At 68.9% G+C, this 55194-nt stretch carries 54 protein-coding genes and 1 pseudogene (1 of these 55 only partly in view); 33 read left to right on the top strand and 22 right to left on the bottom strand.

Translation table 11 applies throughout. The features are described from left to right. On the top strand, positions 1-1028 hold a 1028-nt coding region (alr, locus tag AB7E83_RS12610), incomplete at its 5' end, for an alanine racemase (protein WP_428569892.1). A 50-nt stretch (positions 1029-1078) separates the two neighbouring features. On the opposite strand, the gene AB7E83_RS12615 is transcribed toward alr, so the two are convergent. From AB7E83_RS12615 to hpaR, 8 genes are read right to left on the bottom strand one after another with little or no spacing between them, the layout of a single operon-like run. Next, complete coding sequence (locus AB7E83_RS12615; protein ID WP_428569895.1) at positions 1079-1972, bottom strand: EamA family transporter; 894 nt, start codon at positions 1970-1972, stop codon at positions 1079-1081. A gap of 5 nt (positions 1973-1977) precedes the next feature. Beyond that, positions 1978-2952, bottom strand: a complete 975-nt coding sequence (locus AB7E83_RS12620; protein ID WP_428569898.1) for a 2-dehydropantoate 2-reductase — start codon at positions 2950-2952, stop codon at positions 1978-1980. Continuing rightward, a complete protein-coding gene (locus tag AB7E83_RS12625; protein WP_428569900.1) occupies positions 2949-3710 on the bottom strand; it encodes a class II aldolase/adducin family protein in 762 nt (253 codons plus the stop codon). The genes AB7E83_RS12620 and AB7E83_RS12625 overlap by 4 nt, the downstream gene beginning before the upstream one ends. Beyond that, a complete protein-coding gene (locus AB7E83_RS12630; protein WP_428569902.1) occupies positions 3707-4495 on the bottom strand; it encodes an HpcH/HpaI aldolase family protein in 789 nt (262 codons plus the stop codon). The genes AB7E83_RS12625 and AB7E83_RS12630 overlap by 4 nt, the downstream gene beginning before the upstream one ends. Positions 4496-4515: 20 nt before the next feature. Beyond that, positions 4516-4923 carry a 5-carboxymethyl-2-hydroxymuconate Delta-isomerase gene (locus tag AB7E83_RS12635; protein ID WP_428569905.1) on the bottom strand — a complete coding sequence of 136 codons (408 nt, stop codon included), beginning with the start codon at positions 4921-4923 and terminating at the stop codon, positions 4516-4518. Between the two features lie 13 nt (positions 4924-4936). Further along, a complete protein-coding gene (gene hpaD, locus AB7E83_RS12640) occupies positions 4937-5797 on the bottom strand; it encodes a 3,4-dihydroxyphenylacetate 2,3-dioxygenase (RefSeq protein WP_428569908.1) in 861 nt (286 codons plus the stop codon). 2 nt (positions 5798-5799) lie between these two features. Beyond that, the gene (gene hpaE / locus AB7E83_RS12645) at positions 5800-7257 is read right to left on the bottom strand and encodes a 5-carboxymethyl-2-hydroxymuconate semialdehyde dehydrogenase (RefSeq protein WP_428569911.1); all 1458 of its coding nucleotides are present in this window, start codon (positions 7255-7257) and stop codon (positions 5800-5802) included. Positions 7258-7299: 42 nt separating this feature from the next. Beyond that, a complete protein-coding gene (hpaR, locus tag AB7E83_RS12650) occupies positions 7300-7731 on the bottom strand; it encodes a homoprotocatechuate degradation operon regulator HpaR (RefSeq protein WP_428569914.1) in 432 nt (143 codons plus the stop codon). A 143-nt stretch (positions 7732-7874) separates the two neighbouring features. Between hpaR and radA the strand changes: the two genes are divergently transcribed. From radA to waaF, 5 genes are all read left to right on the top strand, one after another. Beyond that, complete coding sequence (gene radA, locus AB7E83_RS12655; protein ID WP_428569916.1) at positions 7875-9251, top strand: DNA repair protein RadA; 1377 nt, start codon at positions 7875-7877, stop codon at positions 9249-9251. Between the two features lie 61 nt (positions 9252-9312). Next, a complete protein-coding gene (locus AB7E83_RS12660) occupies positions 9313-9714 on the top strand; it encodes a glycerate kinase (protein ID WP_428569919.1) in 402 nt (133 codons plus the stop codon). Between the two features lie 42 nt (positions 9715-9756). Then, on the top strand, positions 9757-10695 hold the full coding sequence (locus AB7E83_RS12665; protein ID WP_428569922.1) for a branched-chain amino acid transaminase: 939 nt from the start codon (positions 9757-9759) through the stop codon (positions 10693-10695). Further along, positions 10692-10913: a zinc-finger domain-containing protein gene (locus AB7E83_RS12670; protein ID WP_428570095.1), complete on the top strand. Its 222-nt coding sequence runs from the start codon at positions 10692-10694 to the stop codon at positions 10911-10913. The genes AB7E83_RS12665 and AB7E83_RS12670 overlap by 4 nt, the downstream gene beginning before the upstream one ends. A gap of 30 nt (positions 10914-10943) precedes the next feature. Beyond that, entirely contained in the window at positions 10944-11972 is a 1029-nt protein-coding gene (waaF, locus tag AB7E83_RS12675) for a lipopolysaccharide heptosyltransferase II (protein WP_428569925.1), read from the top strand. A 265-nt stretch (positions 11973-12237) separates the two neighbouring features. Here the strand turns inward: waaF and AB7E83_RS12680 are convergent, their stop codons facing one another. Further along, positions 12238-13443: an ATP-binding protein gene (locus AB7E83_RS12680; RefSeq protein ID WP_428569928.1), complete on the bottom strand. Its 1206-nt coding sequence runs from the start codon at positions 13441-13443 to the stop codon at positions 12238-12240. An 87-nt stretch (positions 13444-13530) separates the two neighbouring features. Further along, a complete protein-coding gene (locus tag AB7E83_RS12685; protein WP_428569931.1) occupies positions 13531-14262 on the bottom strand; it encodes a response regulator in 732 nt (243 codons plus the stop codon). Positions 14263-14343: 81 nt separating this feature from the next. Between AB7E83_RS12685 and AB7E83_RS12690 the strand changes: the two genes are divergently transcribed. Continuing rightward, positions 14344-15876: a class I adenylate-forming enzyme family protein gene (locus tag AB7E83_RS12690; protein WP_428569933.1), complete on the top strand. Its 1533-nt coding sequence runs from the start codon at positions 14344-14346 to the stop codon at positions 15874-15876. Here AB7E83_RS12690 and AB7E83_RS12695 read toward each other — a convergent pair. Continuing rightward, the gene (locus AB7E83_RS12695) at positions 15827-17191 is read right to left on the bottom strand and encodes an AmpG family muropeptide MFS transporter (protein WP_428569936.1); all 1365 of its coding nucleotides are present in this window, start codon (positions 17189-17191) and stop codon (positions 15827-15829) included. The genes AB7E83_RS12690 and AB7E83_RS12695 overlap by 50 nt on opposite strands. A 34-nt stretch (positions 17192-17225) precedes the next feature. Between AB7E83_RS12695 and AB7E83_RS12700 the strand changes: the two genes are divergently transcribed. Beyond that, on the top strand, positions 17226-18059 hold the full coding sequence (locus AB7E83_RS12700; RefSeq protein ID WP_428569939.1) for a M48 family metallopeptidase: 834 nt from the start codon (positions 17226-17228) through the stop codon (positions 18057-18059). A 52-nt stretch (positions 18060-18111) separates the two neighbouring features. Here AB7E83_RS12700 and AB7E83_RS12705 read toward each other — a convergent pair whose 3' ends face one another. Together AB7E83_RS12705 and AB7E83_RS12710 are read right to left on the bottom strand one after the other, a co-directional pair. Continuing rightward, positions 18112-19845: a M10 family metallopeptidase gene (locus tag AB7E83_RS12705; protein WP_428569942.1), complete on the bottom strand. Its 1734-nt coding sequence runs from the start codon at positions 19843-19845 to the stop codon at positions 18112-18114. Positions 19846-20063: 218 nt separating this feature from the next. Continuing rightward, positions 20064-20942, bottom strand: coding sequence for a DMT family transporter (locus AB7E83_RS12710; RefSeq protein WP_428569944.1), 879 nt, complete (start codon positions 20940-20942; stop codon positions 20064-20066). Between the two features lie 38 nt (positions 20943-20980). Between AB7E83_RS12710 and pyrF the strand changes: the two genes are divergently transcribed. Then, positions 20981-21802, top strand: coding sequence for an orotidine-5'-phosphate decarboxylase (pyrF, locus tag AB7E83_RS12715; protein WP_428569947.1), 822 nt, complete (start codon positions 20981-20983; stop codon positions 21800-21802). A 6-nt stretch (positions 21803-21808) separates the two neighbouring features. On the opposite strand, the gene uvrA is transcribed toward pyrF, so the two are convergent. Next, a complete protein-coding gene (gene uvrA, locus AB7E83_RS12720; RefSeq protein ID WP_428570097.1) occupies positions 21809-24742 on the bottom strand; it encodes an excinuclease ABC subunit UvrA in 2934 nt (977 codons plus the stop codon). A 209-nt stretch (positions 24743-24951) separates the two neighbouring features. On the opposite strand from uvrA, the gene AB7E83_RS12725 reads away from it, so the two are divergent. Both AB7E83_RS12725 and ssb read left to right on the top strand, forming a co-directional pair. Then, positions 24952-26157 carry an MFS transporter gene (locus AB7E83_RS12725; protein ID WP_428570099.1) on the top strand — a complete coding sequence of 402 codons (1206 nt, stop codon included), beginning with the start codon at positions 24952-24954 and terminating at the stop codon, positions 26155-26157. Positions 26158-26187: 30 nt separating this feature from the next. Then, positions 26188-26697, top strand: a complete 510-nt coding sequence (gene ssb, locus AB7E83_RS12730) for a single-stranded DNA-binding protein (protein WP_428569949.1) — start codon at positions 26188-26190, stop codon at positions 26695-26697. A gap of 58 nt (positions 26698-26755) precedes the next feature. Here the strand turns inward: ssb and mnmA are convergent, their stop codons facing one another. Both mnmA and AB7E83_RS12740 read right to left on the bottom strand, forming a co-directional pair. Next, positions 26756-27865: a tRNA 2-thiouridine(34) synthase MnmA gene (gene mnmA / locus AB7E83_RS12735; protein WP_428569951.1), complete on the bottom strand. Its 1110-nt coding sequence runs from the start codon at positions 27863-27865 to the stop codon at positions 26756-26758. 181 nt (positions 27866-28046) lie between these two features. Then, on the bottom strand, positions 28047-28334 hold the full coding sequence (locus AB7E83_RS12740; RefSeq protein WP_428569953.1) for a hypothetical protein: 288 nt from the start codon (positions 28332-28334) through the stop codon (positions 28047-28049). Between the two features lie 370 nt (positions 28335-28704). On the opposite strand from AB7E83_RS12740, the gene AB7E83_RS12745 reads away from it, so the two are divergent. Both AB7E83_RS12745 and AB7E83_RS12750 read left to right on the top strand, forming a co-directional pair. After that, complete coding sequence (locus tag AB7E83_RS12745) at positions 28705-29214, top strand: hypothetical protein (protein WP_428569956.1); 510 nt, start codon at positions 28705-28707, stop codon at positions 29212-29214. A 93-nt stretch (positions 29215-29307) separates the two neighbouring features. Further along, positions 29308-30273: a Bug family tripartite tricarboxylate transporter substrate binding protein gene (locus AB7E83_RS12750; RefSeq protein WP_428569959.1), complete on the top strand. Its 966-nt coding sequence runs from the start codon at positions 29308-29310 to the stop codon at positions 30271-30273. 25 nt (positions 30274-30298) lie between these two features. On the opposite strand, the gene AB7E83_RS12755 is transcribed toward AB7E83_RS12750, so the two are convergent. Continuing rightward, positions 30299-30790, bottom strand: coding sequence for an NUDIX hydrolase (locus tag AB7E83_RS12755; protein ID WP_428569961.1), 492 nt, complete (start codon positions 30788-30790; stop codon positions 30299-30301). 69 nt (positions 30791-30859) lie between these two features. Between AB7E83_RS12755 and AB7E83_RS12760 the strand changes: the two genes are divergently transcribed. From AB7E83_RS12760 to AB7E83_RS12770, 3 genes are read left to right on the top strand one after another with little or no spacing between them, the layout of a single operon-like run. Continuing rightward, positions 30860-31687, top strand: a complete 828-nt coding sequence (locus tag AB7E83_RS12760) for a MotA/TolQ/ExbB proton channel family protein (RefSeq protein ID WP_428569963.1) — start codon at positions 30860-30862, stop codon at positions 31685-31687. Then, a complete protein-coding gene (locus tag AB7E83_RS12765; protein ID WP_428569965.1) occupies positions 31684-32109 on the top strand; it encodes an ExbD/TolR family protein in 426 nt (141 codons plus the stop codon). Before AB7E83_RS12760 ends, AB7E83_RS12765 begins: the two co-directional genes overlap by 4 nt. A 13-nt stretch (positions 32110-32122) precedes the next feature. After that, entirely contained in the window at positions 32123-32545 is a 423-nt protein-coding gene (locus AB7E83_RS12770; RefSeq protein WP_428569967.1) for an ExbD/TolR family protein, read from the top strand. Positions 32546-32553: 8 nt separating this feature from the next. Here AB7E83_RS12770 and AB7E83_RS12775 read toward each other — a convergent pair whose 3' ends face one another. Beyond that, entirely contained in the window at positions 32554-33276 is a 723-nt protein-coding gene (locus AB7E83_RS12775) for a hypothetical protein (RefSeq protein ID WP_428569970.1), read from the bottom strand. A gap of 71 nt (positions 33277-33347) precedes the next feature. After that, positions 33348-34477, bottom strand: a pseudogene (locus AB7E83_RS12780) (metallophosphoesterase). Between the two features lie 97 nt (positions 34478-34574). On the opposite strand from AB7E83_RS12780, the gene AB7E83_RS12785 reads away from it, so the two are divergent. From AB7E83_RS12785 to AB7E83_RS12805, 5 genes are all read left to right on the top strand, one after another. Next, positions 34575-36233, top strand: a complete 1659-nt coding sequence (locus AB7E83_RS12785) for a Re/Si-specific NAD(P)(+) transhydrogenase subunit alpha (RefSeq protein ID WP_428569972.1) — start codon at positions 34575-34577, stop codon at positions 36231-36233. 16 nt (positions 36234-36249) lie between these two features. Beyond that, on the top strand, positions 36250-37665 hold the full coding sequence (pntB, locus tag AB7E83_RS12790) for a Re/Si-specific NAD(P)(+) transhydrogenase subunit beta (RefSeq protein WP_428569973.1): 1416 nt from the start codon (positions 36250-36252) through the stop codon (positions 37663-37665). A 139-nt stretch (positions 37666-37804) separates the two neighbouring features. Continuing rightward, positions 37805-39481, top strand: coding sequence for a long-chain-fatty-acid--CoA ligase (locus AB7E83_RS12795; RefSeq protein WP_428569976.1), 1677 nt, complete (start codon positions 37805-37807; stop codon positions 39479-39481). Between the two features lie 40 nt (positions 39482-39521). Beyond that, on the top strand, positions 39522-40217 hold the full coding sequence (locus tag AB7E83_RS12800; RefSeq protein WP_428569978.1) for a 5'-methylthioadenosine/adenosylhomocysteine nucleosidase: 696 nt from the start codon (positions 39522-39524) through the stop codon (positions 40215-40217). Between the two features lie 73 nt (positions 40218-40290). Further along, entirely contained in the window at positions 40291-42402 is a 2112-nt protein-coding gene (locus tag AB7E83_RS12805; protein ID WP_428569980.1) for a TonB-dependent receptor, read from the top strand. Between the two features lie 16 nt (positions 42403-42418). Here AB7E83_RS12805 and corA read toward each other — a convergent pair whose 3' ends face one another. Both corA and AB7E83_RS12815 read right to left on the bottom strand, forming a co-directional pair. Continuing rightward, positions 42419-43405 carry a magnesium/cobalt transporter CorA gene (gene corA / locus AB7E83_RS12810; protein WP_428569983.1) on the bottom strand — a complete coding sequence of 329 codons (987 nt, stop codon included), beginning with the start codon at positions 43403-43405 and terminating at the stop codon, positions 42419-42421. 136 nt (positions 43406-43541) lie between these two features. Beyond that, positions 43542-44744, bottom strand: a complete 1203-nt coding sequence (locus AB7E83_RS12815) for a patatin-like phospholipase family protein (protein WP_428569986.1) — start codon at positions 44742-44744, stop codon at positions 43542-43544. Between the two features lie 246 nt (positions 44745-44990). Here AB7E83_RS12815 and AB7E83_RS12820 point away from each other — a divergent pair, with 246 nt between their 5' ends. The 5 genes from AB7E83_RS12820 to hprK all read left to right on the top strand — a co-directional run bounded on the left by AB7E83_RS12820 (position 44991) and on the right by hprK (position 47564). Then, a complete protein-coding gene (locus AB7E83_RS12820) occupies positions 44991-45182 on the top strand; it encodes a hypothetical protein (protein WP_428569989.1) in 192 nt (63 codons plus the stop codon). 26 nt (positions 45183-45208) lie between these two features. After that, a complete protein-coding gene (locus AB7E83_RS12825; protein WP_428569991.1) occupies positions 45209-45379 on the top strand; it encodes a hypothetical protein in 171 nt (56 codons plus the stop codon). Between the two features lie 217 nt (positions 45380-45596). Next, entirely contained in the window at positions 45597-45929 is a 333-nt protein-coding gene (gene hpf, locus AB7E83_RS12830) for a ribosome hibernation-promoting factor, HPF/YfiA family (protein WP_428569993.1), read from the top strand. Positions 45930-46052: 123 nt separating this feature from the next. Next, positions 46053-46520: a PTS sugar transporter subunit IIA gene (locus AB7E83_RS12835; RefSeq protein WP_428569996.1), complete on the top strand. Its 468-nt coding sequence runs from the start codon at positions 46053-46055 to the stop codon at positions 46518-46520. A 93-nt stretch (positions 46521-46613) separates the two neighbouring features. Then, on the top strand, positions 46614-47564 hold the full coding sequence (gene hprK / locus AB7E83_RS12840; protein WP_428569999.1) for an HPr(Ser) kinase/phosphatase: 951 nt from the start codon (positions 46614-46616) through the stop codon (positions 47562-47564). An 85-nt stretch (positions 47565-47649) separates the two neighbouring features. On the opposite strand, the gene fur is transcribed toward hprK, so the two are convergent. Beyond that, on the bottom strand, positions 47650-48081 hold the full coding sequence (gene fur / locus AB7E83_RS12845) for a ferric iron uptake transcriptional regulator (RefSeq protein ID WP_428570001.1): 432 nt from the start codon (positions 48079-48081) through the stop codon (positions 47650-47652). 50 nt (positions 48082-48131) lie between these two features. Between fur and AB7E83_RS12850 the strand changes: the two genes are divergently transcribed. The 7 genes from AB7E83_RS12850 to rocD form a co-directional block, all read left to right on the top strand. Then, a complete protein-coding gene (locus AB7E83_RS12850) occupies positions 48132-48695 on the top strand; it encodes an outer membrane protein assembly factor BamE (protein WP_428570004.1) in 564 nt (187 codons plus the stop codon). A gap of 3 nt (positions 48696-48698) precedes the next feature. Further along, positions 48699-49520: a 4-hydroxy-tetrahydrodipicolinate reductase gene (gene dapB, locus AB7E83_RS12855; RefSeq protein WP_428570007.1), complete on the top strand. Its 822-nt coding sequence runs from the start codon at positions 48699-48701 to the stop codon at positions 49518-49520. Next, positions 49517-50209: a MotA/TolQ/ExbB proton channel family protein gene (locus AB7E83_RS12860; RefSeq protein ID WP_428570010.1), complete on the top strand. Its 693-nt coding sequence runs from the start codon at positions 49517-49519 to the stop codon at positions 50207-50209. Before dapB ends, AB7E83_RS12860 begins: the two co-directional genes overlap by 4 nt. A 1-nt stretch (position 50210) precedes the next feature. After that, on the top strand, positions 50211-50627 hold the full coding sequence (locus AB7E83_RS12865) for an ExbD/TolR family protein (protein WP_428570013.1): 417 nt from the start codon (positions 50211-50213) through the stop codon (positions 50625-50627). Positions 50628-50664: 37 nt separating this feature from the next. Continuing rightward, a complete protein-coding gene (gene leuS, locus AB7E83_RS12870; protein WP_428570016.1) occupies positions 50665-53280 on the top strand; it encodes a leucine--tRNA ligase in 2616 nt (871 codons plus the stop codon). Between the two features lie 13 nt (positions 53281-53293). After that, positions 53294-53797, top strand: coding sequence for an LPS assembly lipoprotein LptE (gene lptE, locus AB7E83_RS12875; RefSeq protein ID WP_428570019.1), 504 nt, complete (start codon positions 53294-53296; stop codon positions 53795-53797). A gap of 133 nt (positions 53798-53930) precedes the next feature. Next, positions 53931-55194, top strand: the 5' portion of a protein-coding gene (rocD, locus tag AB7E83_RS12880) for an ornithine--oxo-acid transaminase (protein WP_428570022.1). It continues 14 nt past the right edge of the window; 1264 of the gene's 1278 nt are visible here — the first part of the coding sequence; it begins with the start codon at positions 53931-53933; the stop codon falls past the right edge of the window.

A 55194-nucleotide genomic window follows, 5' to 3' on the forward strand; every position in this document is an offset into this window, starting at 1 on the left:
CCGTGCCCGACGCCCGCGTGTGGGCCGTCGTCAAGGCCAATGCCTACGGCCACGGCATCGAGCGCGTCTTCGATTCGCTGCGCGGCTCGGACGGCTTCGCGCTGCTCGACCTCGATGAGGCGGAGACCGTTCGGCGGCTCGGCTGGCGCGGGCCGGTGCTGCTGCTCGAGGGGGTGTTCGAGCCGCGCGACCTGGAGCTCTGTTCGCGTCTGAACCTCTGGCACACGGTCCATTGCGACGAGCAGATCGACATGCTCGCCGCGCACAAGACGCAGCAGCCGCACCGCGTGTTCCTCAAGATGAACTCGGGCATGAATCGACTGGGCTACGCGCCGCAGCGGTATCGCGCGGCCTGGGCGCGGCTGTCGGCACTGCCCCAGGTGGAAGAGATTTCGCTGATGACGCATTTCAGCGATGCCGATGGCCCGCGCGGCATCGCGCACCAGGTGCAGGCGTTCGCCGAGGCCACGCGCGACCTGCCGGGCGAGCGCAGCGTGTGCAACAGCGCCGCCACGCTGCGGCATGCCGCCGACCCGCAGGTCCGCGGCGACTGGGTGCGGCCCGGCATCGCGGTCTACGGCAGCGCGCCGGACTTTCCCGAGCACGACATCGCGCACTGGGACCTGCAGCCGACCATGACCCTGTCGACCCGGGTCCTTGCCGTGCAGACGCTGCGTGCGGGCGACACGGTCGGCTACGGCTCGAGCTTCACGGCCGACGCGGCCTTGCGCATTGGCGTGGTCGCGTGCGGTTACGCGGACGGCTATCCGCGGCACGGCACGACGGGCGCGCCGGTGCTGGTCGACGGGGTGCGCACGCGGCTCGTCGGTCGGGTGAGCATGGACATGATCGCGGTCGACCTCACGCCGGTGCCGCAGGCGGGCTTCGGCAGCGAGGTCACGATGTGGGGACGTGCAGCCAACGGCACCGTACTGCCGATCGACGAAGTTGCACGCGCCGCGGGCACCTTGAGCTATGAGCTGATGTGCGCGCTGGCGCCGCGCGTGCCGGTGGTGGCCGGCGACTGACCGTCATTCCCGCGCAGGCGGGAATCCAGGGCGTCCACGATTCCGTCGCCTCATTTCTTCCGCATCCCCAGCGCCATCACCGCGCCGACCACGACAAGCGCGCCCAGCACCTGCACCGGCGCGATCGCCTGACCCAGCACCAGCCACGCGAGCACGAGCGCGAACACCGGCTCGACGTTCATGATCGCCGAGTTGCCGACGACGCCGAGCCGGGGCAGCACGGTGAACATGATCGTGAACGCGGTGCCGTACAGAAAAGTCAGCAGCGCCAGCCCGACCCAGCCCGCCGTCGCGGTGGGGAGGTGGAAGCCGCCCTGCATGCCGACGGTCGCCAGGGCGACGAGCCCCGCGATGCTCATCGTCGTGCCGGTGCGCACGCGGCCGTCCACCTCGCCGGCCTCGTGCTGCGTCAGCACGAGCGCCAGGCCGAATACGCCGGCGGCGGCCAGGCCGAAGCCGACGCCCGTGCCGATGCGCGACCACTGTCCCGATGCGCCGAGCCCCGACGCCGCGCCGGACACGTCGAGCGCGAGCGCGAGTCCGGCCAGGATCACCGGCATTGCGACGAGCATCGCCTTCTCGGGCCGCTGGCGGTAGACGACGCCGGACCAGATCGCGGCCCAAATCGGATAGGTGTTGAAGGCGAGGAGGGCGAGGGCGACCGGCAATCGCGCGACGGATGAATACAGGCACAGGCTCTGCAGGCCCACGAGCAGACCGATGACCGGCAGCACCCACGGCTTGCGCGCATTGAACCGGATCGGCACGCCCTGCAGCGCGAGCAGCGCGAACACCACGGCCGCCGTGACGCCACTGCGAACCGCGACCGCCGTCGCGACGTCGAGCCCGTTGTTGAACGCGACGCGCGCGGCGACGTGGTTCGCGCCCATCATGAACGCGATGAGCAGGAGCGTGGCGAAGGCGGTGCCGGTGAGGGCGCGCATCGCCGCTAGTACAGTCCGCGTTCGCGGAAGAACAACCGGCTCAGGCCCAGCAGTGCGTCGGTGAACGGCGTCGGCGTCTGCGTCAGCTCGCCAAGCTCCTTCACGACCGTCACCAGGGCGTCGAGCTCCACCGGCTTGCCGGCTTCCACGTCCTGCAGCATCGACGGCTTGAAACTGCCGAGCTTGCGCGTGACCGTGTGGCGATCCTCCGGGTCCTGATCGATGGGGATGCCGATGCGCGAGCCGATCTCCCGCGCCTCGAGCATCACGCTGGAAATGAACGCGCGCACGAGCGGGTCGTCCATCACCTTGTCGGCGGGCGCGCCGGTCATCGCGCTGACCGGGTTCACGGTCATGTTGCCCCACAGCTTGTACCAAGCGTCGCGCTGGATCTGCGGCGAACCCTCCACCTCGTAGCCGGCGCGCGTGAGCAGGGCCGCGAGTTCGGTCAGCCGCTCGCTCGCACCGCCCGCCGGCTCGCCGACGATCAGCTTGTTGCCGAAATGGTTCTTCACCCGGCCCGGTGCGGGCACGGAACAGCTCGCATGCACGACGCAACCGACGATGTGCCTTGCGGGAATGGCGCGCGCAATGCGGCCATCGGTATCCACGGTCTTCAATCGCGTTCCCGCGAAGCGGCCGCCGAAGCCCTCGAAGAACCACCACGGCACGCCGTTCATGGCGGTGAGGACGATGGTGTCGGGTTTCAGCAGCGGTGCGATCGCGGAGGCGACCTCGACCATCGAAGGCGCCTTCACGGCGATCACCACCAGATCCTGCGGGCCGAGATCGGCGGGCGATGCGCTCGCCGCCACGCGCGCGGCGATGCGCTCCTGCGGGCCTTCGAGCACGAGTCCGTCGCGCGCGATAGCCTCGAGCGCCGCGCCGCGCGCGACGACGCTCACGTCGCAGCCGGCGTTCGCGAGGCGCGCGCCGATCCATCCGCCGATGGCCCCCGCGCCGTAGATGCAGGCTTTCATTGCTTGTAGGACGGATCGCGACGATCCACGAGCCGCGTCATCGCATCGAAGACGTCGCGGCCGCCGCCGAAGCGGGCGTCGAACTGGAACGAGTCCTCGGTCGTCTTCCGCGCGACCGGCTCCGGGATGTCGATCGCCGGCCCGAGCGCCGCCTGCATCACCTGCACCTCGCACGCGCGCTGCAGCGTCCACAGGCGCGCGAACGCGAGCGGCAGCGTCGGCGCCCAGGACAGCAGGCCATGGTTGCGCAGGATCACCACGGGCTTCTCGCCGATGTTCTTCAGGAGGCGCGGCGCCTCTTCCGCATGGATCGTGATGCCCTCGAAGTCGTGATACGCGACGAGCCCGTGCAGTTGCGCCGAGTAGAAGTTGTTCTGCGCGAGGCCGGTCTTCGTGCAGGCGACCGCGAGCCCGGCCGTCGTGTGCGTGTGCATCACGCAATGCGCGTCCGCGATCGCCTCGTGGATGGCCGAATGCACCGTGAAGCCGGCAGGGTTGACGGGATGCGGGTTGTCGTCGAGCTTCTTGCCGGCCGTGTCGATCTTCAGCAGATTGCTCGCCGTCACCTCGCTGTAGTGCAGGCCGAAGGGGTTGATGAGGTACTGCTTCCTGCCGTCCGTCGCCGACGCGGGCAGGCGCACGGTGATGTGGTTGTAGATCATCTCGGTCCAGCCGAGCATGTCGAACACGCGATAGCACGCGGCCAGCTGCACGCGCGCTTGCCACTCGTCAGCGTGGAAGCGGCCTTGCGAGTTCACTGAACGACCTCGGGCTTGAAGGTCTTGGCGAGCTGCGCCGCGCCCCGCCACATCACCTGGTGGTCGGTGCCCACGGCCACGAACAGCGCGCCCAGTTCGAGATAGCGCTTGGCCTGCGTGATGTCCTGCGTCAGGATGCCGGGCGCCTTGCCCGTCTTCACGATGCGGCGAATGCCGTCTTCGATGGCCGCCTGCATCTCCGCGTGTCCGGGGTTGCCGATGTGGCCGAACGACGCGGACAGGTCGCCCGGTCCGATGAAGACGCCGTCGACCCCGTCGATCTCCGCGATCGCTTCGATGTTGGCCAGCGCCTCGCGCGTCTCGACCTGCGCGAGCAGGCACACCTGGCCGTTCGCGGCCTTCGGGTAATCGGTGTAGCGCCCCCAGCGCGAGCCGCGCGCGCCGCCGATGCCGCGCACGCCCTCGGGCGGGTAGCGCATCGAGCGCACGATTTCCTTCGCCTGCTCGGGCGTGTCGACCATCGGGACCAGCAGCGTCTGCACGCCGAGGTCGAGGTACTGCTTGATGAGCGCCTGGCCCACGTGGCCGTGGCCCATCGGAATGCGCGCGACGGAATGCGTGCCGGGATACGCCGCGACGGCCTGGGCCTGGTGCAGGATGCTGTTGAGATCGTTGGGCGAATGCTCGCCGTCGATCAGCACCCAGTCGAAGCCGGCGCCGGCGGCGATCTCGGCGACGATGGAGCTTCCGAGGCCCATCCAGAAGCCGATCTGCGGCTGCTTCGCGGCTAGCGCTTGCTTGAACGTGTTCACGGGCGTTTGCATGTCGTTTCCTCGGTGTGCGTTCAGGTCTTGTTGAACAATGGGTGCAGCGTGCTGTGCTTGCCGTCGTAGACCTGCCCCGGGCTCTCGTCGACCTGCAGCGTGATGCCGATCAGGCTCTGCTCGAACATCGGCGCGAAATGCTCTTTGACGGCGGTGAACAGCGTGTCCCCCGCATTCTGCTTCACCTCGGCGCTGCGGCCGCCGGCCATGCGCACGTTGAGGTACACGAATGCGTAGTCGCCCTTGCCGTCGGCCACGGCGTAGTGCGTCGCCGGATAGGCGAGCACGCGCGTGCCGCCGGTGGGAAACACCTGCTTGCCGGCTTCGTCGCGCACGGTGAGCATGGCGTCCGCGACCGTGCGGCACAGCGCCGTCATGTCGGTCAGCTTGTCGACATTGGGGGTGTAGAGGATGACGCAGTGGGGCATGGCTCTATCGTCTTCAGGAAAGCGGCGTCACGGGGAACACCGCGTTGATCTGGCCCGTTCCGGAACTGCCGAAATACGGGGTGAGAACTTCGGCGGGCGCCTCGTAGCGGTCCCAGCCGAGCAGGCCCAGGAGCATCGCCGTGTCGTGCATGTCGCCCTCGCCCCAGCACTTCTCGGCGTACATGGGCAGCATGCCGATGAAGGTCTTCCAGTCGCCGCGCTCCCACAGTTGCAGCACCTGCCGGTCCACCTGCTCCAGGAACGGGTCGTAGACCTTGTGCATGAACTCCGGCGCGCGGCCGTTGTCCGCGAAGTGGTGCGAAAGCGACCCGCTCGCGAACACCGCGACCGTGCCGTCGTAACGCTCTTCGATCGCGCGCCGCACGGCGAGGCCGAAGCGCCCGCTTTCGGCGAGGTCATGCCAGTCGCACCATGCGCTCACGCAGATCACCTTGTAGTGCCGGTCCGCGTTCATGTAGCGCATGGGGACGAGCGTGCCGTACTCCAGCTCCAGCGTCGTGTCCGAATGCGCGCGCGTCTTCACGCCCATCTCGTTCGCGACCTCCGCGATCATGTGGCCGAGCGCCGCATTGCCCGGATACGCATACGGCAGGTTCTTGATGAAGTGAGGCAGCTCGTTGCTCGTGTACACGCCCTCGAACTTCGGCGCGCAGTTGATGTGGTATTCGCTGTTCACCTGCCAATGCACGTCGAACACGACGAGCGTGTCGACGCCGAGCGCGCGGCAGCGGCGGTCGATCTCCCTGTGGCCGTTGATCGCCGCATCCCGGCACCCGAAGTTCGGCCCCGGGAACTCCGACAGGTACATCGACGGGACGTGCGTGATCTTGGCGGCGAGCGCGAGCTGGCCCACGGTCAGACACCCCAGTGCGGAATGTGATGCGACCCGAGGGACACCGCGACGTTCTTCGGCTCCAGGAACACTTCGTAGCTCCACGTCCCGCCTTCGCGTCCCGTGCCGGAAGCCTTGGTGCCGCCGAAAGGCTGGCGCAGGTCGCGCACGTTCTGGCTGTTCACGAAGCACATGCCGGCCTCGATCTGCGCGGCGACGCGGTGCGCGCGGCCGATGTTCTCGGTGAAGACGTAGCTCGACAGGCCGTACTGGATGTCGTTGGCGATGCGCACCGCGTCGGCCTCGTCCTCGAAGGGGATCAGGCAGGCGACCGGACCGAAGATTTCGTCCTGCGCGATCTTCATGCGGTTGTCGACGTCGGCGAAGACGGTGGGCACGACGTAATTGCCCTTCTTCACGCGATCCGGGAGTGCCGGCACGTCGAGCCCGCCGCACAGCATCGTCGCGCCTTCCTTCACGCCCGCCTCGATATAGCTGCGCACCTTCGCGAGGTGCGCCTGCGAGATCAGCGGGCCGATGATGGTCTTCTCGTCGAGCGGATCGCCCACGGCGATCTTCTTCGCGCGCGCCGTGAACTTCTGCGCGAAGTCCGCGTAGATCGACTTCTGCACGAGGATGCGGCTGCCGGCCGTGCAACGCTCGCCGTTGTTCGAGAAGATCATGAACACGGCGGCGTCGAGCGCGCGGTCGAGGTCGGCGTCGTCGAAGATCACGAAAGGCGACTTGCCGCCGAGCTCCATGCTGAACTTCTTCAGCCCCGCTTCGCGCACGATGCGGTTGCCCGTGGCGGTGGAACCGGTGAACGAGATCGCGCGCACGTCCTTGTGACGCACGAGCGGCTCGCCGGCCTGTCTGCCATAGCCATGCACGATGTTCAGCACGCCCGGCGGAATGCCGGCCTCCATCGCGAGCTCGCCGAGGCGCGCGGCCGTGAGCGGCGACAGCTCGCTCATCTTCAGCACCGCCGTGTTGCCGAAGGCGAGGCAGGGCGCGACCTTCCAAGTGGACGTCATGAACGGCACGTTCCACGGCGAGATCAGCGCGCACACGCCGACGGGGTGAAACAGCGTGTAGTTCAGGTGCGTCTCGGTGGGATAGGTGTGGCCGTCCACGCGCACGCACATCTCGGCGAAGTAATAGAAATTGTCGGCCGCGCGCGGCACGAGCTGCTTGCCCGTCTGCGCGATGACCTGTCCCGTGTCGTTGGTCTCGGTCTGCGAGAGCTCGGGCACGTGCGCGGCGATCAGGTCGCCGAGCTTGCGAACGAGCTTCGCGCGCTGCGGCGCGGGCAGGCCGGCCCACTTCGGAAACGCGGCCTTGGCAGCGGCCACGGCCGCATTCACTTCCGCTTCGCCGCCGGAGGCGACTTCGGCCAGGGTCTCCTGCGTCGCGGGGTTGACCGTCTCGAGGTAGTCGGTGCCGGGGACGGACTTGCCGTCGATGAGGTGTTCGATGCGCATGGGTGTCTCGTCAATCGTTGCTGTTGATGAGGGCGCCGGGGCTCACGGAGCCTCCAGCGCGATGAGTTCGTCGAGCAGCCCGTAGAGCTGCGAAAGCTTGTCCTTGCCGAGCGAGGTCTCCAGCCATTCGTAATGCGCAGCGACGGTATGCGACAGCCGGTCGACCAGCCTGCGGCCCTTGGCCGTGGCCTCGACGACGGTGCGGCGCTGGTCGGCGGGATCGCGTTCCCGGCGCACGAGCCCGTCGCGCTCCATGCGCGCCAGCACGCCGGTGAGGCTGGGGCCGAGGATGAAGGCCTCCCTCGCCACGCGGCCCACTTCCACCGTGCCGTGCTCCCCCAGGACGCGCAGCACGCGCCATTGCTGGTCGGACAGCCCGTGCTCGCGCAACCCCGGCCGCGTGTGGGCCATGACCGACTCGCGCGCCTGCAAGAGCAGGCGCGCGAGGTTGCGGTGGGTGAAGGTAGTGGCCATGGGCGGTGGGTATTTAACATGTTAAATGATTGCGATCCGCCGATCAAGACCTCCGCATAGCGGACGCTGAGGGCCCTGCGGGGGCCATTCGGGGAACGGCGGCCCGGCAAGGCAGGCTTCGCACCCCGCCTACACTCCCGCCCATGGCCAAAGACAAGCCCGCCTACACCTGCACCGAATGCGGCGGCATCTCCGCCAAATGGCAGGGCAAGTGCCCCCAGTGCGGCGCGTGGAACACCCTCATCGAATCCGTGAGCGAAGCCGCGGGCCCGCAGCGCAACCGTTTCGCCTCGCTCGCGCCGGCCTCGGCCGTCGCGGTCCTCGCCGACATCGAAGCCGCCGACGTCGCGCGCACGCCCACGGGCCAGGGCGAACTCGACCGGGTGCTCGGCGGCGGCATCGTCGAAGGCGGCGTCGTGCTGATCGGCGGCGACCCCGGCATCGGGAAATCGACGCTGCTCCTGCAGGCGCTCGACGGCCTGCAGCGCGCCGGCGTGCCGACGCTCTACGTCACCGGCGAAGAGAGCGGCGCGCAAGTGGCGCTCAGATCGCGAAGGCTCGGCCTCGACAACTCGCAGGTCCAGGTGCTCGCCGAAATCCAGCTCGAGAAAATCCTCTCCACGATCGCCGCGCAGCAACCCGCCGTCGCGGTGATCGACTCCATCCAGACCGTCTACTCCGACCAGCTCACTTCCGCCCCCGGCAGCGTCGCGCAGGTGCGCGAATGCGCGGCGCACCTCACGCGCGCGGCCAAGGCCGGCGGCACCTGCATCATCCTCGTGGGTCACGTCACGAAAGAGGGCGCGCTCGCCGGCCCGCGCGTGCTGGAGCACATGGTCGACACCGTGCTCTACTTCGAAGGCGACACGCATTCGAGCTTCCGCCTCGTGCGCGCCATCAAGAACCGTTTCGGCGCCGTCAACGAGATCGGGGTCTTCGCGATGACCGAGCGCGGCCTGAAGGGCGTCGCGAACCCGAGCGCGATCTTCCTCTCGCAGCACACCGAGCCCGTGCCGGGCAGCTGCGTGCTCGTCACGCTGGAGGGCACGCGGCCGATGCTGGTGGAGATCCAGGCGCTCGTCGACAGCGGCGGACCGAGCCCGCGGCGGCTGTCCGTCGGCCTCGACCGCGACCGCCTCGCCATGCTGCTGGCCGTGCTGCACCGCCATGCGGGCGTGGCCTGCATGGACCAGGACGTGTTCGTCAATGCCGTCGGCGGCGTGCGCATCAGCGAGCCCGCGGCCGACCTCGCGGTGATGCTGGCCATCGCGTCGTCGCTGAAGGGGCGGCCGCTGCCCAAGGGCTTCATTGCCTTCGGCGAGGTCGGGCTCGCCGGCGAGGTCCGGCCCGCGCCCCGGGGCCAGGAGCGCCTGCGGGAAGCCGCCAAGCTCGGCTTCTCCATCGCCATCGTGCCCAAGGCCAATGCGCCCAAGGGATCGCCGCGCGAACTCGAAGGCCTGGCGATCCACCCCGTCGAACGGATCGACGAAGCCCTGGACGTGCTGCGGACGCTGATGTAAGTCGAGTGGCCTACGCAGTCGCCGCAGCGCGACGGTCCGCCGGGCGAGGACAATGCGGGCCATGAATTTCCGCAACATCGTCGTTCCCATCCTCGGCGTCGTCGCCGTCGTGGTGGGCTATCAGTCGTATGGGTGGTCCGGCGTCGCCCTGGTGACGGGCGGCATCGTCATGTGGATGCTGCTGCACTTCACCCGGATGATGAAGGTCATGCAGCGCGCCTCCGGCCGCCCCATCGGCTACACCGACAGCGCCGTCATGCTCAACGCGGTCCTCAAACCCGGCGTCAACCTGCTGCACGTCATGGCCCTGACGCGCGCGATCGGCGAGCAGTTGTCCGAGAAGGACGCCCAGCCCGAGGTCTTTCGCTGGACCGACAACGGCCAATCGCACGTGACCTGCGAATTCGCCGACGGCAAGCTCGTCAAGTGGACCCTTTATCGGCCCCCGGAGACCGCCCAGTAAAATCGAGAGCTTCGCTGTACTCTTCCCTCCAAAGGACACCCCATGAGCCCCGCAGCTCCCTCGATGGCCGACCGTGACGGCAAGATCTGGATGGACGGCGAGCTCGTCGACTGGCGCGACGCCAAGATCCACGTGCTCACCCATACGCTGCACTACGGCTGCGGCGTGTTCGAAGGCGTCCGTGCCTACGACACCGTCGATGGCACCGCGGTCTTCCGCATGCACGACCACACCGAGCGCTTCGCCAACAGCGCGAAGATCCTGCGCATGCCGCTGCCGTTCTCGAAGGAGCAGTTGAACGAGGCGACGCGCGAAGTCGTCCGCGTCAACAAGCTCGAGAGCTGCTACATCCGTCCGCTCGCGTGGATCGGCTCGCAGAAGCTCGGCGTGAGTCCCAAGGGCAACCAGATCCACGTGATGATCGCCGCCTGGGCCTGGGGCGCGTACCTTGGCGAGGAGGGCCTGAAGAACGGCATTCGGGTCAAGACCTCGAGCTACACGCGCCACCACGTGAACATCACGATGACGCAGGCCAAGGCCGTGTCGAACTACAGCAACTCGATCCTCGCGAACATGGAGGCGCTGGACGACGGCTACGACGAGGCGCTGCTGCTCGACAGCTCGGGCTTCGTGTCCGAAGGCGCGGGCGAGAACGTCTTCATCGTGAAGAACGGCGTGATCTACACGCCCGACCTGTCGGCCGGCGCGCTCAACGGCATCACGCGCAACACCGTCTTCGCAATCGCCCGCGATCTGGGCCTCGAGATCGTGCAGAAGCGCATCACGCGCGACGAGGTGTACATCGCCGACGAGGCGTTCTTCACCGGCACCGCCGCCGAAGTGACGCCGATCCGCGAGCTCGACCGCATCGAGATCGGCATCGGCCGCCGCGGCCCGATCACCGAGAAGATCCAGAACGCGTTCTTCGACATCGTGAACGGCCGCAACCCGAAATACGCCGAGTGGCTGACCAAGGTATGAGCGCCACCGACCGCAAGGCGTCCGTCGTCGAGCTGCTCGCGAAGGACCTCAACGCCAACGGCGGCGTGTTCTGCCCGAGTCCCATCGCCGGCATGAAGCTCTGGAACGGCCATCCGCGGATCTTCCTCGACGTGGCGGGCACGGGCGAGGCGAAGTGCGCGTACTGCGGGACTGTCTACAAGCTGAAAGAGGGCGAGCACTTCGACGGTGGTCATTGACCCACTCCCGAAGCGGCCTGCGGGAAAGACATGAAAGCCCCGCACGCCCTCGGGCACTCCCTCGTCATCGCCCCCCAGTGGATCGGCGATGCGGTCATGACCGAGCCGCTCATGCGCCGCCTCGCGGCGCGCGGCGAGCGATTGACCGTGGGTGCGCTTCCCTGGGTCGCGCCGGTGTACCGCGCGATGCCGCATGTGGCGGATGTCATCGAGTTTCCTTTTGCGCATGGCGGGCTGCAGCTGCGGGCGCGCCGGACGCTCGGCCGCGAACTGAGCGGGAAGTTCGACACCGCCTACGTTCTGCCCAACTCGATGAAGAGCGCGCTGCTGCCGATGCTCGCGGGAATTCCGAAGCGCGTGGGCTATCTCGGCGAAGCGCGCGTGGGCCTGCTCACGCACCGGCTGAAGAATCCGAAGACCAGGCCGCCTATGGTGGCGTTCTATTCGGCATTGAGCGGCGAAGCCGGCATCGAGTCGGACCGGCCCCGGCTCGTTTCGCGCGCGGAAGAGATCGAGCAGGCGCTGCGCAAGCACGCGCTGAACGAGGCGGGCTACTACGTCTTCGCCCCCGGCGCCGAATACGGCCCGGCGAAGCGCTGGCCCTCGCGACACTATGGCGACCTGGCGCTTCGGCTCGACGCACCCGTCGTCTTGCTCGGCTCAGGCAAGGAGGCGGCGCTGTGCGACGAAATCGCCGCGCATGCGCCCGGCAGATGCCTCGTGCTCGCCGGACGCACCTCGCTCGAAGAAGCCTTCGCGCTGATCGCGGGTGCGCGCGCGATCGTCAGCAACGACTCGGGCCTGATGCACGTCGGCGCGGCGCTCGGCGTGCGGCAGGTCGCGCTCTTCGGCTCGTCGAGTCCGCTGCACACGCCGCCGCTCAATGCGCTCGCAAGCGTGGTCTGGCTGAAGGAGGATCCGGCCTACGCGCCGCCGCTCGATTGCGCGCCCTGCTTCGAACGCGAATGCCCGCTCGGGCATCTTCGTTGCCTGAACGACATCGCGCCGCAGCGTGTGGACGCGCTGCTTTCCGCCGAAACGCCCAGTCGCCGCGGGTGATCGGCGCGGGTCAAAAAAAACAGCCACCTCGCGGCGGCTGTATCAAGTCCTTGGAAGGACGTCGTTGGGAGTCGGATTCTTCGAGTCTGTTGGCTTGCTTTGTTGTTGTGACAGCGTGGGAGCAACTTTAGTCGGGAGTGCGGCGGATTTCATCCCCCTGCCGACAACGCGGCCGCGAAATATGAACGCTTCAGGCTGAATCTGAAGCGTTGTCCGCCACGAATGACGGCTTCCGCGCGAATCTTTTACACGCATTTACAACTGGTCACGACGGCAGCCGGAGCACGAATCGCGCGCCGCCCCCAGGGTTTTCCTCGCAGTGAACGGTGCCGCCGTGGCGATGCGTGATCGAGCGGACGAGTGCCAGCCCGAGGCCCACCCCTCCTTCGCGCTCGCTCGCGCCGCTCAGTCGATAGAACGGCTCGAAGATGCGCTCGCGCTCCGCCGCGGGCACGCCCGGTCCGCGGTCGGCCACGCGAATGACTGCGTAGGCGCCTTCACGGCCGAGCTGCAGCGTGACCGGGCCGTCGCTGTAGCGACGCGCGTTCTCGAGAAGATTGCGCAAGGCCCGGCGCAGCAGGCGCGAGACGCCCGGCACGACGACGGGCGCGGCGCCGTCGGGCGTCTGCAGTTCGGCCCCGGAGCGCGCGCATTCCTCGGCCGCGAGCCCGGTGAGGTCGACCGGCTCGACGGTACCGACGTCCGGCTCGCTCGCGTCGAGCCGACTCGCCAGCAGGATCTCGTCGATCAGCTGGTCGAGTTCGGCGATGTTGCGCGTGATCTCGTTGCGCGTGCTCGCCGACGGCTCCGGCGTCATGAGCTCGAGGCCCATGCGGATGCGCGCGAGCGGCGAGCGCAGCTCGTGCGATGCATTGGCGAGCAGCGACTTGTGCGTCTTCAGCAGCGTCTCGATGCGCTCGGCCGAATGGTTGAAGCGCTGGGCCAGGAAGGCGATCTCGTCGTTGCCCGATACGTCGAGCCGTACGGCCAGGTCGCCTTCGCCCCAGCGCTCCACGCCGCTGCGCAGGGTGTCGAGGCGCTTGGTGATGCGGCGCACGATGGGGTAGCTGCCGATGGCCACGGCGATGGCGATCACGCCGAGCATCCACCACGGATCCCAGGGGCCGCCGAAAGCGCTGCCGCGGCTGCCGGCGCGCCGCTGGGCGGTCTCGCCCGGCGCGCGTTGACGCGCGGAGAACTGCACGACGACGGTCTTGCCGTCCTTCGTCGGCACCTGGAATTCGAAGCCCTGGCCGGGCACGCGCACCGGCCGCACCGCGGCTTCGCCCAGCACCTCGCCGTCCTCCGTGCGAAGCACGACCTGGCGCGGCGGCGTCTGCTCGCGGTCGCGTTCGCGCTGCTCGCGCAGCACCCAGCCGAAGATGAAGGTGAGCACGAAGATCGTGCAGACGACCGCGAGCCAGATGCGCAGGGAGAGCGGAAACCGCCAGCGGGCGGCCCAGGGCGTCATGGCCCGCCGCCGGGCCGCCCCAAGGCGGGCCAGCCCCCTCGGGGGGCAGCGAACCTCGCGAAGCGGGGAGCGTGGGGGCCCATTCCCTTAATCTTGCTGTTTGGCGAAGACGTAGCCGACGCCGCGGACGGTGAGGATGCGCTTGGGGTTCTTCGCATCTTCCTCGATCGCCGCGCGGATGCGGCCCATGTGGACGTCGATCGAGCGGTCGAACGCTTCGAGCTCGCGGCCGCGCACGGCCTCCATGATCTGGTCGCGCGTGAGCACGCGGCCCGCGCGCTCGGCGAGCACCACGAGCAGGTCGAATTGATACGACGTGAGATCGGCGGGCTTGCCCGCCACGGTCACCGTGCGCGCGTCGCGGTCGATCTCGAGCGAGCCGAAGCGGATCGTCTTCGCCGCGGGCGGCGCGCCGTCGCCGCGCCGGCGCAGGATCGCGCGGATGCGCGCGAGCAGCTCGCGCGGCTCGAAGGGCTTGGGCAGGTAATCGTCGGCGCCGATCTCCAGGCCGACGATGCGGTCCATCGGATCGCCCTTGGCCGTGAGCATCAGCACGGGCACCTTGCCCGCCTCGCCGGGCAGCGCGCGCACGCGACGGCACACTTCGAGGCCGTCGACGTCGGGCAGCATCAGGTCGAGGATGACGAGGTCGGGCGTCGCGCCCACGGGCGGGTCCTGCAGCACCGCGAGGCCGGCCTTCCCGTCGAGCGCATGTGTCACACCGAAGCCCGAACGTTCAAGGTATTCGCCCACCATCTGCGCGAGGCGCGCGTCGTCCTCGATCATCAACAGTTGCTGCATCGTGGCAATGGTACTCATGTGAAGCATCGTTGGGGGAGATCGTGCGGGCGGCAGCGAGAGCCCGCTTGTCGCGGGGGTAAAGTTAGGTAAATGGGCGAAGTGAATCCAGGCGATGCGCGCACGCTCGACGAGGTGCCGGCGGCGCAAGCGACGGCGATGCCCGGCGCCGTCGCCTTGCGCGGCGCGGCCGGCTCGCTCACGTTCGCGGCGCTCGAAGCGCGCGTCGACGCCGCGGCCGCGCTCCTGCATGCGCAGTGGGGCGTGCGGCCCGGCGACCGCGTGGCCTGGCTCGGCGCGAACGACGTCGCGCAGGTCGTGCTGCTGTTCGCGCTTGCGCGCATCGGCGCGGCATGGCTCCCGATGAATTTCCGCCTGTCAGAGGCCGAATGGCAGCGCCTTCTCGATGCGTGCTCGCCGTGCGTGCTGGTGCATGGCGAGGGCTTCGGCGATGCGGCGGCGCCGCTGGCTCGGCGGCGGTCGATCCCGTGCATTGCCGCCGTCGAGCTGATGGCCGAGTCCTCCGCCCCGGCGCCGCGGCTCGCAGCGCCCACATCGCCCGTGCTGCTCGTGCAGACCTCCGGCACCACGGGCGGACCCCGGGTCGCGGTGCATACGCAGGCCAACCTGCTCGCCAACATGCGCATCGCGGCGCACGCGCAGGCGATCACGCCGGGCGACGTCGTTCTGACCGTCCTGCCGCTCTTTCACGTGGGTGGCCTGTGCATCCAGACCTTGCCCGCCTTGTACGCGGGCGCGACCGTGATCCTGCATCCCCGGTTCTCGCCGGACGACGTGCTCGCCTGCATCGCGGACGAGCGCCCGACCCTCACGCTGCAGGTGCCCGCGACGATGAAGGCCTTGATCGAGCATCCCGCGTGGGCGGCGACCGACCTGTCCAGCCTGCGCGCGATGTGGGCAGGCTCGAGTGTCATCCCGCGCGAAATCGTCGATGCGATCCACGCGCGCAAGGTCCCGGTGTGCAACGTCTACGGCGCGACCGAGACCGGCCCCTTCTCCATCGCGCTGCCGCCCGAGCACGCCTTCACGCACGCGGGATCGTGCGGCTGGACAGCGCAGGGCGTCGAGGCGCGCCTGGTCGAGGCGGGCAGGCCGGGGGAGGTGAAGGAGGTGGGCGAGCCGGGCGTCGCGGGCGAAATCATGCTGCGCGGCGCGAACATCGTTGCGCGCTACTGGCCCGACATACCCGCGCTCGACGGCGATGGCTGGTTTCGTACCGGCGACCTCGCGACGCGTGCCGCGGACGGCAGCTACACCATCGTCGGCCGCGCGAAGGAGCTCATCATCTCGGGCGGCGAGAACATCCATCCGATGGAAATCGAACAGGTGCTGTCGGGGCATCCGAGCGTCGCGGAATGCGCCGCGTTCGGCGTTCCCGACGCACGATGGGGCGAGGCGGTCGCAGTGGCCGTGGTCCTGGGTTCGCCCGCGAACGAGAGCGAATTGCGGGGCCACCTCGACGGCCGCCTCGCGCGCTTCAAGCATCCGCGCCACTGGCACTTCGTCGATGCGCTGCCGAAGACCGCGCTGGGAAAGGTCCGCCGCGGCGAGCTCGCCGCGGCGCTTATCCGTCCTTCGCCGAAGGCGTCGAACGAGCCGGCACCACGCGCGTAGCCAGCCATACCAGCAGCAGCACCGGCACGCCCAGCAGCGCCGTGGACGTGAAGAACGTGCTGTAGCCGTAAACGTCGACGAACTTGCCCGAGAAGCCTGCGAGCCACTTCGGCAGCAGCAGCATCATCGAGCTGAAGAGCGCGTACTGCGTCGCCGAGTATTCGATGTTCGTCAGGCTCGAGAGATACGCAACGAACGCCGCCGACGCGATGCCGCTGGACAGGTTGTCGGCCGAAATCACGAAGATGAGCGACGTGAGGTCGTGCCCGCGCCCGGCGAGCCAGGCGAACAGCAGGTTGCTCGCCGCGCTCAGGATCGCGCCGAGCATGAGCGTGCGCATGATGCCCAGGCGCATCGACATCGCGCCGCCGACGAATGCGCCGACGAGCGTCATGACCACGCCGTAGAACTTGCTGACCGTCGCGACTTCCGCCTTGGTGTAGCCCATGTCCACGTAGAACGGATTCGCCATGATGCCCATCACGACGTCGCTGATGCGGTAGACCGCGATCAGCGCGAGGATCAGCGCGGCCTGCCAGCCGTAGCGCCGCATGAAGTCGGCGAAAGGATCCACGAGCGCGGTGCGCAGCCACTGTGCGAAGTTCTTCGCCGGCGCCGTCTCGCGTGCGCGCGGCTCGGGCGAGAAGAGCACGGTGACGACGCCCACGAGCATCGACGCGGCCATCGCGAGGTAGGCGGTCTGCCATGCGCCATGCTGATAGGCCGCGACGTCCGCCACTTCGGACTTCGCGGCGATCCAGAGCACGCCGGCGCCGGCCCAGATCATGGCGAGGCGATAGCCGGTCTGGTACGACGCGGCGAGCGCGCCCTGCCGCGACGTGTCGGCGGACTCGATGCGGAAGGCGTCGAGCGCGATGTCCTGCGTGGCCGAGCCGAAGGCCACGATCACCGCGCACCACACGAGGGGATCGAGCGAGGCCTTGGGATCGACGAGCGCCATGCCCACGATGCCCGCGATGATCACGGCCTGCGCCAGCAGCAGCCAGCTGCGCCGCCGCCCGAGCGCGCGCGTGAGCAGCGGAATCCGCAGCCGGTCGACGAGCGGGGCCCACGTCCACTTGATGCCGTAGGCGAGTCCCACCCAGGACAGGTAGCCGATGGTGGTGCGGTCGATGCCGGCCTCGCGCAGGCGGAAGCTGAGCGTGCCCAGGACCAGAAGCAGCGGCAGCCCGGCGGCGAATCCGAGCGCCAGCATGCGCAGCGAGGCGGGCTCGAAATAGACACGGACCGTTTCGGCCCAGGTCGGCTTGCGTGGAGATTCGTTCCGGGGATCGATTGCGGCTGAGTCTGACATGGCTGGGTGGGTTGCTCGCTATTATTCGTCCCATATGTGCCGCTTGTGCGAACTCAAGACATCGTCGTGGATGCCGCGTCGTGGATTTTTGCTGGCGGCCGGCGCCGCGGCGGCCACGCCGGTGCTGGCGCAGGTCAACGTCGGCGACCCGTCGCGCCTGCGCGGCCTGGTGCCGGCGAAGGAGCTCGAGCAGGCCGCGGTGCAGCAATACGGGCAACTGCTCGAGCAGGCGCGGGCGAAGCGCGCGCTCGCGCCGGAGGGCCATCCGCAATTGCAGCGCCTGCGCTCCATCGCGACGCGCCTCATCCCGCAGACGGCGCGCTGGAACGACCGCGCGTCGCAGTGGCGCTGGGAGGTGAACCTCATCGGGAACGCGTCGATCAATGCGTTCTGCATGCCCGGCGGCAAGATCGCCTTCTTCACCGGCATCCTCGAGAAACTCAAGCTGACCGACGACGAGTCCGCGATGGTGATGGGCCACGAGATGGCGCACGCGCTGCGCGAGCATGCGCGGGCGCGCATCGCGAAGAGCCAGGCGACGGGCGCGGGCCTGTCGATTGCCGCGCAGTTGTTTGGGCTCGGCCAGCTGGGCGACCTGGCCGCCAACGTCGGGACGCAATTGCTCACGCTGAAGTTCAGCCGCGACGACGAGATCGAGGCCGATCTCGTGGGGCTGGAGCTGGCCGCGCGTGGCGGCTACAACCCCGATGCGTCGGTCACGCTGTGGAAGAAGATGGCCGAGGCCGGCGGCGGCAGCGGCGGCCCCGGCTTCCTGTCGACGCACCCGACGGGGCCGGATCGCATCCAGCGGCTGGAGCAGAACGTGCCGCGCGTGCGCGGGCTCTACCAGGCCGCGGCCAAGCGCTGACGAGACCTCTGCCCGTCGTCCCCGCGAAGGGGGGACCCAGGGCTCCCGGATTTCAGACGGCGAACGCCAGCCCCGTCTCCGCCAGACCCACCAGCCCGATTTGCTCCGCATTCATCGGCAGGTTCGACGCGACCACGCCGAGCTGTCCCTGCGTCACTGCCCCGCTGTCGAGCAGGCCAGTCAAAGCGTTGTGCAGCTCCGCCGAAGGCGGCGTCCCGAGCAGGCGGGTGCAAATCAGGTCCACCATCGCGCCGTTCGATGCGCCCCCGAGCTTCAGGTTCAGCGCGGACTGCATCAGGTCCGCCGCCGACATGCCGCCGTCGAGCGAGGCGAGGCTGGAGCCCACGAGGCTCGCGTTCGCGACGCCCGCCGCGCCGAACACGAGGCCGAGCGCCTTGGCGACCACGCCCGCGTTGCCGTCGAGGTCCAGCGCCAGGCCGCCGTCGGCGAAGCGGATGCGCTCGATGCCGGCCAGCGTGTCCTTGCCTTCGACGCCCGAACGGTCGAGCACATTGAAGCCGGTGCCCACGCGGACCACTTCGTAGTTCGCTCGCGCCGTCGCGTACACCGCGGTGTCCAGGCCGGCGCCGCCGTCGAGCCGGTCGTCGCCGCCGCGGCCCTGCAGCCTGTCGTCGCCGGCGCCGCCCGAGAGCGCGTTGGCCGCGCCGTTGCCGAAGAGGACGTCGCTCAAGGTGCCCCCCACCGCGTTTTCGATGATCGCGTTCGCCGCGATGCTCACCGTCTCCGTGTACTTCGCGCCGACACGCGCGCCGTTCGCCTGCACGGCGAAAGCGGTGACCATGGTGCCGATGTCGCTGCGGGCGCCGGCCGCGAGGTCGAGCGTCACGGCGCGGGCGGCGCCGCTCGCGTCGAAGGTGTCGATGCCGCCCGCATCCCAGATCGAGCGGAACGTGCCCTGGAACTCCGCGGCCGCGAGCTTGTAGACGGTGTTGCCCGCATTGCCGCTCGACGCCCCGTACAGATGCTGCAGCGCCGCGATGTCGTAGGCCATCGGCTCGTCGGGGTAGTGCGACAGCCGGCCCGAACGCGAACCCTCCACCGGCGAGTAGCTCATCACGGTGTTGGCGATGATGTCTTCGCACGTGGGCAGGACGTCGCCGCCGCCGAAGGGGTGCTTCAGGCCCAGCGCGTGCAGGGTCTCGTGCAGCACGAGGTTGGGGCGGTAGAAGTCCCACTGGGCGCCGGCCTGCGAGCTCGCGAGCCAGACGTCGCCGCCCACGGCGGAGACGGAGGGGTAGAACGCATAGCCGGCGTAGCTCATCGTCTCGGGCTGCTGCGAATAGCCGTAGCGCAGCACGCCGCATTCGGCCGCGTTGTCGCCCACCTCGACGAACTCGACATTGCACACGGCGGCGATCTTCGCGAGCACGTCGCGCACCACGGCCTGGTCCTTCGACGAGAACGCCGAGAGCGTCCCGGCGAAGTCGGCGGCGTCCCTGTAGCCGAAGACGGAGGCGCGCGGATCGGCGAACGAGTAGGTGACGATCGTCTTCGCGGTCGCGGCGTCGAGGCTGCTCCACTTGCTGCCGGCCATGAGCGACGCGACGCCGCCCGCGGAGTCGGCCGCTGCTGCCTGCGCGACGTAGCGGTAGGCGTTGTCGGCGGGGTTGGTGGCGTAGTCGCCGGGCCTCGCGCCGCCGGCACCGGCCCCTGCCGCTTCGTTCGCTTCCCGCGCGAGGATCGGGCCGCAGGTGGTGCTGCAGGCGCACGACCAGGCCGGGGTGTAGTCGTTGTGGTCGCGAAGCGGATGTGCGGGGGAAGTCATGGCGGTTTTTTCGAGCGCCGCGACGGGTGTCTCGGCGATGTATCGATGACACCGCGACGACGCTTCGCGCAGGTAAGCCGCTCGCCTGCCGTCCTTAGGGCAGTACGCAGGTGGGCGTGCGGCGCAGGCGTAAGCGGCTTAGGCCGGATGCCTAAGCCGAGGAGCTGGGATTGGGAGAGATCCGGCGCGCCGGCAGGCGCTTCTGTCGAGCTGGCGCGTCAGCGGCGCGCAGGCCACAGCACGGACGCGATGGCCACGACCATCAGCGCGACGGCGGCCCAGTCCTGCCAGTGCAGCGGCTCGCGCAGCCAGAGCGCGCCGCTGAAGACGCCCAGCACCGGAATGAACATCACGCTGAGCGTGGAAGCCACGGGCGGCAGGCCGCGCGCGAGGTAGAACCACGCGGCGTTGGAGAAGCCGAAGATCACGACGACGTTGAAGGCGAGCGCGCCCGCCGCATCGGGCTCGGGCAAGCGGAACTCGTGGCGCTCGAAGACGAACGCGAGCACGGAGAGCACCACGGCCGACATCGCCGTCATCCAGAACGACAGCGTGAGCGTCGGCAGGTCGATGCGCGTGCGGCGCATGAGGTGCGTGCCGAGCGCCCACACGGCGGCCGCGAAGAGCGCCAGCGCGACGCCGACCGGCTGTCCCGCGAGCTGCGTGAACTCGTGCCACAGCAGGAGGCTCACGCCCAGCGCCGCCGCGCCCACGCCGGCCCAGCTGCGCGCGGAGAGGGCGGCGTTGAACACGAGCGCGCCGATCACGGCCGAGAAGATCGGCATGGTGTAGCCGAGGATGGCCGCACGTCCGCTCGACAGCGTCCGCACCGCGAAGATGATGCAGATGTGCCAGATGAACATGTTCGTCACGGCCAGCCAGGTCAGCTCGCGCCAGTGCCTGCGCGGCAGGTGGAACGGCACCTTGAGCACCCAGAGCGCCACGGCAAGCAAGGGCAGGCCGAGCGTGATCGACAGCGCCCGGAACGTGAGCGGCGGGTAGTCGGTCACGCCGACCTTCATCACCGGCCAGTTGATGCCCCACGAGAGCGTGAGGAGGACGAGGACGACGAGCTGCCGGCGCGTGAGGGACTGCATGGGTCCGGTATTGTGCGGCCTCATTAAAATGCGCGTTCATGACCTTCATCGACATGCTGCGCACGGCGCAGGAGCGCAACGGCTCGATGCTCTGCGTGGGGCTGGACCCGGAGCCTTCGCGCTTTCCCTCCGTCCTGAAGGACGACGCGAAGAAGATCTACGACTTCTGCGCCCGCATCGTGGACGCGACGGCCGACTGCACGATCGCGTTCAAGCCGCAGATCGCGTACTTCGCCGCCTATCGCGCGGAAGACCAGCTCGAGAAGCTGATGGCACACATGCGCCGCGCCGCGCCGCACGTCCCGGTGATCCTCGACGCCAAGCGCGGCGACATCGGCTCGACGGCGCAGCAGTACGCGATAGAGGCTTTCGAGCGCTACGGCGCCGATGCGGTGACGCTCTCGCCCTTCATGGGCTTCGATTCGGTGCAGCCCTATCTCAAGTACGAAGGAAAGGGCGCCTTCCTGCTGTGCCGCACCTCGAACCCTGGCGGCGACGATCTGCAGAACCAGCGCCTCGCCTCCATCGAAGGGCAACCGTTGCTGTACGAGCACGTCGCGAAGCTCGCGCAGGGTCCGTGGAACACGAACGGACAGCTGGGGCTGGTGGTCGGCGCGACCTATCCGAACGAGATCGAGCGGGTGCGTGCCCTCGCGCCTACGCTGCCCCTGCTGATTCCGGGCGTCGGCGCGCAGGGCGGCGATGCGGCGGCGACGGTGAAGGCCGGATGGCGGCCCGATGCGCCCATCGTCGTGAATTCCTCGCGCGCGATCCTGTACGCCTCGTCGGGCGAGGATTTCGCCGATGCGGCGCGCCGCGAGGCGCTGCGCACGCGCGACATGCTCGAAGCCGCCAGGTAGCCCGCTTCAGAGCAGCCGCTTCAGATACTTCCCCGTGTGGCTCGCGGCATTCGCCGCGATGTCCTCCGGCGTCCCCGCGCCCACGACCGTCCCGCCGCCGTCGCCGCCTTCGGGACCCATGTCGATCACCCAGTCGGCCGTCTTGATGACGTCGAGGTTGTGCTCGATCACGACGATGGTGTTGCCGGCGTCGCGCAGCTGGTGCAGCACCTTCAGCAGCAGGTCGATGTCGGCGAAGTGCAGGCCGGTGGTGGGCTCGTCGAGGATGTAGAGCGTGCGGCCCGTGTCGCGCTTGGACAGTTCGAGTGCGAGTTTCACGCGCTGCGCCTCGCCGCCCGACAAGGTGGTGGCGGCCTGGCCGAGCTTGATGTACGACAGCCCGACGTCGAGCAGCGTCTGCAGCTTGCGCGCGAGCGTCGGCACCGGCTTCAGGAACTCGTGCGCGTCCTCGACCGTCATGTCGAGCAGCTGCGCGATGTTGCGCCCCTTCCACTGCACCTCGAGCGTCTCGCGGTTGTAGCGCTTGCCCTTGCACACGTCGCAGGCGACGTAGACATCGGGCAGGAAGTGCATCTCGACCTTGACCACGCCGTCGCCCTGGCACGCCTCGCAGCGGCCGCCCGCGACGTTGAACGAGAAGCGGCCGGGGCCGTAGCCGCGCTCCTTCGCGAGGTTGGTCTCCGACATCAGCTCGCGCAGCGGCGTGAACAGGCCGGTGTAGGTGGCCGGGTTGCTGCGCGGCGTGCGGCCGATGGGCGACTGGTCGACGTTGATGACCTTGTCGAAATGCTCGATGCCGTCGATCGTGTCGTGCGCCGCCGGCTCCTCGTGGGCGCGGTAGAGCGAACGCGCGACGGCCGCGTAGAGCGTGTCGTTCACGAGCGTCGACTTGCCCGAGCCCGAGACGCCCGTCACGCAGGTGAAGAGGCCCACGGGGATGTCCACCGTCACGTCCTTCAGGTTGTTGCCGCGTGCGCCTTCGATGCGCAGCACCTGCGGATCGGCCATCTCGCCCAGGCGGTGGCGCTTCTTCGGCACGGGAATCTCGAGCTTGCGCGAGAGGTACCTGCCCGTAAGCGACGCATCGCTCGCCTCCACCTCGGCCGGCGTGCCCTGCGCGACCACGTGGCCGCCGTGGATGCCCGCGCCCGGGCCCATGTCGACGACGTAGTCGGCGGCGCGCACCATGTCCTCGTCGTGCTCCACGACGAGCACGCTGTTGCCCAGGTCGCGCAGGTGCTGCAGCGTGCCGATCAGCCGGTCGTTGTCGCGCTGGTGCAGGCCGATGCTCGGTTCGTCGAGCACGTACATCACGCCGGTCAGGCCGGAACCGATCTGCGACGCCAGCCGGATGCGCTGCGCCTCGCCGCCGGACAGCGTCTCCGCGCTGCGTTCGAGGCTGAGGTAGTTCAGCCCGACATCGTTCAGGAATTTCAGCCGCGCGCCGATCTCGCGCACGACCTTGTCGGCGATCTCGGCCTTGGCGCCCTTGAGCTTCACCTGCTCGAAATACGCGTGGCTCTCGCGCAGGGTCATGCGGCCGATCTCGTAGATCGCCTTCGCCTGAGCGCCTTCGCCCACGCGCACGTGCCGCGCCTCGATGCGCAGCCGCGTGCCCGCGCAGTCGGGACACGGCTGCAGGTTGCGAAAGCGCGCGAGCTCCTCGCGCACGGCCGCCGAATCGGTTTCGCGGTAGCGCCGCTCCATGTTGGGCAGGATGCCCTCGAACGCGTGCTTGCGCGTGATCTTGCGGCCGGCCGATGCGCCCGATTCCAGCGTGTACGAGAACTTGATCTCGTCCTCGCCCGAGCCGTGCAGCACCGCGTGCATGACGTCGGGTTCGAGATCCTGGAACGGCGTCTCGACGTTGAACCTGTAGTGCTTCGCCAGGCTCTCGACGAAGCTGAAGTAGTAGCCGTTGCGCCGATCCCACCCCTTGATCGCGCCGCTCGCGAGGGACAGCTCGGGAAAGGCCACGACGCGCTGCGGATCGAAGAACTCCATGGTGCCGAGCCCGTCGCAGCGCGGGCATGCGCCCACCGGCGAGTTGAACGAGAAGAGGCGCGGCTCGAGCTCCGCGAGCGAGTAGTTGCAGATCGGGCAGGCGAACTTCGCGTTGAACCAGTGCTCCTCGCCCGTGTCCATCAGGACGGCGAGCGCGCGGCCGTCCGCCAGCCGCAGCGCGGCCTCGAAGCTCTCGGCCAGCCGCTGCTGCACCTCGGCCTTGACCTTCAGCCGGTCGACGACCACGTCGATGTCGTGCTTCTCGGTTTTCTTCAGCTTCGGAAGGTTGTCGAACTCGACGACCTCGCCGCCCACGCGGAAGCGCACGTAGCCCTGGCCCTGCATCTCGGCGAAGAGATCGGTGAATTCGCCCTTGCGCTCGCGCGCGACGGGCGCGAGGATCATCAGCCGCGTGTCCTCGGGCAGCGCCAGCACCGTGTCGACCATTTGCGAGACGGTCTGCGATTGCAGGGGCACGTCGTGCGTCGGGCAGTAGGGCGTGCCGGCGCGCGCGAAGAGCAGGCGCAGGTAGTCGTGGATTTCGGTGACCGTGCCCACGGTCGAGCGCGGATTGTGCGAGGTCGCCTTCTGCTCGATGGAGATCGCGGGGGACAGGCCCTCGATCATGTCGACGTCGGGCTTGTCCATGAGCTGCAGGAACTGCCGCGCATAGGCCGAGAGACTCTCCACGTAGCGGCGCTGGCCCTCGGCGTAGAGCGTGTCGAAGGCGAGGGAGGACTTGCCCGAGCCCGACAGGCCCGTGATCACGACGAGCCGGTTGCGCGGCAGGTCGAGGTCGACGTTCTTCAGGTTGTGCGTGCGCGCGCCGCGGATGCTGATGCGCTGGCCGAGGGCATCGGCGAGGTACTTGCCTTCGGTGGGGAGGGTCACGGGCGGTCCGGGCGAAACCCTCGATGATAGGCCGGTGGCGGGCATTCGCGCCATGCCGCGACGATGACGGTCGCGTGCGGTCCGGCGAGCGCGCCCGGACGGCACCTTCCGCGCGAAGGCAGAATGCGCGCTGGGCTCCGACGGCATTCTTTCGGCGCGGCCCTTGCTTCGCCTCCTTCCGCTGCCCAGCCTTCGTCTCCCCTTTTTTCCCGGTGAACCGTTCCTCCGACCCTGCCGCCCAGCCGTCCACCCGCATGACGCCCACGGAGCGCCGTGCCAGCGCTTCGCTGGCGGCGGTGTTCGCGTCCCGCATGCTCGGCCTGTTCCTCGTCCTGCCGGTCTTCGCGCTGGAGGCGGCGCGCTACCCGGGAGGAACGGACGTGGCGCTGGTCGGGCTGGCCATGGGCATCTACGGACTCACGCAGGGCCTGCTGCAGATCCCGTTCGGCATGGCGTCCGACCGGTTCGGCCGCAAGCGCATCATCGTTCTGGGCCTGGTCATCTTTGCCGCCGGCAGCTTCGTCGCGGCGGCGGCGGACAGCTTGTGGATGCTGATGCTGGGTCGCGCCTTGCAGGGCGCGGGGGCGGTATCGGCGGCCGTCACGGCGCTGCTGGCCGACCAGACGCGCGACGAAGTGCGCACGAAGGCGATGGCCCTGGTGGGTGCGAGCATCGGGCTCATGTTCGCGGTGTCGCTCGTCGCGGCGCCGGCCGGGGCGGCGCGCATCGGTCTCGCCGGCCTCTTCGCCATCACGGGGGGGCTCGCGCTCGGCTGCATCGTCATCGTCGCGTGGTGGACGCCGCCCGCGCCAGCGCAGCATCGCAATGCGCCCCGGGGACGCCTGGCGGACGTGCTGAACCACGGGCCGCTGCTGCGGCTCGACGTGGGCGTGTTCATCCTGTATGCGGTCCAGCTGGCCATGTGGGTCGCGGTGCCGGCGATGCTCGTGCAGGCCGGACTCGCGAAGGATGCGCACTGGAAGGTCTACTTGCCGACGGTGCTGGCGTCCTTCCTGGTGATGGGCTTCACGCTCTTCCCGCTCGAGCGGCGGGGTTATCTGCGCGCGGTCTTCCTGGTCTCGATCGGCATCGTGCTGTTCGTGCAGGTCGGCTTCCTGGCCGTGGCGGGGCAGCCGGGGCTGGTCGCGCTGACGGTCCTGCTGTTCCTGTTTTTCTGTGCCTTCAACGTGCTGGAGGCGAGCCAGCCCAGCATGGCGTCGCGCATCGCGCCGGCGCACCTGCGCGGCACGGCGCTCGGGGTGTACAACACGCTGCAGTCGCTCGGACTTTTTGCCGGCGGCGCGGTCGGCGGCTGGCTGGCCAAGAACGTTGGTATTCAGGGGCTGTTCGGCGTGTGCGCCGCCTTGATGGCGGTGTGGCTGGCCGTCGCGTGGCCCATGCGCGCGCCCCGGGCGGCGAAGACGGTCGAGATCCTGGCCGACGATGCCCAGGCCACATAGATAATCACCGCATATCCAAGGAAGATCGCCATGGCATCCGTCAACAAAGTCATTCTCGTCGGCAACTGCGGCCGCGACCCCGAAATCCGCTACCTGCCTTCGGGCCAGGCCGTCGCCAACGTGAGCGTGGCCACGACGAGCAAGCGCAAGGACCGCAACAGCGGCGAGATGGTCGAGGAGACCCAGTGGCACCGCGTCACCTTCTTCGACCGCCTGGCCGAGATCGTGGGCGAGTACGTGAAGAAGGGCAGCCCGATCTACATCGAGGGCCGCCTGGTCTACCGCAAGTACAACGACAAGGACGGCATCGAGAAGCAGGCGACCGACATCATCGCCAGCGAGATGCAGTTGCTCGGCTCGCGCCAGGGCATGGGCGGGCCGTCGGGCGGGGGCGACGACGATGGCGGCGGCGCACCGCAGCGTCGCAGCGCGCCGCCGCAGCGTGCGCCCCAGGGCGGTGGCGGCGGTGGCGGTGGTGCGCGTCCCGCGTCGAAGCCCGCGACGGGGTTCGACGACATGGACGACGATATTCCGTTCTGAGGCTGCGAGGAAAGCCCTGGGTCCCCGCCTTCGCGGGGACGACGAGTTCGCAAAACCTTCACTCGGCGGCGGCCGAAATCACCCCACCCCCCAGGCACACCTCGCCGTCGTAAACCACCGCCGACTGCCCGGGTGTCACCGCCCACTGCGGCTCGGTGAAGTCGAGGCGGAAGCGAGCGCCCTGTGCCCCGGAAAGCGTGCAGGCCGCATCCGCCTGGCGATAGCGCGTCTTCGCCGCGCAGGCGCCGGCCGGCGGCGGCTCGCCCGCAATCCAGCTCGCATCGTCCGCATTCAGCGATGACGACAGGAGCCAGGGGTGGTCATGACCCTGCACCACGTGCAGCGTGTTCTTCGCCATGTCCTTCCTCGCCACGAACCAGGGCGCATGCTCGCCGCCGCCGCGCTGCGCGCCCTTTTCCTTCACCCCGCCGATGCCCAGCCCCTGGCGCTGGCCGAGCGTGTAGAACGACAAGCCCTCGTGCCGGCCGATCGTGCGACCCCTCTCGTCCTTGATCGGCCCCGGCTCCTTCGCGATGTAGCGGTTGAGGAATTCGCGAAACGGCCGCTCGCCGATGAAGCAGATGCCCGTCGAATCCTTCTTCTTCGCGTTGGGCAGACCGATCTCGGCCGCGATGCGGCGTACCTCGGACTTGCGGATCTCGCCCACGGGAAACAGCGTGCGCGACAACTGCGCCTGGTTCAGGCGATGCAGGAAGTAGCTCTGGTCCTTGGTTTCGTCGAGACCCTTGAGCAGCTCGAAGCGCCCCTCGCGCTCGCGCACCCGGGCGTAGTGGCCGGTCGCGATCTTGTCGGCGCCCAGGCGCATCGCGTGGTCGAGGAAGGCCTTGAACTTGATCTCGGCGTTGCACAGCACGTCCGGGTTCGGCGTGCGGCCGGCCTGGTATTCGCGCAGGAACTCGGCGAAGACGCGGTCCTTGTAGTTGGCCGCGAAATTGACGTGCTCGATCTCGATGCCCAGCACGTCGGCGACGCTCGCGGCATCGACGAAATCCTGGTTCGACGAGCAGTACTCGCCGTCGTCGTCGTCCTCCCAGTTCTTCATGAAGATCGCGACCACCTCGTGCCCCTGCTGCTTGAGCAGGTGCGCGGTGACCGCGGAGTCGACGCCTCCGCTCAGACCGACGACGACACGAGGACGGCGACTCATTTGTGCGATTATCCCAGCGCCCCCTTCTCCCCATGCTCGAGCGGCCCACTCCGATCACGCTTCCCCGGCAGCGCCTCTCGCCCAGCGCGATGGTTGCGGCCGGGGCGCTGCACGTCGCATTGGTGTGGCTGTTGCTGCAGCACCAGCCCGTGCAGAACGTGATCCGCTACGTGGTCTACCACTACGTGCAGCCGATCTCGTCCGCCGCGAACAACGCGTCGAGCCCCAGGGCGATCAGCGCGCCCTCGCTCGTGCTGCGCCCTTCGCAGCGGCTGCCGGTGTTCTCGACCCGGCCCGACCCGAGCGTGCCGATGCAGGCGACGACGCAGTTGCCGGACACGCTGCAGTCGCGCGAGCCGGAGGTGTCGCCGCGGCGGACAGAGGCCGCGCCTCCCGTTCCGGCCCCCGCGCCGAGCCCGCCCGCACCGGTTCCGCCGCTGCCCTTGCCCTCCGTGGCGCCGCCTCCCATGCCGATGCCGCAGCCGGTCGAGCCGGAACCGGCGCCGGTTCCGCCGCCGCCCGTGCCGCCGCCACCGGCGCCGCCTGCGCCGCCTGCGCCGGTTCCGGTGCCCGCGCCAGTGCCTGCGCCCGCGCCCGTACCGGCTCCCGTCCCCGCGCCTGCGCCTGCGCCTGCGCCTGCGCCTGCGCCTGTCCCTGCACCTGCACCTGCACCTGCACCTGCACCTGTCCCGGCCCCGGCCCCGGCCCCGGCCCCGGCCCCGGCCCCGGCCCCGGCCCCCGCGCCTGCACCCATCCCTGCGCCCGCGCCGATTCCCGTGCCAGCGTCACCGGCTCCGCCTGCACCCGCACCGATTCCGGCACCTGCGCCACCCGCGCCTGTGCCGCCCCAAGCCGCTCCACCCGCTCCGCCCGCCCCTGCGCCGGCCATCGCGCCCGCCGCTCCTGTCCCCGCACCGCCCTCCACCGCCATTCCCGGCCGCTTCCAGGGCCCGGTCGTCGACGTGCCCGTGCGTCCCGGCGCTCCCGGCAGCGGCACCGCGACCCCGATCGCCGTGCCCCTCCCGGCCGCGCCTTCGCCGGGCTGGGGTGCGCCCGCGACCGCGCCGCCGGCACGGTCCGCACTGCCGCCTGCGCCCTTGATCCTTCCCCCCGCGCGTCCGGCGCTGCCGCCGCACCCCGGACCCTATCGCCAGCAGCAGCGCAGCCTCGCCGACATGGCGAACGAACAACTGCGGCGCGGCGCGCCGAGGGACCCGCTCGCGCAAGGCATGGAGGCCGCGGGCCGCGACGACTGCCTGCACGCGCCGAAACCGAACGCGCCGGCAGGCGGCCTGCTCGCGCTGCCGCAACTCGCCGAGCGCGCCCTCAACGAGAAATGCGCTCGCTGACCGCCCGCTCGCGACTTGGGCACGCCCGCTGATAGCATGCAAGGCACACAGGGGCGAACGAACGTCCCAGGCAGTACGACAAGGAGACAGACGATGCACAAGCGATTCTTCCTCGCAGCGCTGGCGGCCGCCGCGCTGGCCGCCACCGGCGGCGCGCTCGCCCAGGATTTCCCCCCGAAGAAGACCGTCACGCTCGTCGTCGGCTTCGCCCCCGGCGGCGCGGCCGATGCCGCGGCGCGCCTCATCGCGAAGAAGCTCGGCGACAACATCGGCCAGTCCATCGTCGTGGAGAACAAGGCGGGCGCGGGCGGCAACATCGCGCACCAGCAGGTGGCCGCGGGGCCGGCCGACGGCTCGATGCTGCTGCTCGGCTCGATCGGTCCGCTCACCATCGCGCCGCACATGATGAAGCTGCCCTACGACCCGTTCAGGGATCTCGCGCCCATCTCCGGCGGCGTGTACTTCCCGAACATGCTGGTCGTCAACGCGGGCGGCAACATCAAGACGCTCGCCGACTTCATCGCGGCCGCGAAGAAGTCGCCGAACGCGGTGAGCTACGCCTCGACCGGCCCGGGCTCGGCATCGCACCTCACCGGCGAACTCTTCGCGCAGCGCGTCGGCACCGACATGGTCCACGTCCCGTACAAGGGCGGATCGGCGGCCATGCCCGACCTGTTGGCCGGGCGTTTCACCGGCTACTTCGCCGCGCCGCCGACGGCGCTGCCGCACGTCGAGTCAGGCAAGCTCATCGCCATCGCCACGACCGGACTCACCCGGCCCGCCTACATGCCCAGCGTGCCGACGGTCGCCGAAACGCTGCCCGGCTTCCAGGCGCTCAACTGGTATTCGTTCAACGCGTCGTCGAAGACGCCGACCGCGATCCTCGACCGCTGGAACACCGAGATCGTGAAGGTGCTCAACGACTCCGAGGTGAAGGAGGCGCTCAACAAGCACGGCCTCACGCCCCACCCGACCACGCGCACGGGCCTGACCGAGTTCATGCAGAAGGAGTCCGCGCAGTGGGGCAAGATCGTGCGGGAGCGCAAGATCAGCGAGTGAGCCGGGGAACGGCCACCCAGGGCGCTCAGCCCGTCGGCAGGACGGCCTTGATCGCCGGGTCCGTGAATACGGCGTCGAGCGGATAGCGGACCCCCGCGAGGTAGTCCTCGATGCAGCGCAAGACGAGCGGACTGCGATGCCGCGCCGCGCTTGCGCGAACTTCCTCCGGCGTCATCCAGAGCGTTCGCACGATGCCGGCGTCCAGCGCGCGACCGGCGTGCGGCGCCCCGACCTCGCCCGCGTAGGCAAAGCGGAGATACGTGATGTCCTCCCCCGTCCGTTCCCGCTGGAACCGCGACAGATAGACCCCCAGCAGGAGCGTCGGACGAAAGGGATGCGCGGTCTCCTCGAGCGCTTCGCGCGCACAGCCCTCGGCCGGTGTCTCGCCGGGCTCGAGGTGGCCGGCGGGGTTGTTCAGGCGCAGGCCATCGCTCGTTTCCTCCTCGACGAGGAGGAAACGGCCGTCGCGTTCGATGATCGCCGCCACCGTGACGCTCGGTTTCCAACGTTCTGTCATGAAGGCGATTATGGGGCGCGCCGACGCGCCGGATGGGCCAGAATGGCGCGTCCCCTCTCCGACTCAGCCATGGCCCACCGACGGATCCTCGCCCTCGCTCCCGCCCTCTGGGCCCTGCTCTACGCTGCCGCCGCCTCGGCGCAGACGGCGATCTCGCCGACGCTGGGCAGCGCCTCCCAGGCGCTCCCGCCGATTCAGGCGGCGCCCGCCGCTGCCGCGGCCGCGGCCAATCCCTACGGCCTCGCCGCCCTGTGGGCGCAGGGCGATCCGGTCGCGCGCGCCACGCTCGTCATCCTGGTGCTGATGTCGCTCGCGAGCTGGTACGTGCTGATCCGCAAGCTCGTGGCGCAGGGCCGCATGGGCGTGCAGGGGCGCGACGCCAACGAGAAATTCTTCAAGGCCAACACCGTGCGCCAGGGCGCGGACACCCTGGAAAAGGGCAGCCCGTATCGCTTCATCGCGGAGTCGGCGCTCGAGGCGACGCGCAAGCACGACGGCCTGATCGGCCAGGTGGACCTGAACACCTGGGTCGCGCAGAGCATCGAGCGTGCGGTGGGCACCGTGCACAGCCGCACGCAGGAAGGCCTCGCGGTGCTGGCGACGGTGGGCTCCACCGCGCCCTTCGTGGGCCTCTTCGGCACGGTCTGGGGCATCTACAACGCGCTCGTGCGCATCGGCGCGTCGGGCGCGGCGTCCATCGACAAGGTGGCGGGGCCCGTGGGCGAGGCGCTGATCATGACGGCCATCGGCCTCGCGGTCGCGGTGCCGGCGGTGCTCGGCTACAACTGGCTCGTGCGCCGCAACAAGGTCGCGATGGACACCGTGCGCGGCTTCGGCTCGGACCTGCACACCGTCCTGCTGGCCGCAAGCGCGCGACGCGAGGCGCCCGCCGCGTGAGCATCCGCTACAAGGACGCGGGCGAGGGCGACGACGCCCTCATCGCCGAGATCAACACCACGCCGCTGGTGGACGTGATGCTCGTGCTGCTCATCATCTTCCTCATCACGATTCCGGTGGTGAACAGCTCCATCGCGGTGTCGCTGCCGCGCGAGCCGAACCAGGCGCGCGAGACGCAGGTCGACAACGCCATCGTCACCGTCGATGCGAACGGTGCGCTCTACTGGTTCGACGCGCCGCTGGCCGACCGGCAGGCGCTCGCCCGGCAACTCGTTCGCATCGCCGTGATGAGTCCGCAGCCCGAACTGCACATCCGGGCGGATGCCCGGGCGAGCTACGAGGCGGTGGGGCAGGTCGTGTTCTCGGCGCAGCAACTGGGCATCGCGCGCATCGGCTTTCTTACCGAGCCGCCTGCGAGATAAGGAAGCGAGCGCCATGCACATCCGCGCCGGAACCGAACGCGACCCCGAGCCGATCGTCGACATCAACACGACGCCGCTCGTGGACGTGCTGCTCGTGCTGCTGGTCATGCTGATCATCACGATTCCGATCCAGCTGCACTCGGTCAACCTGGAGATGCCCGGCACGAATTCGCCGCCGCCGTCGACACCGCCCGAGATCGTGCAGATCGACGTGCTGCCGAGCGGGCAGTTCACCTGGAACGGCGAAGCGCTTGCCGACCGGTCGGTCCTCGAAGAGAAGCTGCGCGACGCGGCGACGCGCACGGAGCAGCCCGAGATCCATCTGCGCCCCGACCGCGCCGCGCGTTACGACGCCGTGGCCGCGGCGCTGTCGAGCGCGCAACGCCTCGGTCTCACGAAGATCGGCCTCGTGGGCGGCGAGCAGTTCGGCCCTTGAAGAAGGGTTCAGCTGCCGTATTCGTCCGCGCCCTGCACCCAGATGAACGACTGGAGGTCGATCATGTCGCGCGCCTTGAAGCAGGGCCGCCGGTCGAGGTCGCGCCTTATCACGGCTGCGAAGGTCTGCAGGTTCTCGTAGCCGGTCCAGCTCGGCCGCGGGCTGTAGGCCAGGTCGAAGGCATAGGCGCGGGCCGCGCGCTGCGTGACCCGCGGCTTGAAGAACAGGTGCCGCTCCGGCCGCGCGATGAAGCCGAACACGGTGGCGACCGGCCAGGTCAGCACCGGGCTGCCGGGGCTGGGCAGGTCGGCGAGCGCTTCGAGCCAGTCGGAGAACTTGCTCCTCATCGAGCCGGGCCCGTGGAGGAAGGCATAGAGCTCGGTGGCGAACAGGCGCGCGCCTGCCGCGCTGCGCACGGCATCGCGCACGGCCATCTTCTCGAACGAGAACAGCAGGTTGGTGCGCGACTCCACGCGAACGGCCGCATCCGCGATCTGGCGGAACTCGCCGCGCGCTAGCAGCTTGCGAAAGGCGGCGGGGCCGAGCTCGGTCTGCCATTCGAGATGCGCGCGCTCCTTGTACGAACGCTCGGCCACGAGGTAGGTCTCGTCCTCGAAGCCATCGGGATAGTAGAGCTCGAATTTCCGGCGACAACGTGCGGCGCCGAGATAGCTCACGTTGCCGGCGCGTGGGCCGGCAAGCGGGTTGGAAAGGGAGGCGACGCGGAACATGGGGTCAGTGTTCGGGACCGCCGAAGCTCAGCCGTGTAGGACAAGACCTTGCCTGCCTGTAGGAGCCGGTCCTACGCCGCCCGAAGGGTCACCTCGGTGATTTCAGAGGGAGCGCCCACTCGCTTCGGAGGGCCCCAATACCCTGTCCCCGGCTGACGTATACCCACAGGCTCCCGTGTCGGTGCAGCCCGGCCGTGTACGGCTGCTGCAGAGGTACGAAGAGGTTCCAGGGCAGGAATTGCCCGCCGTGTGTGTGGCCGGAGAGTTGCAGGTCGAAGCCCGCTTCGGCGGCCGCCTTGGCGCTGCGCGGCTGGTGCGCGAGCAGCACCCGGGGCGCGTGGAGGGGCGCGCCCTGCAGGGCCTTGCCGGGGTCGCTCGCGTGCGACGCGTCGAAGTGATGCGCGGTGTAGTCGGTGACGCCCGCGAGCACGAGGGCCGACTCGCCGCGGCGAATCACGACGTGTTCGTTCAGCAGCACGTTCAGCCCCAGCCGCCGCAGCTCGCGCAGCCACGGCGCCGCCCCCGAGTAGTACTCGTGATTGCCCGTGACGAAGTAGCTCCCATGCACCGCGGTCAGCCGCGCGAGCGGCGCGACGTGCGCCGCGAGGTCGGCCACGCTGCCATCGACGAGGTCGCCGGTGACGGCGACGGCGTCGGCGCCGAGCGCATTCACCTTGTCGACGATCGCGGCCAGATACGGACCCTTGATCGTCGGCCCGATGTGGATGTCGCTGATCTGCGCGATGCGAAAGCCCTCGAATGCCGCGGGAAGCCCGGCGATGGGAACGTCGACGCGTACGACAGCCGGCACGCGACGCGCATTCCACAGCCCCAGCAGCGTGAGCAGCCCGCCGACGACGGGCACGGCCTCGGCCGACCCCATGCGCAACGCTTCGCGGTCGATGTCCAGCCCGGCCGCGCCGAGCACCCATGCACCCGCGAGCACGGCCTCGCGCGCCAGCGTCAGCACGAAGAGCGACGAGAACAGGCCGAGCGCCAGGTACCCGGCCCAGGCGAGCCGGTCGGAAGCCGGTCCGCGCGCGAGGCGGCGCGCGATCATCCCGAGCGGCACGGACAACGCGGACACGGCGAGCAGCAGCGCGAAGAGGCCGCCGAACGGTGACGCGAGATGCGGGACGATCCGCAGGCCGATGGCGAGGTGCAGCGCGAGGGAGAGCGCGAAGAGGAAGCGGAGGGACATGGGGAGACGGGTGCGGGGCCGGGGGAGATGGCCCGGCCTTTCGAGTAAGCTTGCGGTCAGCATACCGACAAGCGTTCGAGCGCGAGGAGATGAGTCCATGCAGACAGGCGTGCCCGCCGTGAACCCGGCGGGAGAAAACAGTGTGGCCGCGTCGGCGGCGACGTCCCTTCGGCCCTTGACCATCGGCGTTCCTCGCGAGACGGCGCAGGGCGAGAAGCGCGTCGCCACCGTGCCCGAGGTCGTCGCGAAACTCGCGAAGCTCGGCTTCGCGGTCGCGGTCGAAAGCGGCGCGGGCGATGCCGCGAACTTCGACGACGCGTCGTATCGCGCGGCGGGCGCCGAGGTCGTGCCGGGTGCGGCCGATCTCTGGTCGCGCTCGGACATCGTGTTCAAGGTCCGCCCGCCAAGCGCGGACGAAGTGGCGCTGATGCGCGAGGGCGGCACGGTCATCGGCTTCATCTGGCCCGCGCAGAACCCCGAGCTGATGCAGCAGCTGGCCGCGAAGCGCGCGACGGTGCTCGCGCTCGATTCGCTGCCGCGCCAGCTGTCGCGCGCGCAGAAGATGGACGCGTTGACCTCGATGGCCGGCGTGAGCGGCTACCGCGCCGTGATCGAGGCAGCGAACGCCTTCGGCCGCTTCTTCAACGGCCAGGTGACGGCCGCCGGCAAGATTCCGCCGGCCAAGGTGTTCATCGCGGGTGCCGGCGTCGCGGGCCTCGCGGCCATCGGCACCGCCGCGAGCCTGGGCGCCATCGTGCGCGCCAACGACACGCGGGCCGAAGTCGCGGACCAGGTGGTCTCGCTCGGCGGCGAGTTCGTGAAGGTCGACTACGAGGAGGAAGGTTCGGGCGGCGGCGGCTACGCCAAGGTGATGAGCGAGGGCTTCCAGCAGGCGCAGCGCGCGATGTACGCGCAGCAGGCCAAGGACGCCGACATCATCATCACGACCGCGCTGATCCCCGGCAAGCCCGCCCCGAAGCTCATCACCGCCGAGATGGTGCGCAGCATGCGGCCCGGCAGCGTGATCGTCGACATGGCGGCGGAGCAGGGCGGCAACTGCGAGCTGACCGAGCCGGGGCTTGCCGTGGTGAAGCACGGCGTCACCCTCATCGGCTACACCGACCTGGTGAGCCGGCTCGCGCGCCAGTCCTCGACGCTCTACGCCAACAACCTGCTGCGCATCACCGAGGAACTTTGCAAGACGAAGGACGGCGTCGTCAACGTCAACATGGAGGACGACGCGATCCGCGGCCTCACGGTGGTGAAGGACGGCACGGTGACCTGGCCGCCCCCGCCGCCGAAGCTTCCCGCGGCCGCCGCGAAGCCCAAGGCCGCGGCGGCGCCCGTCGCTTCCAAGGGCCACGGCCACGGCAGCGTGGAGCCGATGTCGGCGAAGACGCTGGCCATCGTGTTCGGCGTCGGCGCGCTGCTCTTCCTGCTGGTCGGCATGTACGCGCCGGCCTCCTTCCTCGCGCACTTCACGGTCTTCGTGCTCGCCTGCTTCGTCGGCTACATGGTGATCTGGAACGTGACGCCCTCGCTGCACACGCCGCTCATGAGCGTGACGAACGCGATCTCGTCGATCATCGCCATCGGCGCGCTGGTGCAGATCGCGCCGCCGCTGTCGGGCGGCGGCGGCGACCGGCCCTCCGGCCTGATCCTCGGCATGGCCGTGCTCGCGCTCGCGCTCACCGCCATCAACATGTTCGGCGGCTTCGCGGTGACGCGGCGCATGCTGGCGATGTTCCGCAAATAAGGCGACGGACAAGAAAATGAACGCTGGCCTCGCCACCGCCTCCTACATCGGCGCCACCATCCTCTTCATCCTGAGCCTGGGCGGGCTCTCGAACCCCGAGACCGCGCGCCGCGGCAACCTGTTCGGCATGATCGGCATGGCGCTGGCCGTCATCGCCACCGTGCTGAGTCCGCGCGTCTCCCCCGCGGGCTATGCGTGGATCGTCGGCGCGCTCGTCGTCGGCGGGGCCATCGGCCTCGTCGCGGCGAAGAAGGTGCAGATGACGCAGATGCCCGAGCTCGTCGCGCTCATGCACAGCCTGGTCGGCCTCGCGGCCTGCCTCGTCGGCTTCGCGAGCTACGTCGACACCTCGATCGTCTTCACCGGCGCGGAAAAGACGATCCACGAAGTCGAGATCTACGTGGGCATCCTGATCGGCGCGGTCACGTTTTCCGGCTCGCTCGTCGCCTTCGGCAAGCTGTCCGGCAAGATCGGCGGCAAGCCGCTGCTGCTGCCGGGGCGGCACTGGCTCAACCTGGCCGGACTGCTGGTCGTGCTGTGGTTCGGCCGCGAGTTCGTGCGCGCCGAGAGCGTGCAGGCGGGCATGACGCCGCTCATCATCATGACGGTGATCGCGCTGCTCTTCGGCATTCACATGGTCATGGCCATCGGCGGCGCGGACATGCCGGTGGTGGTGTCGATGCTCAACTCCTATTCGGGCTGGGCCGCGGCGGCCACCGGCTTCATGCTGAGCAACGACCTGCTGATCGTGGTGGGCGCGCTCGTCGGCTCCTCGGGCGCGATCCTCTCGTACATCATGTGCCGCGCGATGAACCGCAACTTCATCAGCGTGATCGCGGGCGGCTTCGGGACGGGCTCCGGCTCGCCCGCGCCGGCCGCGGGCGCCGGGGAGCAACCGGCGGGCGAGGTGTCCCCCATTGCCGCGGTCGAGACGGCGGAGCTGCTGCGCGAATCGAAGAGCGTCATCATCGTCCCCGGCTACGGCATGGCGGTGGCGCAGGCGCAGCACACCGTCTACGAGATCACGAAGCTGCTGCGCGAGAAGGGCGTCAACGTCCGCTTCGGCATCCACCCCGTGGCCGGCCGGATGCCGGGTCACATGAACGTGCTGCTCGCCGAAGCGAAGGTGCCGTACGACATCGTGATGGAGATGGACGAGATCAACGAGGACTTCCCGGAAACGGACGTCGCGATGGTGATCGGCGCCAACGACATCGTGAACCCCGCCGCGCAGGACGACCCGGCGAGCCCCATCGCCGGCATGCCGGTGCTGGAGGTCTGGAAGGCCAGGACATCCATCGTCATGAAGCGAAGCATGGCGTCGGGCTATGCCGGCGTCGACAATCCGCTGTTCTACAAGGACAACAACCGCATGCTCTTCGGCGACGCGAAGAAGATGCTGGACGAGGTGCTGGGGGCGCTGCGCGCCTGAGCGGTGTGCCGCTCGGGGTGAAGAGGGGCCGCGCGCCCCTTGTCCCGAAGGCGTCCGGGCTATTCGGGAAAATCGGGGGAATCCCGAGACGAGGGACAGGGACAATGCGCCTGACCCTTGGCCTACTGGAGAACAAAAGATGACCGACCGCCCGTGGCTTTCCTCGTATTCCCCCGGCGTGCCCGCCGACATCGACCCGGGGCAGTACCAGTCGCTGGTGCAGCTCATGGAGGAGAGCTTCCAGAAGTACGCTGCTCGCCAGGCCTATTCCTTCATGGGCAAGGACATGAGCTACGGCGAGACCGACTCGCTGTCGCGCGCCCTTGCGGCCTACCTGCAGGGCCTCGGCCTTGCCAAGGGTGACCGCGTCGCGATCATGATGCCCAACGTGCCGCAGTATCCGGTGGCCGTTGCCGCCATCCTGCGCGCGGGCTACGTGGTCGTGAACGTGAATCCGCTCTACACCCCGCGCGAGCTGGAGCACCAGCTCAAGGACTCGGGCAGCAAGGCCATCGTCATCGTCGAGAACTTCGCGAACACGCTGCAGCAGTGCATCGCGGCCACGCCGGTCAAGCACGTGGTGCTGGCGGCCATGGGCGACCTGCTCGGCGGGCTCAAGGGCATGATCGTCAACTACGTCGTGCGCAACGTGAAGAAGATGGTGCCGGCGTACAACCTGCCCGGCGCCGTGCGCTTCAACGACGCGATTTCGAAGGGCGAGAACGGCACGCTGCGCCAGCCCGAGATCAAGCCGGACGACATCGCGGTCCTGCAGTACACGGGCGGCACGACCGGCGTGTCGAAGGGCGCCGTGCTCCTGCACCGCAACGTCATCGCCAACGTGCTGCAGTCCGAGGCGTTCAACCAGCCCGTGATGGACAAGGTGCCCAAGAGCGAGCAGCTGACCGCCGTCTGCGCGCTGCCGCTCTATCACATCTTCGCTTTCACGGTCGGGATGATGCTCACCATGCGCACGGGCGGCAAGCTGATCCTGATCCCGAATCCGCGCGACCTGCCCGCGGTGCTGAAGGAGCTGTCGAAGCACAAGTTCCACAGCTTCCCGGCGGTCAATACGCTGTTCAACGGCCTGGCCAATCATCCGGACTTCGGCAAGGTCGACTGGAGCAACCTCAAGGTGTCCGTGGGCGGCGGCATGGCGGTGCAGGGCGCCGTGGCGAAACTGTGGCTCGACAAGACCGGCTGCCCGATCTGCGAAGGCTACGGCCTGTCGGAGACGTCGCCTTCGGCAAGCTGCAACCCGGTCACGAGCAAGGAGTTCACGGGCACGATCGGCGTGCCGCTGTCGTCGACCTGGATGAAATGCATCGACGACGACGGCAACGAGGTGCCGCTCGGCCAGCCCGGCGAAATCGCGATCAAGGGGCCGCAGGTGATGGCGGGCTACTGGCAGCGCCCCGACGAGACCGCGAAGGTCATGACCGACGACGGGTACTTCAAGTCCGGCGACATCGGCGTGCAGGACGAGCGCGGGTATTTCAAGATCGTCGACCGCAAGAAGGACATGGTGCTGGTCTCCGGCTTCAACGTGTATCCCAACGAGGTCGAGGACGTGGTCGCCAGGCTCGAGGGCGTGATGGAGTGCGCCGTGGTCGGCGTGCCCGACGACAAGACGGGCGAGGCGGTCAAGCTCGTGATCGTGAAGAAGGACCCGGCGCTCACCGAGGAGAAGGTCCGCGAGTACTGCCGCGCGAACCTCACCGGCTACAAGCAGCCGCGGGTGATCGAGTTCCGCGCCGACCTGCCGAAGACGCCGGTGGGCAAGATCCTGCGGCGGGAATTGCGGGACAGGAAGTAAGCGTTCGCGCGATGCCTTCGGCGCAGCGGCGGGAAGCGGATTGAAGACGGCGATCGTCTCCGCCATGCACGAGGAGCTCGGCGCCGTGCTGGCGCTGATGCCCGACGAGCGCAGGCAGCCGGTGGCGGGGCGCGACTTCTATGTGGGCCATCTGCACGGCCGCGACGTCGTCGCCGTGCTCTCGCGCATCGGCAAGGTGGCCGCGGCGACCACGGCGACGGTGCTCATCGAGCGCTTCGGTGTCGATCGCATCGTGTTCACCGGCGTGGCGGGCGGCTTGCGGCACGGCGTGGAGCGCGGCCACGTGGTGGTGGCCGACAACTTCCTGCAACACGACCTGGACGCGACGCCGATCTTTCCGCGCTACGAAGTGCCCCTGTACGGCAGGAGCCGTTTCGACACCGACCCCGCGCTCACGCACCGGCTCGCGGGCGCCGTTCGCAAGGCGCTGCCGGGCACCACGCTCCACCGGGGGCTGATCGCGAGCGGCGACCGTTTCGTGTCGACGACCGCCGAGAGCCGGGCCTTGCAGCTCGCGCTGCCCGATGCCCTGGCCGTCGAAATGGAAGGCGCCGCCGTCGCCCAGGTCTGCCACGACTACGGCGTGCCGTTCGCGGCGGTCCGCACGATCTCGGACCGTGCCGACGACGACGCGACGGGGGACTTCCTGCAGTTCATCCGCGACGTGGCGAGCCGGCACACGGCGGCCATCGTCGAAGCCTTTCTGAGCGCTTGATCCGGGCGCGCGTCCGGCCTGTCGGGCATCGCCTCCGAATCCGCAGCGGGATTCGCTACGTATAGTCGTGTCCATGCGAAAACACTCCGTCGTCGATCTCCTCCTGCTGGCCCACCTGCCCTTCCTCCCTGCGATTGCAATCGCCCAGGAGCAGGCGCCCCGCGAGCTGGCGCCCGTCACCGTCCAGAGCACGCGCGGCGACCTGCAGGGCATCGCCGAAAGCGCGAGCGAAGGTGTCGTGACGTCCAAGCAGTTGCGCACACGGCCGCTGCTGCGCGCCGGCGACATCATGGAGGCGGTGCCGGGGCTTGTGGCGACGCAGCACGCCGGCGAGGGCAAGGCCAACCAGTATTTCCTGCGCGGCTTCAACCTGGACCACGGAACCGATTTCGCCACCTTCGTCGACGGCGTTCCCGTCAACCTGCCGACGCACGCGCATGGCCAGGGCTACACCGACCTCTATTTCCTGATCCCCGAGCTGGTCGATGCGGTCCACTATCGCAAGGGTCCGTACTACGCCGAGGAGGGCGATTTCGCCGCGGCCGGCAGCGCGCGCATCCGCACGCTGCGCAAGCTCGCGCGGCCGCTCGGCATCCTGGAGGCGGGCCGGCACGGCTATCGGCGCGCGCTCGCGGCGGGGTCGTTCGAAACGTCGTCGGGCGACGTGCTGCTGGCCGCGGAGCGCATGCGGGACGACGGACCGTGGAAGGTGGCGCAGAACCTGCGCAAGACCAACCTGATGGGCCGGCTGTCACGCGGCGTGGCCGGCAACGGCCTGTCGCTCGGCTTCACGCACTACGAGGCGGACTGGACATCGACCGACCAGATCCCGCAGCGCGCGATCGACAGCGGACTGCTCGATCGCTTCGGCTCGCTGGACCCCACGGCCGGGGGGCGCACGCGCCGCACCGGCGTCAATGCCGAATGGGAGGCTTCGGGCGCGGGCGTGGACACGCGCATCTCGGGATACGCGACGCGCTACCGGCTCGACCTGTATTCGCAGTTCACCTATTTCACGCGGGGCTGCGACCTCGAGCCGCTGCCCCCCGGCTGCAACGGCGGCGTCGCGCTGGATCAGTTCGAGCAGGTCGACCGCCGCAAGACCTGGGGGCTCGCCGCCCGGCAATCGCGCACCGCGCAGCTCGCCGGTATCGAAACCCAGTTCACCTACGGCGCGGAGTTCCGACGCGACGACATCGGCGAGGTCGGGCTCTACGACACGGCGCAGCGCCTGCGCCTCGCCACGGTGCGCAGCGACGCGGTCGACCTCGACGCGCTGGGCGTCTGGGGACAGGCAGAGCTTCGCTTTCATCCGCAATGGCGCGGCGTCGCCGGCCTGCGCTGGGACCGGCGGCGGGCCGATGTCGCGAGTTCGGTTGCGGCCAACAGCGGCTCGAGCACCGCGTCCATCGCAAGTCCCAAGCTTTCGCTGGCCTACCTGCCGTCGCCGGAGATGGATCTCTACGCCAACTGGGGCCGCGGCTTCCACAGCAACGATGCACGCGGGACGGTCATTCGCGTCGACCCGAGGGATGGGGTCACGCCGGCCCAACGGGCCACGCCCCTCGCGCGGGCCGAAGGCTACGAGATCGGCGCGCGCAACAAGTGGTCGCCGACGTTCACGACCACCGCCGCGCTCTGGGCGCTCAAGCTCGACTCCGAACTGCTTTTCGTCGGCGACGCTGGAACGACCGAAGCGTCGCGTCCGTCGCGCCGCTCGGGACTGGAGGTCGGCGCCAACTGGCGGCCGGGCGGCGGCTGGGAAGTGGATGCCGACGTCGCCGTCACGCGTGCGCGTTTCGGCGACAGCGATCCCGCCGGCAACCGCATCCCCGGTGCGATGGAGCGCGTGGCGACGCTGGGCGTGACCTGGGAGCGCGGACCCTGGACGCTGGGCGCGCGCGTGCGGCACTTCGGCGCGCGGCCGCTGATCGAGGACAACTCGATTCGGGCGGGCTCGAGCACGCTCGTGAACCTGCGGACGATGTACCGCTTCAACCGGAACGTCGAGGTGTTCGCCGATCTCTTCAATGCCTTCGACCGCAAGGCCAGCGATATCGCGTATGCCTACGCTTCCCGCCTGCCCGGCGAGCCCGCGTTCTCGGAGTCGACCACGGCGCCCGACGTCCACCTGCACCCCTCGTCGCCGCGCACGCTGCGCCTCGGGGTGAAGGTGAACTTCTGACCCTGCGCCGCCGAGCCTACTTGAGCCAGCCCCGGCGCCTGAAGTACCACATGGGAATCAGCGCGCTCGCGGCCATCACGGCCAGCGCGTACGGATAGCCCATGCCCCATTCCAGCTCCGGCATGTGGCGGAAGTTCATGCCGTAGAGGCTGGCCACCAGCGTGGGCGGCAGCAGCGCGACGCTCGCCACCGAGAAGATCTTGATGATCTTGTTCTGGTTGATGTTGATGAAGCCGACGGTGGCGTCCATCAGGAAGTTGATCTTGTCGAACAGGAACGCCGTGTGGTTGTCGAGCGACTCGATGTCGCGCAGGATCTGGCGCGATTCCTCGAATTGCTCGGCCGTCAGCATGCGGCTGCGCATCATGAAGCTCACGGCGCGCCGCGTGTCCATGACGTTGCGGCGGATGCGGCCGTTCAGATCTTCCTGGCGTGCGATCGCGCCCAGCACCTCGCCGGCCAGCGCGTCGGTGACGTCTCCCGCGAGCACCTGCTTGCTCACCTTCTCGAGCTCGTCGTAGATGCCTTCCAGGGTGTCGGCGGAGTATTCCGCATCGGCGTCGAAGAGCTTCAGCAGCACTTCCTTCGCGTCCTCGATCAGCCCCGGCGCGCGGCGCGCGCGCAGGCGCAGCAGGCGGAACACCGGGACGTCCTCGTCGTGGATCGAGAACAGGACGCCGTGGCTCTTCAACGACGGGTTCACGAGGTTCAGGATGAAGGCCACGCGCACCGCGCGCGGCTCGTCATCGCCCGCGATCAGGAAGTCGCTGCGGATGTGCAGGTCGCCGTTGTCCTCTTCGTAGAAGCGCGCGGACTCCTCGATGTCCTCGTCCATCGCGTCCTCGGGAATGGACAGCCCGTAGTACTGCTTGACCCAGCGCTTTTCCTCCGGACTGGGCGATTCGAGGTCGACCCAGATCGGCTGGAATTTCGAGAGCTCCTCGAGGGACTCGATCTCTTCCTGGAACAGACGCCCGTTCGCGAGCGTGAAGATGTTGAGCATGTGTGCTCCGTGACGATTGCTGCTGCCGACGCGACGAGAGGGGAAACGCTTTCCCCGCCGCGTGTCACGGGCGAGGAAAGCTACCGACTGGGATCGATTTCCAAGGCGCTGGCTCCCGCTGTGAGGATGGCCGCGATTATGCCGCGAGGCCGTCGAAGAACGACAGCAATTCGGTCTTGCGCGCGTATGCATCCTGCTCGCCGAGTTTGACGAGCGCGCCGACGAAGCCGGGCTCGAAAAGCAGGTAGCTCGCGAGCGCGCCGCCGCCGCTTCGCAGGGCGCCCAGCCCGCCGAGCGCCCGGCGCACGGAGCCGGGCAATTCCTTCACGTGCGCCTGCGCCATCGCGTCGAGCGACCGGGTGGGCTGCATCGCCAGGACCTCGATCGGCCGGTAGGGCAGGACGGCCGCGATCTCGCGCGGCAGTTCGTTGAGCGTGCGGGCCAGGCGCTGCGTCTGTTCCACGTCGGCCTGCAGCGTGTCGTGGAAGACGCTCGCCATCGCATGGCCCGCGATGCCGCCCATGGTCGGCTCGCCGGCGGCCGCCGAGCCCCCCAGGCCCGAACGCTGCGGCTGGCCGACGCCGATCACGAGCACCTTGTGGGCGCCCAGGTGGACGGCGGGCGACAGCGGCGAGACCTGCCGCATCGAGCCGTCGCCGAAATACTCGCGGCGGCCGTCGACCCAGAGCGGCGTGGCGGGGAACAGGAAGGGGATGGCGCTGGAGGCCATCAGGTGCTCGATCGTGAGCGGCTGGAACTCGGCGCGTCGGCCCGGCCGCTGCCACGCCTCGTGTTTGCGGTCGTTCGACGTATGGCAGAACGTCCAGTGGACGCCGCTGGTGTAGCTCGACGCCGTGACCGCCACGGCGTCGATGGCCTTGCCCTCCAGCGCATTTTCGATCCCCTGCAGCGAAATCGTGCGATGCAGCGTATCGACCAGGGGCATGTTGTCCAGGATCGCGCCCTGCTGGCGCGCCTTGCCCCAGAGGTTCACGGCGGCGAGCAGCCGGCTGAACCGCACCCACGGCGAGACGTGCAGCCGGTAGACCTCCTCGGACCGCATGCGCTCCCAGAACCCCGCCAGCTGATCGAAGGCCGCCAGGCCGGTCGCCGCGGTGCTCGCGAGGTAGGCGACGTTCAAGGCGCCGGCCGAGGTGCCGACCAGCACCTGGAACGGGAATGCGCGGGGCGGACCGGGCTGAAGCTTCAGCATGGCGCAGAGCGCCTGCAGCACCCCCACCTGATAGGCGGTACGCGCCCCGCCTCCCATCAGGACCAACGCATGGACCGTGCGGTCCCGACGGGTCATTCCGGCGTGGATGACGGTTCCCAGGCTCATGCCAGGCCTTCGCTGGGCCGCCCCGAGAAGGCCTGAGCCCCCTCGGGGGGCAGTGACGACACGAAGTGCGGAGCGTGGGGGCGCATGTTCTTATGGTAGAGCCGCGGTCGAGGCCGCGCCATTTAAGGCTGAGGCAGGACGATTCCTACACAACCGGACCGACCCGTCCGACACCACGGTCGAGCGGGCGCGCCTAGATTCAATGGGTTCCCGGCCTTGTTCCCGACCGGGTGCGAAGGAGCGACGATGATCCAGCGAGCGTCCGATCCGAACGCCAGCCGCACGACGGGTTGGCGACCCGCCCCGGCCGACGCCAGAGGTGCTTCCCTGGAGATGCGCCGGCGCGCTGCCCATGCCTGGCCCTTCATCAGCCGCCATGGCGAGAAGCCGGCCGCAGGGCAGCCCGCCAAGAACACCCACGTCGACAGCACGAGCTGACGCATCGAGGAAAGAGAGAGACCATCATGTACAAAGAGCCCAAGTCCACGAACCGCTACCAGGACACGCCGCGCGACAAGCCGCATGCCGAGCGCGTGGAGCATGCGAACCTCGAGCGCCCCGGCGCCCGGGCCCATCCGCGCGCTGCCGGCTGGAGCCGCGTCCACGATCCGCTCGCAGGCTGGGCACAGCGCTGATCCTTCGCGGGTCGACCTCGCCAACTCATCTGTACGCCACCGGGCGGCCTTCGGGCCGCCCTTTGTCCTTGAGGCATGTCAAAGGTACGGCAGAGGTTGCAATTTGCTGCACCGCGAAGCCCCGTTTTCGATTGCATTTCGCCCCCGTCGGGGGCATAGTGGGTCGAGCGACATCGAGTTTTTTCCCCAGCCAGACGAGTGCAACAGGAGGCTACTCATGAACCTGACGATCAGCGGTCACCATCTCGAAGTTACCCCGGCTCTGCGCAGTTACGTGACCACCAAGCTCGATCGAATCACCCGCCACTTCGACCAGGTCGTCGACATCCGCGTCCTGCTTGCCGTGGACAAGCTCAAGGAAAAGGAACGACGACAGCGTGCCGAGTGCAGGATCCACGTGAAGGGCAACGACATGTTCGCCGAAAGCAGTCACGAGGACCTGTATGCGGCGCTCGACGAACTCGTCGACAAGCTCGACCGCCAGGTCGGCAGGCACAAGGACCGGCTGCAGGACCACCACCATGACGCGGCGAAGCGTGTCGTGATGTAGGTCGCCGTTTCCGGCCCCATGAAACAGCCGCCCGCAAGGGCGGCTTTCGTTTGTGCGCCGGGCGAAATCCCCCGGCCGAGGCGGACGGTCCGGCACGTGGTTCATAATCCGCCTTTGCCCGCCATGAACCGCCTCGCGTCCATCCTGCCGCCCGCCCAGGTCCTGGTGGGTGTCGACGCCACCAGCAAGAAGCGCGCTTTCGAGGAAGCCGGGCTCTTGTTCGAGAACCTCCACGGCCTCTCGCGCGCCCTCATCACCGACAGCCTGTTCGCGCGCGAGCGCCTGGGCTCCACGGGCCTCGGCCATGGCGTCGCCATCCCGCACGGCCGCATCAAGGGCCTGAAGGCGCCGATGGCCGCGCTGTTCCAGCTCGCCAACCCGATCGGCTTCGACGCGCCGGACGAGCAGGCCGTCAACCTGCTCATCTTCCTGCTGGTGCCCGAGGCGGCCACGCAGAAGCACCTGGAAATCCTGTCCGAGATCGCCGAGCTGCTGTCCGATGCGCCGCTGCGCGAGCGCATGCGCGGCTGCGGCGACGCGACCGAACTGCACCGCTTGATTGCCGACTGGCAGTCGGCGCAGTCGGCCTGAGGCGCCGATGTCGAGCGGCGGCTTGCCGAGCCAAGGCGCAAAGGCCCCCGACGGGGGCAGCGGACCGCGCGAAGCGGGGAGGGGTGGAGGCCCATGAAGCCGACCGTCGTCAGCGCGGACGTTCTCTTCGAGGACCATCGCTCGAAGCTGAAATGGGAATGGGTGGCCGGCCTCGGCGCCTCCGAGCGGCGATTCGACGAGGTCGCGGTGCGCGCGGCGCGCTCGGGCGCCGACCTCGTGGGCTACCTCAACTACATCCATCCCTACCGCGTCCAGATCCTCGGCGAGCGCGAGATCCGCTATCTGACCAATGCGACGGCGGAAGACTGCGCGCGGCGCATCGCCCGCATCGTGACGCTCGAGCCCCCGGTGCTGGTGCTCACCGACGACCAGACCGCGCCCGATGCGCTGCTGTCGATGTGCGAGCGCGCGCAGATCCCGATGTTCGCGACGCATGAGCCGTCGGCCTTCGTCATCGACGTGCTGCGCGCCTACCTCTCCAAGCATTTCGCCGAACGCACATCGATGCACGGCGTGTTCATGGACATCCTGGGCCTGGGCGTGCTCATCACCGGCGAATCGGGCCTCGGCAAGAGCGAGCTGGGGCTGGAGCTCATCACGCGCGGCAACGGGCTGGTGGCCGACGACGCGGTCGACCTGTACCGCGTGAACCAGACGACCATCGAGGGCCGCTGCCCCGAGCTGCTGCAGAACCTGCTGGAGGTGCGCGGCATCGGCCTGCTCGACATCCGCGCGATCTTCGGCGAGACGGCGGTGCGACGGAAGATGCGGCTGCGCCTCATCGTCCACCTCGTGCGGCGCGAAACGATGGAGCGCGAGTACGAACGCCTGCCCTACGAGCCGCTCACGCAGGACGTGCTGGGCGTGCCGGTGCGCAAGGCCGTGATCCCCGTCGTGGCGGGCCGCAACATCGCCGTGCTGGTCGAAGCCGCGGTGCGCAACACCATCCTGCAGCTACGGGGCGTGGACACGTACCAGGAATTCGTCGAGCGGCACCGCCAGGCGATGGAGCAGGGCGGCTGACCGGACCGCAGCCGGGGGCCGCCCCAAGGCGGGCCAGCCCCCTTGGGGGGCAACGGACCGCGCGTAGCGGGGGAGCGTGGCTGCCTTATCTTTTCGGCCTGTGCGGGCAGGCGTCCTTCGTGCAATGCGCGTACAGGCTCAGCGCATGCTCCGCGATCTCGAAGCCCTGCAGCCTTGCCACGTCGTTCTGCCGCCGCTCGATCTCGGGGTCGTAGAACTCCTCCACCCGCCCGCAGTCGAGGCACACCAGGTGGTCGTGGTGCGTGCCCTCGTTGAGCTCGTAGACGGCCTTGCCGCTTTCGAAATGGCTGCGCGTGAGGATGCCCGCCTGCTCGAACTGGGTGAGCACGCGATACACGGTCGCGAGACCGATGTCGGAGCGCTCGTCGAGCAGCACCCGGAACACGTCCTCGGCCGTCATGTGGCGCAGTCCGCCCTTGTGAAAGACGTCGAGGATCTTCAGCCGCGGCAGGGTGGCCTTCAGGCCCGTACTTTTGAGTTCGTCGATGTTGGCCATGGGGGGCTGCCGCTACAATGGGCCGCATCATATCGTCCCCCTTTCCGCGCATGCCAGAAGCCCTCTTCCGCCGTCCGTTCGGCGCGCCGCGCACCCTCGCAACCCTCCTCGCCTGCGCGGTGCTGGCGGGCTGCGGCACGTTCGACAATGTCAGCAACCGGATGGTCGGCGCGATCACGCCTTACCGTGTCGAGATCGTGCAGGGCAACTTCGTCTCGAAGGAGCAGGTCGATGCGCTGCGCCAGGGCATGACGCGCCAGCAGGTCCGCGAGATGCTCGGCACGCCGCTCGTGACGAGCATCTTCCACGCCGACCGCTGGGACTACGTGTTCACCATGAAGCGCCAGGGCGTCGAGCCGCAGCAGCGCCGCCTGACCGTCTTCTTCACCGGCGACCGTTACGACCGCGCCGAGGGCGACGCCATGCCCAGCGAGTCCGAATTCGTCGCCACGCTCGACAAGAAGAAGCGCGATGCCAAGGTTCCGGCGCTCGAGGCGAGCGAGGCCCAGCTGAGCCGGTTCGCGCGCCCCGCGGCGCCGTCCCTGACCCCGGCCGACGCCGCGCCCGCCCCTTCGCCGTCCAGCTATCCGCCGCTCGAGCCGGCGGCGCGCTGAGCCATGCCGCAAGCGCAGACCGCCCAGCACAAGGTGGCCGTCGCCGGCGCGTCGGGCCGCATGGGGCACATGCTGATCGAGGCGATCCGCGGCGCCGACGACTGCGCGCTCGCCGGCGCGATCGACCAGGCCTCCAGCCCCGCCATCGGCAACGACGCCTGCGCCTTCCTCGGCACCGCGAGCGGCGTGCCGGTCCACGCGGACATCCGCGCCGGCCTCGCCAATGCCCAGGTGCTGATCGACTTCACGCGGCCGGAGGGCACGATGGAACACCTGAAGGCGTGCCGCGAGCTGGGCGTGAAGCTCGTGATCGGCACGACCGGATTCAGCGAGGCGCAGAAGGAGCGGATCGCCGATGCCGCGCGTGACATCGCGCTCATGTTCGCGCCGAACATGAGCGTGGGCGTCAACGTCACGCTGAAGCTGCTCGAAATGGCCGCGAAGGCGCTCGCCACCGGCTACGACATCGAGATCATCGAGGCGCATCACCGGCACAAGGTCGATGCGCCCTCGGGCACGGCGCTCAAGATGGGCGAAGTGATCGCCGCGGCGATCGGCCGTGACCTGAAGAAGGACGGCGTGTTCGCGCGCCATGGCGTCACGGGCGAGCGCGATCCGTCGACCATCGGCTTTTCCACCATCCGCGGCGGCGACATCGTGGGCGACCACACGGTGCTCTTTGCCGGCACGGGCGAGCGCATCGAGATCACGCACCGGTCCGCGAGCCGCTCCACCTATGCGCAGGGCAGCCTGCGCGCCGTGCGCTTCCTCGCCGACAAGCCGAACGGTCTCTACGACATGTTCGACGTTCTCGGCCTCCGATGACCTTCTGGGAGGTCCTGCGCCAGGGTGACGCGGTCACGCAGGCGGTGGCGCTGCTGCTGCTCGCGATGTCGGTGGCCAGCTGGGTCGTGATCCTGTGGAAGGGCTGGCTGCTGCGGCGCGCGGCGGGCGACGTGGCGCGCAGCACGGCGGCATTCTGGCAGTCCGATTCGCTGGACGATGCGCAGCGCCGGGTCGGCGCGTTCGACCGCGAATCGCTCGTCCTCCCGCTGATCCTGGCCACGGGCGACCAGGCCCCCGGCGCGCTCGCCGCGGCCGCCGACCGTTCGCAGCAGCTCACGCGCGTGCTGCGCGATGCGCTGCACCGCGTGCTCGACAAGCTGCAGTTCGGCCAGGTGCTGCTCGCCACGGTGGGCTCCACCGCGCCCTTCGTGGGCCTGCTCGGCACCGTGTGGGGCATCTATCACGCGCTCACCGGCATCGCGTCGGCCGGGCAGATCACGATCGACAAGGTGTCGGGACCCGTCGGCGAGGCGCTGATCATGACGGCGGCGGGGCTCTTCGTCGCGATCCCCGCCGTGCTCGGCTACAACATCTTCGGCCGGCTCATCGGCCGGATTGAGGCCGACCTCGAAGGGTTCGCGCGCGACCTGCGCGAGCTGCTGACGCACGCGAAGACCCCTTCGCTTGGGACCGCAGGACATGAAGCGGCAGGCGCGGGGACCCACTGACATGGCATTCGGCCGGCTCGAGCGCACGCAGCAGCCGCAGCCCATGAGCGACATCAACGTCACGCCGCTCGTGGACGTGATGCTCGTGCTGGTCGTCATCTTCATCATCACGGCGCCCCTGCTCGCGAGTTCGCTGCGGCTCGACCTGCCGAAGAGCGAGGCCGCGCAGCCGGGCGATGCGCCGCGCTTCGTCTCCATCGGCCTGGACAAGGCCGGCCAGCTCTTCCTGAACGACCAGCCCGTCTCCGCGCGCGAGCTCGCGGAGAAGCTGACGGCCACCGCCAGGGCAAATCCCGACACCGAAGTGCAGCTGCGCGCCGACCAGGCCGTGGCCTACGGCCGCGTGGTCGAAGTGATGGGAATGGCCCAGAAGGCGGGCCTGAGCCGCATCGGATTCGTCGCGCAACCGGGGAACTGAGCGGCCGGGGAAGCCCCCCGCCTACAATTTCCCCATCATGCAAGACAAGTACAACCACCTCGAGGTCGAGCGCGCCGCGCAGGCCGACTGGACCGCGCGCGACGTCTATCGCGTGACCGAGGACCCGCAGAAGGAGAAGTTCTACGCCTGCTCCATGCTGCCCTACCCCTCGGGCAAGCTCCACATGGGCCACGTGCGCAACTACACGATCAACGACATGTTGACGCGCTACCTGCGCATGAACGGCAAGAACGTGCTCATGCCCATGGGCTGGGACGCCTTCGGCCTGCCGGCGGAGAACGCGGCGCTCAAGAACAAGGTGCCGCCCGCGAAGTGGACCTACGAGAACATCGCGTACATGAAGGGCCAGATGCAGGCGATGGGCCTGGCCATCGACTGGAGCCGCGAGGTCGCCACCTGCGACCCGAGCTACTACCGCTGGAACCAGTGGCTGTTCCTGAAGATGCTCGAGAAGGGCATTGCCTACCGCAAGACGCAGGTCGTGAACTGGGATCCGGTGGACATGACCGTGCTCGCCAACGAGCAGGTGATCGACGGCAAGGGCTGGCGCACCGGCGCGGTGGTCGAGAAGCGCGAGATTCCGGGCTACTACCTGAAGATCACCGACTACGCGGATGAACTCCTCACCCACGTGCAGGAGAAGCTGCCGGGCTGGCCCGAGCGCGTGAAGCTGATGCAGGAGAACTGGATCGGCAAGAGCGAGGGCGTGCGCTTCGCCTTCCCGCACGAGATCCGGGGGGACGACGGTCAGTTGATCGGCGACGGGCGCATGTACGTCTTCACGACGCGCGCGGACACGATCATGGGCGTCACCTTCTGCGCGGTGGCGCCCGAGCATCCGCTCGCGCTGCATGCGGCGAAGACGAATCCGGCGCTCGCGGCCTTCATCGAGAAGTGCAGGCAGGGCGGCACGACCGAGGCCGAGCTCGCGCTGCGCGAGAAGGAAGGCATGGACACGGGCCTGACCGTTCGCCATCCGCTCATGAACGAGGACGTGCCGCTGTGGGTCGGCAACTACGTGCTCATGTCGTACGGCGACGGCGCGGTGATGGGCGTGCCCGGCCACGACGAGCGCGACTTCGAGTTCGCGATGAAATACCGGCTGCCGATCATGCAGGTGGTGCATGTCGACGGCGAACACTACGACTACCAGCAGTGGAACGCGTGGTATGCCGACAAGGAAAACGGCGTCACGATCAACTCCGAGAACTTCAGCGGCTTCGGCTACAAGGAGGCGGTGAACGCCGTCGCCCACGCGCTGGAACAGAAGGGCCTGGGCGGCAAGACCGTGCACTGGCGCCTGCGCGACTGGGGCGTGAGCCGCCAGCGCTACTGGGGAACGCCGATCCCGATCATCCACTGCGACGTGCATGGCGCGGTGCCGGTGCCCGAAAAGGACCTGCCCGTGGTGCTGCCGCTGGACTGCGTGCCCGACGGCACGGGCAACCCGCTGAACAAGCGCGAGGACTTCCTGCGTTGCCAGTGCCCGGTCTGCGGCAAGGACGCGCGGCGCGAGACGGACACGATGGACACCTTCGTCGATTCGTCGTGGTACTTCATGCGCTACTGCGACCCGACGAACGACAAGGCGATGGTCGCGGCCGGCACGCAGTACTGGATGCCGATGGACCAGTACATCGGCGGCATCGAGCATGCCATCCTGCACCTGCTCTACGCGCGCTTCTGGACGAAGGTCATGCGCGACATGGGCCTGGTGAAGATCGACGAGCCGTTCACCAAGCTGCTCACGCAGGGCATGGTGCTCAACGAGGCGTTCTACCGGCTCGACAACGGCAAGCACTACTACTGGGCGCACGACCTCGACATCGAGCGCGACGAACATGCGAAGGTAATCTCGGCGAAGTCGAAGGCCGATGGCCTGCCCGTCACGTACGAGGGCTGGACGACGATGTCCAAGTCCAAGAACAACGGCGTCGATCCGCAGGACCTCATCGAGCGCTACGGCGCCGACACCGCGCGGCTGTACACGATGTTCACCGCGCCGCCGGAAGCGACGCTCGAGTGGAACGACTCCGCGCTGGAAGGCTCGTACCGCTTCCTGCGGCGCGTCTGGCAGTTCGGGGTGAAGCTCGGCGCGGGCGGCGCGGCCCAAGCCGCGTCGTACGGCAAGGCCGCGCAGGCCCTGCGCCGCGAGGTCCACACCGTGCTGCGCCAGGTCGACTACGACTACCAGCGCATGCAGTACAACACCGTCGTCTCGGGAGCAATGAAGATCCTCAATGCGCTGGAGGACTTCAAGGCGGCAGCCGACGCGGGCGCCGATGCGGCGCTGCGCGAGGGCTTCGGCATCCTGCTGCGCGTGCTGTATCCGGCCACGCCGCACGTCACGCAGGCGCTGTGGAACGAACTCGGCTACGACAAGTCCATGGGCGATCTGCTCGATGCGCCGTGGCCGCGCGTTGACGAGGCGGCGCTGGTGCAGGACGAAGTCGAGCTGGTGCTGCAGGTCAACGGCAAGCACCGTGGCGCGATCCTCGTGCCGGCCGGCGCGGACAAGGCGGCCATCGAGGAGATCGCGCTGGCGAGCGAGGCCTTCGCCAAGTTCGCCGCAGGCGCGAAGCCCAAGAAGGTGATCGTGGTTCCGGGGCGGCTCGTGAACGTGGTGGTCTGAGGCCATGCCGACGATGCGGAAAGCGACGCGCCGGGCGGTGTGCCTCGGGGGCGCAGTCGCGCTCCTCGCCGGCTGCGGCTTCCAGCTGCGGCAGGCGCCCAACTTTGCGTTCGGCACGCTCGCGATCGCGGGTGCGCCGAATTCGTCCATCGCGGCCGAGCTGCGCCGCAGCATCGGCGCGAGCGGGCAGGTCCAGGTGCTGCCGGACGTGCAGGCGATGCAGTCGCAGGTGGTGCTCGATCTGCTCGACGAGCGGCGCGAGAAAGTGGTGGTGGGCCTGAACGCCACTGGGCAGGTGCGCGAGTTCCAGTTGCGCACGCGCCTTCGCTTTCGCCTGCGCACGCCGCAGGGCAAGGAGCTGATCGCGCCGACCGAGCTGCTGCAGCAGCGCGACATCAGCTTCAGCGAGTCGGCGGTGCTGTCGAAGGAGGCGGAAGAAAACCTGCTCTACCGCGACATGCAGACCGACCTCGTGCAGCAGCTGATGCGGCGGCTCGCCGCCGTGCGCCTCGCCTGATTCGCGCCGGCACGGCCGACGCCTCCGGCTGAGCCGGCTTCCTGCACCGCTTCCTCGGCGCGTCCTACAGCGCGACGGCCCTGGCCGTGCCATACCTTCATCTGACTTGCCGTCACCCGAGGGAGCGCTCAAGATGAATGCGAAGACCATGGCCGCCACCACCGATTCGTTCGTCGCCAAGGAAGCGCAGTACGGCGCGCGGAACTACGCGCCCGTCCACGTGGTCGTCGACCATGCGCTGGACTGCAAGGTGTGGGACGTCGAGGGCCGCGAATACATCGACATGATGAGCGCCTATTCCGCGGTGAGCCATGGCCACCTGCATCCGCGCCTGGTGGCTGCGGCGCAGCGGCAGTTGAAGAAGGTCGCCGTCACATCGCGCGCCTACTACGGCACGACGCTCGGCCCGTTTCTGGAGAAGCTCTCGCAGGTCACGGGATTCGAGCGCGCGCTGCCCATGAACACCGGCGCGGAGGCGGTCGAGACCGCGATCAAGTGCGCGCGGCGCTGGGGCCACCGCGTCAAGGGCATCGCGGACGGACAGCAACAGATCCTCGTGGCGCGCGGCAACTTCCATGGCCGCACCAGCACCATCATCAGTTTCTCCACCGAGCCTTCGTACCAGGACGGGTTCGGCCCGCTTGCGAGCGGCTTCGCGCACTTCGACTTCGGCGACATGGCGAGCATCCGCGCCGCGACGACCGATCGCACCTGCGCCGTGCTGATCGAGCCGATCCAGGGCGAGGCCGGCGTGCTGGTGCCGCCCGCGGGCTTCTTCGGCGAGCTGCGCGCTTGGTGCGACGAGAACAACATCCTGCTGATCGACGATGAAGTGCAGGCGGGGCTGGGGCGCACCGGACGGTGGTTCGCTTTCGAACACGAGGGCATCCGGCCCGATGCGCTCATTCTCGGCAAGGCGCTCGGCGGCGGGCTGCTGCCCATCAGCGCGTTCTGCGCCGATGCGAAGGTGATGGACGTCTTCACGCCCAACAGCCACGGCTCCACCTTCGGCGGCAACGCGCTGGCGGCAGCCGTGGCACTCGAAGGGTTGAAGGTGCTCGAGGACGAAAAGCTCGTGGAGAACTCAGCCGAGCTCGGGCAGTACCTGATCGCGAGCCTGCGCGAAGTGCAGGTGCAGGCCGGCTCGCTGATTCGCGAGGTGCGCGGGCGCGGCTTGTGGGTGGGCGTGGACATCGACCCGGCCCAGGCCACGGCGCGCGAGCTCGTCGAGCGGCTTGCGGCGAAAGGCGTGCTGTCGAAGGAGACGCACGAGACCGTGATCCGCTTCGCGCCGCCGCTCACGATCACGCACGAGCTCATCGACCAGGCGGTCGGCATCTTCCGCGAGGTGTGCCTGGAGAAGGTGCGCGTTGCCTCCGCGTCGCCGACGGTCGAGG

The organism is Ramlibacter sp. (assembly GCF_050250995.1).
GTDB lineage: Bacteria > Pseudomonadota > Gammaproteobacteria > Burkholderiales > Burkholderiaceae_C > Ramlibacter.

Coding starts and splice junctions, on each gene's coding strand:
- AB7E83_RS12615 (WP_428569895.1), bottom strand. CDS start 1,972: ATGCGCGCCCTCACCGGCACCGCCTTCGCCACGCTCCTGCTCATCGCG.
- AB7E83_RS12620 (WP_428569898.1), bottom strand. CDS start 2,952: ATGAAAGCCTGCATCTACGGCGCGGGGGCCATCGGCGGATGGATCGGC.
- AB7E83_RS12630 (WP_428569902.1), bottom strand. CDS start 4,495: ATGCAAACGCCCGTGAACACGTTCAAGCAAGCGCTAGCCGCGAAGCAG.
- AB7E83_RS12635 (WP_428569905.1), bottom strand. CDS start 4,923: ATGCCCCACTGCGTCATCCTCTACACCCCCAATGTCGACAAGCTGACC.
- hpaE (WP_428569911.1), bottom strand. CDS start 7,257: ATGCGCATCGAACACCTCATCGACGGCAAGTCCGTCCCCGGCACCGAC.
- hpaR (WP_428569914.1), bottom strand. CDS start 7,731: ATGGCCACTACCTTCACCCACCGCAACCTCGCGCGCCTGCTCTTGCAG.
- radA (WP_428569916.1), top strand. CDS start 7,875: ATGGCCAAAGACAAGCCCGCCTACACCTGCACCGAATGCGGCGGCATC.
- AB7E83_RS12660 (WP_428569919.1), top strand. CDS start 9,313: ATGAATTTCCGCAACATCGTCGTTCCCATCCTCGGCGTCGTCGCCGTC.
- AB7E83_RS12665 (WP_428569922.1), top strand. CDS start 9,757: ATGAGCCCCGCAGCTCCCTCGATGGCCGACCGTGACGGCAAGATCTGG.
- AB7E83_RS12670 (WP_428570095.1), top strand. CDS start 10,692: ATGAGCGCCACCGACCGCAAGGCGTCCGTCGTCGAGCTGCTCGCGAAG.
- waaF (WP_428569925.1), top strand. CDS start 10,944: ATGAAAGCCCCGCACGCCCTCGGGCACTCCCTCGTCATCGCCCCCCAG.
- AB7E83_RS12680 (WP_428569928.1), bottom strand. CDS start 13,443: ATGACGCCCTGGGCCGCCCGCTGGCGGTTTCCGCTCTCCCTGCGCATC.
- AB7E83_RS12685 (WP_428569931.1), bottom strand. CDS start 14,262: ATGAGTACCATTGCCACGATGCAGCAACTGTTGATGATCGAGGACGAC.
- AB7E83_RS12695 (WP_428569936.1), bottom strand. CDS start 17,191: ATGTCAGACTCAGCCGCAATCGATCCCCGGAACGAATCTCCACGCAAG.
- AB7E83_RS12700 (WP_428569939.1), top strand. CDS start 17,226: ATGTGCCGCTTGTGCGAACTCAAGACATCGTCGTGGATGCCGCGTCGT.
- AB7E83_RS12705 (WP_428569942.1), bottom strand. CDS start 19,845: ATGACTTCCCCCGCACATCCGCTTCGCGACCACAACGACTACACCCCG.
- AB7E83_RS12710 (WP_428569944.1), bottom strand. CDS start 20,942: ATGCAGTCCCTCACGCGCCGGCAGCTCGTCGTCCTCGTCCTCCTCACG.
- pyrF (WP_428569947.1), top strand. CDS start 20,981: ATGACCTTCATCGACATGCTGCGCACGGCGCAGGAGCGCAACGGCTCG.
- uvrA (WP_428570097.1), bottom strand. CDS start 24,742: ATGCCCGCCACCGGCCTATCATCGAGGGTTTCGCCCGGACCGCCCGTG.
- AB7E83_RS12725 (WP_428570099.1), top strand. CDS start 24,952: ATGACGCCCACGGAGCGCCGTGCCAGCGCTTCGCTGGCGGCGGTGTTC.
- ssb (WP_428569949.1), top strand. CDS start 26,188: ATGGCATCCGTCAACAAAGTCATTCTCGTCGGCAACTGCGGCCGCGAC.
- mnmA (WP_428569951.1), bottom strand. CDS start 27,865: ATGAGTCGCCGTCCTCGTGTCGTCGTCGGTCTGAGCGGAGGCGTCGAC.
- AB7E83_RS12740 (WP_428569953.1), bottom strand. CDS start 28,334: ATGGGAGGCGGCGCCACGGAGGGCAAGGGCAGCGGCGGAACCGGTGCG.
- AB7E83_RS12750 (WP_428569959.1), top strand. CDS start 29,308: ATGCACAAGCGATTCTTCCTCGCAGCGCTGGCGGCCGCCGCGCTGGCC.
- AB7E83_RS12755 (WP_428569961.1), bottom strand. CDS start 30,790: ATGACAGAACGTTGGAAACCGAGCGTCACGGTGGCGGCGATCATCGAA.
- AB7E83_RS12760 (WP_428569963.1), top strand. CDS start 30,860: ATGGCCCACCGACGGATCCTCGCCCTCGCTCCCGCCCTCTGGGCCCTG.
- AB7E83_RS12770 (WP_428569967.1), top strand. CDS start 32,123: ATGCACATCCGCGCCGGAACCGAACGCGACCCCGAGCCGATCGTCGAC.
- AB7E83_RS12775 (WP_428569970.1), bottom strand. CDS start 33,276: ATGTTCCGCGTCGCCTCCCTTTCCAACCCGCTTGCCGGCCCACGCGCC.
- AB7E83_RS12785 (WP_428569972.1), top strand. CDS start 34,575: ATGCAGACAGGCGTGCCCGCCGTGAACCCGGCGGGAGAAAACAGTGTG.
- pntB (WP_428569973.1), top strand. CDS start 36,250: ATGAACGCTGGCCTCGCCACCGCCTCCTACATCGGCGCCACCATCCTC.
- AB7E83_RS12795 (WP_428569976.1), top strand. CDS start 37,805: ATGACCGACCGCCCGTGGCTTTCCTCGTATTCCCCCGGCGTGCCCGCC.
- AB7E83_RS12805 (WP_428569980.1), top strand. CDS start 40,291: ATGCGAAAACACTCCGTCGTCGATCTCCTCCTGCTGGCCCACCTGCCC.
- corA (WP_428569983.1), bottom strand. CDS start 43,405: ATGCTCAACATCTTCACGCTCGCGAACGGGCGTCTGTTCCAGGAAGAG.
- AB7E83_RS12815 (WP_428569986.1), bottom strand. CDS start 44,744: ATGAGCCTGGGAACCGTCATCCACGCCGGAATGACCCGTCGGGACCGC.
- AB7E83_RS12820 (WP_428569989.1), top strand. CDS start 44,991: ATGATCCAGCGAGCGTCCGATCCGAACGCCAGCCGCACGACGGGTTGG.
- AB7E83_RS12825 (WP_428569991.1), top strand. CDS start 45,209: ATGTACAAAGAGCCCAAGTCCACGAACCGCTACCAGGACACGCCGCGC.
- hpf (WP_428569993.1), top strand. CDS start 45,597: ATGAACCTGACGATCAGCGGTCACCATCTCGAAGTTACCCCGGCTCTG.
- AB7E83_RS12835 (WP_428569996.1), top strand. CDS start 46,053: ATGAACCGCCTCGCGTCCATCCTGCCGCCCGCCCAGGTCCTGGTGGGT.
- hprK (WP_428569999.1), top strand. CDS start 46,614: ATGAAGCCGACCGTCGTCAGCGCGGACGTTCTCTTCGAGGACCATCGC.
- fur (WP_428570001.1), bottom strand. CDS start 48,081: ATGGCCAACATCGACGAACTCAAAAGTACGGGCCTGAAGGCCACCCTG.
- AB7E83_RS12850 (WP_428570004.1), top strand. CDS start 48,132: ATGCCAGAAGCCCTCTTCCGCCGTCCGTTCGGCGCGCCGCGCACCCTC.
- dapB (WP_428570007.1), top strand. CDS start 48,699: ATGCCGCAAGCGCAGACCGCCCAGCACAAGGTGGCCGTCGCCGGCGCG.
- AB7E83_RS12860 (WP_428570010.1), top strand. CDS start 49,517: ATGACCTTCTGGGAGGTCCTGCGCCAGGGTGACGCGGTCACGCAGGCG.
- AB7E83_RS12865 (WP_428570013.1), top strand. CDS start 50,211: ATGGCATTCGGCCGGCTCGAGCGCACGCAGCAGCCGCAGCCCATGAGC.
- leuS (WP_428570016.1), top strand. CDS start 50,665: ATGCAAGACAAGTACAACCACCTCGAGGTCGAGCGCGCCGCGCAGGCC.
- lptE (WP_428570019.1), top strand. CDS start 53,294: ATGCGGAAAGCGACGCGCCGGGCGGTGTGCCTCGGGGGCGCAGTCGCG.